Raw genomic sequence first — 56186 nt, 5'->3', positions numbered from 1 at the left:
GGCGGGCGTACTCCAGCAGCGCGCGCCGGCGCTTCAGGCTCATCACGGCGCCAAGCGGGTACTGGTGCGAGGGCGTGACGAAGATAAAGCGCGGCGCGGGCATCTCCCTGCCGGCTTCGGTGTCGGGCAGCGTCAGGCCCTCGTCGTCCACCAGCTTCGGCACCATGCCGATATCGCTGACCTGCAGCACGCCGCGGATGCCCCAATAGCTGGGTTCCTCCACCCACGCCTGGTCGCCGGGCGAGCCCAGCATCCTCACCACCAGGTCGATGGCCTGGTGTATGCCCTCGGTGATCAGCACCTGGTCCGGATCGCAGCGCACCGACCGCGCCACGCGCAGGTGCGCCGCCAGGGCTTCGCGCAGCGCCGGCAGCCCGCCGCCATGGCTGTAGCTCAGCCACTCCGGGTGCGGGTTGCGCCACAGGCGGGCCGAGATCTGCGCATAACGGCGATGCGGGAAGCGCGTGACGTCGGGAACGCCCGGCATGAAGGCGCCCCATTGCGTGGGCGAGGCCGAGGCATTGGCCAGCAGCCGCTGTCCGCGCGGCGACAGCCCGGGCATGGCCTGCGGCCCGACCTCGGTCGCCGGCACGGCGGCGGCGTTCAGGTAGCGCTCCGGCGCGGTGGCGGCAACGAAGGTGCCGCTGCCGGTGCGCGCGTACAGGTAGCCCTCGGCCAGCAGCTGGTCGTAGGCAAACATCACCGTGTTGCGCGACAACCCCAGCTCGGCGGCCAGGTCGCGTTGCGGCGGCAGGCGCGTGGCCGGCGCAAGGCTGCCGTCCTGTATCGCGCCGCGGATGCATTCGTAGAGGCCCCGGTTGAGCGGTTTGCCCAGTGCCGCCGTGCCTTCGGGGCCCAGGCGCTGGAGCAGCTGGTCGCCGCAGATCGATTTCAAATTGGCACCATCGGAATTGCAAAAGCGGTACTGGATTATAGGGCCAAGGCCGGTTGAAATGGCTGGCATCGCTGGGCCCCTGTCAGCGGTGCCCGTTTCGCGAGTCGGCCGGTGCCGACAGTCCTCACCGCACAAAGACCATGAAAAACCTCGAACTGAACCAACGCCGTACCCTCGCGACGCCGCGCGGCGTGGGCGTGATGTGCGATTTCTACGCCGACCGCGCCGAGAACGCCACGCTGTGGGACGTGGAAGGCCGTGCCTACACGGACTTCGCCGCCGGCATCGCCGTGCTCAACACGGGCCACCGCCACCCGCGCGTGATGCAGGCCATCGCCGCGCAGCTGGAGCGTTTCACGCATACCGCCTACCAGATCGTGCCCTACCAGGGCTATGTCGCGCTGGCCGAGCGCATCAACGCGCTGGTGCCGATCCAGGGCCTGAACAAGACGGCCCTGTTCACCACCGGCGCAGAGGCCGTGGAGAATGCCATCAAGATCGCCCGTGCGCATACCGGCCGCCCCGGCGTGATCGCTTTCTCGGGCGCCTTCCATGGACGCACGCTGCTGGGCATGGCGCTGACCGGCAAGGTGGCGCCGTACAAGATCGGCTTTGGCCCGTTCCCCTCCGACATCTACCACGCCCCGTTCCCCAGCGCGCTGCATGGCGTCAGCACTGAGCGGGCGCTGCAGGCGCTTGAAGGCCTGTTCAAGACCGATATCGATCCGGGCCGCGTGGCCGCGATCATCGTTGAGCCGGTGCAAGGCGAGGGCGGCTTCCAGGCGGCGCCGGCCGATTTCATGCGGGGCTTGCGGGCGGTGTGCGACCAGCACGGCATCGTGCTGATTGCCGATGAAGTGCAGACCGGCTTTGGCCGTACCGGCAAGATGTTCGCGATGTCGCACCATGACGTGGAGCCGGACCTGATCACCATGGCCAAGAGCCTGGCTGGCGGCATGCCGCTGTCGGCGGTCAGTGGCCGGGCCGCGATCATGGATGCGCCGCTGCCCGGCGGCCTCGGTGGCACCTATGCCGGCAATCCGCTGGCGGTGGCGGCGGCGCACGCGGTCATCGATGTCATCGAGGAAGAAGAGCTGTGCGAGCGCTCCGCCAGCCTGGGCCAGCAGTTGCGCGAGCACCTGTTGGCGCAGCGCAAGCACTGCCCCGCAATGGCCGAGGTGCGTGGGCTGGGTTCGATGGTTGCCGCCGAATTCTGCGATCCCGCCACGGGCCAGCCAAGTGCCGAGCATGCCAAGCGCGTACAGACGCGTGCGCTGGAAGCCGGCCTGGTGCTGCTGACCTGCGGCACCTATGGCAACGTCATCCGCTTCCTCTATCCGCTCACCATCCCGCAGGCGCAGTTCGACGCGGCGCTGGCGGTGCTGGCCCAGGCGCTGGCCGAATAAGGGGAACACATGGAACGCCAACATACCGCGCTGTTGCGCAGCCATTGCCTGATCGACGGCGAATGGACCGGAGCGCAAAGCGGCGCAGAACTCGCCGTCTTCAACCCGGCGACTCAGGAACGGATCGGCTCGGTGCCCCTGGCCGGCGCGGCTGAAGCCGAACAGGCGGTGCGCGCCGCCGAGCGCGCGCTGCCGGCATGGCGCGCGCAGACGGGCAAGGCGCGTGCCGCCGTGCTGCGCCGCTGGGCCGACCTGATGCTGGCGCACCAGGAAGACCTGGCCCGGCTGATGACCGCCGAGCAAGGCAAGCCGCTGGCCGAGGCGCGTGGCGAGGTGGCGTATGCCGCGAGCTTCCTCGAGTGGTTTGGCGAGGAAGCCAAGCGGGTCGATGGCGAGGTGCTGGCCAGCCCGCGCAGCAGCCAGAAGATGCTGGTGCTGCGCGAGCCGGTGGGCGTGTGCGCGGCCATTACGCCGTGGAACTTCCCCGCGGCGATGATCACGCGCAAGGTCGGCCCGGCGCTCGCCGCCGGCTGCACCATCATCGTCAAGCCGGCCGAACAGACGCCGCTCACGGCGCTGGCGCTGGCCGTGCTGGGCGAACAGGCCGGCGTGCCGCGTGGCGTGCTGCAGGTGGTGACCGGCGACGCCGTGCAGATCGGCGGCGTGCTGTGCGCCAGCCCGGTGGTGCGCAAGCTCAGCTTTACCGGCTCGACCGCGATCGGCAAGCTGCTGATGGCGCAGTGCGCCGGCACCGTGAAGAAGCTCTCGCTGGAACTGGGCGGCAACGCGCCGCTGATCATCTTCGACGACGCCGACCTGGATCGCGCGGTCGAGGGCATCCTTGCCTCCAAGTTCCGCAACAGCGGCCAGACCTGTGTCTGCGCCAACCGCATCTATGTGCACGACCGCGTCTACGACGAGGTCGCGCGCCGGCTGGTCAGCGCGGTCGAACAGTTGCGGCCGGGCCATGGCGTCGACAGCGGGGTCACGCAAGGCCCGCTTATCGACGCCGATGCGGTGGCCAAGGTCGAAGCGCATATCGCCGATGCGCTCGCGCACGGCGCCACGGTGCTGACGGGCGGCCAGCGCCATGCGCTCGGCGGCACCTTCTTCGCGCCGACGGTGCTGGCCAATGCGACTGCGTCGATGCGGGTCGCGCGCGAGGAGACCTTCGGCCCGCTGGCACCGCTGTTCCGCTTCACCAGCGAAGCAGAAGTGGTGGCGATGGCCAACGATACCGAATCCGGGCTGGCCGCTTACTTCTTCTCGCGCGACATGGCGAAGATCTGGCGCGTGGCGCAGGCGCTCGAGTACGGCATGGTCGGCATCAATACCGGGCTGATCTCCAACGAGGTGGCGCCGTTCGGCGGCGTCAAGCAATCGGGGCTGGGCCGCGAAGGCTCACGTCATGGCATCGACGAGTATCTGGAGACGAAGTACCTCTGCATGGAAGTCGAATAACAACAATGGGGTGAGGAACACCCCACCACCAGGGCGGGGCACGGCGCACCCACGCAGTGCGCTGGCCCCACGGAGACAAGACAGTCCGGCAAATGCCGGCGCCAGGTGGGCGACTCCGGTGCATGACCTGCGCAAACTTCCAGGAAACGGAAGGGGGCGGACAGGACGCGCGCCGGGATCAGCCCAACGCCAATGGCACGCATATTGCGGACTGGGAAGTGCCATCCGTTGCTGTCAGCGGATGCCATTTCTTCTATCGATGAGGGTACAAAGATGCGTTCCACTGCTATCCGCAGCCTGCTTGCAGTTACCATGCTGGCGGCCTCTTCACTGGCACTTGCGCAAGGCGCCCGCGACTGGCCCAGCCAGCCGGTGCGTATTGTCGTGCCATTCCAGGCCGGCTCGGCCACCGACCTGATCTCGCGGCAGATCGGCATCGGGCTCGGCAAGGAATACGGCCAGACCTTCGTGGTTGAAAACCGGCCGGGCGCCGCCGCGATGATCGGCAGCGAAGTGGCCGCACGCGCGCCGGCCGATGGCTATACGCTGCTGATGTCCGGGCCGGCGTCGATGGTGACCAACCGGTTCCTGTACAAGAAGCTCAGCTATGACCCGGATGCGTTCGAGAAGGTGGCGGTGGTCGCGGTCACGCCGAATATCCTGTTGTCCAACCCGTCGCTGCCGTTCAAGACGTTGCCCGAAATGGTCGCGTATGCCAAGGCCAATCCGGGCAAGCTGACCTATGCCTCCTTCGGTGCCGGCACCACTTCGCATATCGCCGGGGAGATGCTGAAGGCCGCGGCCGGCATCGATATCGTCCATGTGCCGTACAAGGGCGCCGGCGAAGCGATCCCGGCGCTGCTGTCCGGCCAGGTGTCGATGTATTTCGACACCATCATGACCGGCCTGCCGTATGTGAAGGCAGGCAAGCTGCGCGCGCTCGGCATGTCCACCGGCAAGCGCTCGCCCAACGCGCCGGAGATTCCGACGATTGCCGAGCAGGGTTATGCCGGTTTCGATATCGCGCCCTGGTATGGCATTGTCGCGCCCAAGGGCACGCCGGCCGACGTGGTCAGCAAGCTCAATGTCTCGATCAACAAGCTGCTCAAAGCGCCGGAGTTCCGTGAACGCCTGGCTGCCACCGGTGCCGAGCCGCGCGGCGGCAGCGTCGGCGATTTCAGCGCGATGGTCAGCGCGGAGATCCCGCGTACCGAAAAGCTGGTCAAGCAGTCCGGCGTGACTTTGCAATAAGCCGCGTGCAGCAACCCTGGGGCGCCGCCCGCGCGCCCTTTCATCTGTTCTGAGTGGAGTTCTCGATGTTGCCTTTCGACTGGACCTTTCCCTACCCGTCGCAAAAAATGCCGCTGCTGGCCGCCAACGCGGTCAGCACCAGCCAGCCGCTCGCCGCGCAGGCGGGGCTGCGCATGCTGTACGAAGGCGGCAATGCCATCGACAGCGCCATTGCCAGTGCGATTGCGCTGACCGTGGTGGAGCCGGTCATGAACGGCATTGGCGGGGACATGTTCGCGCTGGTCTGGCACGAGGGGCAACTGTACGGGCTCAACTCCAGCGGCCGGGCGCCGGCGCGCTGGACCCTGGATCATTTCGCCGGCCACGACAGCATGCCCCAGGTGGGCTGGGATACGGTGACCGTGCCGGGCCAGGTCGCGGGCTGGAAGGCGCTGTCGGCCCGCTTCGGCAAGCTGCCGTTCGCGCGGCTGTTCGCGCCGGCCATCGAGTACGCCGAGCAGGGTTTCCTGGTGTCGCCGCAGATCGCACGGCAATGGGCCGCGCAGGTGCCGGTGCTGGCCGGCCAGCCTGGCTTTGCCAAGGCGTTCCTGCGCGATGGCAGGGCACCGCAGGCAGGCGAGCGCTGGCGCTTCCCGGAGCAGGCCGCCACGCTGCAGCGCATCGCCGAGAGCGATGGCGAGAGCTTCTACACGGGTGAACTCGCCGCGCGCATCGTCGCGTTCGCCGAGGAAACCGGAGGCGCCATCCGCGCCGACGACCTGGCCGCGCATCGCGCCGCCTGGGTCCAGCCGATGGCGCAGCAGTTCCGCGGCTACACGCTCCATGAAATTCCCCCGAACGGCCAGGGCATCGCCGCGCTGATCGGCCTTGGCATCCTGGACCGCTTCGACGTGGAAAGCATGGGCTGCGACAGCGCCGGCTTCTACCACGTCAGCATCGAGGCGATGAAGCTAGCCTTCGCCGACCTGCACCGCCACGTGTCGGACCCGGCCACCATGCAGCACGCGCCCGCCGCCTTCCTGGATCCGGCCTATCTTGCCGAGCGCGCGGCGCTGATCGACATGAAACGCGCCGGCACACCCACCGCTGGCGTCCCGAAGAGCGGCGGCACCGTCTACCTGTCCAGCGCGGATGCGGCGGGTTCGATGGTGTCGTATATCCAGTCCAACTACCGCGGCTTCGGCTCTGGCGTGGTGGTGCCCGGCACCGGCATCGCGCTGCATAACCGCGGCGCGGGCTTCAACCTCAAGCCCGGCCACGCCAACTGCGTGGCGCCGGGCAAGCAGCCGATGCACACCATCATCCCGGGCTTCGTCACCCGCAATGGCGAGCCGGTGATGTCATTCGGCGTGATGGGCGGCTCGATGCAGGCACAGGGCCATGTGCAGATGATGGCGCGGCTCGCTGCCTTCGGCCAGAATCCGCAGGCCATGAGCGATGCCCCGCGCTTCCGCGTGGAGCACGGGCCGGTGGTGAATGTCGAGGCGCACCTGCCGCCGGACGTGGTCGCCACGCTGCGCGGCATGGGCCATCGCGTCGAGGTGGCGCCGCGCGACAGCCTGGAGTTCGGCTCGGCGCAGCTCATCTACAAGGCGCCGGACGGCTATATCGCGGCCTCGGACTCGCGGCGCGACGGGCAGGCAGTGGGGTTTTAGGCGGGCGCGGGCGTTGCGGGGCAACCCGGCCGCGTCGGCGTCGATGGCCTGGTCAGCTCAGCTTGATCTGTGCCTCGCGAATCAGCGCACCCCATCTGGCGTGCTCCGCACGGATATGCGCGGCGAATGCGGCGGGCGGCGTCGGGGTTGCGATGCTGCCTTCCTGCTTCAGCCGTTGCTGGACATCCGGCCGGCTCATGACCTGGAGGGTTGCTGCCGCGAGCTTTGCTGTCACCTCGGCCGGCAGGCCCGCCGGCGCGACCAGGCCGAGCCAGGTCGTTACCTCGAAGCCCGCGAAGCCCTGTTCCGCGACGGTGGGAACGGCTGGCAGCGCGGACAGGCGCTGCGCCGAGGTCACCGCCAGTGCGCGGATCTTGCCTGCAGCAAGCTGCGGCATGACCGACACCGTGTTGCCGAAGCAGGCAGCCACCTGGCCGCCAAGCAGGTCGTTCATGGCCGGGCCCGCTCCCTTGTAAGGCACTTGCATCAGGCGCACGCCGGCCCGCCGCGCCAGCATCTCTCCCGCAAGGTGTGCGACCGTGCCGTTGCCCGGCTGGGCAATGCCGGTCTCGCCGCTGCGCGCTTTTGCTGCCTGGATGAAGTCGGCGAGCGTGCGCAGCGGGGAGTCCTGCCGCACGACCAGCACCACCGGCTGCGCCGCGACGCCGGCAATGGGCGTGAAGTCCTTCAGCGGATCGAACGGCATCTTCGGGTAGAGCCCGGGGTTGATGGCGAGATTGGCGGCCTGGCCCATGCCGATGGTGTAGCCGTCCGGCGCGGCCTTGGCCACCATGTCCAGGCCGATGTTGCCGCCGGCGCCGGGCTTGTTGTCGATCACCACGGTCCAGCGCTCGAGCGTTGCCAGCTTCTCGGCGATCAGCCGCGAGGTGGCATCGGTGCCGCCCCCGGGCGGGAAGGGCACCACCAGCCGGACAGGCTTCTGCGGCCAGGGACCTTGCGCCCGGACGAAGCCGGAGGCGGCTAGCGTCATCGCTGCGCCGGCCTGGATAAACTGACGTCGTTGCATCGTTGTCTCCGTAATCTTTGTTGTGAGGCCATGACGTAAGGCGAAGGCCCGTCAGACCGGCAGCCCCTTGGCCCGCAGCGTGGCATCGAAGCGCTCCGGATCCGACGTTCCCGTGGCATTGCCGGCGCGGATCTTCGTTTCCTTCTCCAGGTGGGCGCGCGTGCGCGCGAGGATCTCTGCGGCCTGCGCTGCCGGCACCGCGATCACGCCATCCGCATCGCCCACGATCAGGTCTCCCGGCATCACCGCCATGCCCGCGCAGGTGATCGGCACGTTGATCTCCCCGGGACCGTCCTTGGTCGGGCCGCGATGGGTATTGCCGCGCGCGAAGACGGGCATGCCGTCTTCGGCCCATTCCAGCACGTCGCGGATCGCGCCGTCGATCACCAGGCCGGCAAGCCGTTTTGCCACGCAGGTGGTGCGCATCAGTCCGCCCACCAGCGCCTGGGTGACATCGCCTGCGCCGTCGATGACGAGCACGTCGCCGGGGCGGACCATCATCAGGGCCTTGTGGATCATCAGGTTGTCGCCGGGCCGCACGCGCACGGTAACGGCCGGGCCGCACAGCACTGCCTCCGGCCGCCGATGGTAGGGACGCAGGCCGATCGTGCCGATCTGGCGGCTCATGGCGTCCCCGACGGCCGGCACCGGCAGCTCGCGGAATGCCGCGATCAGCGGGGCCGGAAAGCCGTCGGCGCAGGGGTTGATGCGGTATCCCGCCGGCCATGACAGGGCCGTGGCTTGCTCGGTGTGCATGGGTATCTCCTGGAAAACCGGGTGGGAAGGGTGGCAGCCAGCCGCTATGCGATGCGCTGGCCCAGCCCGGCAAGCACGCCGGGATTCACGCACCAGGCCGGCGCCGGCGGCGTCCCTTGCAGGTAGCCGAGCACATTGCGCACGGCATCGCTGGCCATGGCCGCCAGCGCCGTCGGCGTAGAGCCGCCGACATGCGGCGTCAGCACGACGTTGTCGAGCGTGAGCAGCGGGCTGCCTGCCGGCAGCGGCTCGACGGCCATGGTGTCGAGGCCCGCGGCATGGAGCTGCCCGCCGCGCAAGGCGGCAACAAGGGCCGCTTCGTCGACGAGCTCGCCACGGGCCGTGTTGATCAGGATGGCGCCATGCCGCATGCATGCAAGCTGGGTGGGGCCGATCATCGCGCGCGTGTGCGGGTTCAGGGGAGCGTGCAGGCTGACCACATCGCTCACGGCAAGCAATGCTTCCAGCGTGTCGAAACGGGTGACGCCGGCGGCCGGCACTGCAGTGCCGGCCAGGGCGGGATCAAAGGCCGCGACCTGCATGCCCAGTGCCAGGCAGACGCGCGCCACGCGTTGCGCGACCTGCCCGAATCCGACCAGGCCGATGGTGCGCCCATGCAGTTCCACCCCATCCTGCGCGCGCGACCACCGGCCCGCGCGCAACTCGCTATCCATCCACGTCACACGCCTGGCGGCGGCGAACATCAGGCCAAGCGTGAGTTCCGCCACCGACTGGGCATTGGCGCCGGGCGTCACGTAGACGGGAATGCCACGCTTTGTGGCCGCGCCGACATCGATGTTGCTGACGCCCACGCCATGCTTGGAGATCACCTTCAGCGTGGGGCAGGCGTCGATGGCGGCACCGGTCAGATCCACGGTGCGCGAGATCACCGCGTCTACCGGCAGTGTGCCGAGCAGGTGATGCAGCTCCTGCGAGTCATCGGGGTTGGCCAGGCAGTGCAACCTGGCGTTGGCGGCTTCCAGCAGGCGGACGCCGGCATCGGCAAGGCGGGGCGCGGTAACAAGGACGGTGTAGGGCATGGCTGCGATCGGTTTGGTATGGGGCCATTCTTGTCCCGCCAGTCAGATGCCGTCCAGCTTATAATTTTCCTTATTCGATAAATATAAGTAATCAGTCGTGCCCCGACTTCCCGACCACCCGATGCGGAGTGCCGGTATGGATTTGCGTGACCTCAAGTACTTTCTTGCCGTGGCGAATGCCGGCAACTTCCGGCGTGCGGCCGAGCTTGTGCACCGTAGCCAGCCAACCCTGACCAAGGCGGTGGACCGGCTCGAAGCCTCGCTGGGCGCGGCACTGTTCGAACGTGACGGCAGGGGACAGAAGCTGAGCGCGGCAGGGACCGCGCTGCGCGCCCGGGCCGCCGGCCTGTTGCAGGAGGCGGAGCTGGTGCGTGATGAAGTCGGGGCCATTGCCCGGGGCGTTGCGGGTACGGTGAGACTGGGCAGCGGACCGCTGGGCGCGGAATACCTGTTGCCGCCGATCTGCAGAATGCTGCTGCGCGAAGCCCCCAACGTGGTGCTGCAACTGAGTATTCGCAACAACTACGAGCTACGCGGCGATCTTCGGGAAGGGCGCGTGGACGTGATTCTCGGCTTCGTGCCGGAACAGGAAGACGAGTTTCACTGCGAGACGCTGCTGAAAGACACCGTGGTCGTAGCGGCATTCAGGGGGCATCCGATCTTCCGGGTGCGCAAGCCGGGGCTGGAAGCGCTGACCGGATATCGTTGGGCCCTGCCCAATCGCGCCGTCCCCAGCCGGACCTGGCTCGACCACACGCTGGAGTCGCGCAGCCTGCCGCGGCCCGTGGTGCAGATCGAGACCAACTCGATCCCGCTGATTCCCCGTGTGGTCGCCGATACCGAGCTGCTGACCTTTGTCTCGCGCCGCACCCTGCGCGCCAGTGGTGGCGAGCTGGCGGAAGTGCCTTTGCCCGCTGCCACGCTTGTGCGGAACTTCGGCATCACGTTTCGCAAGGACCAGCCGCTTTCGCCCGTGGCAGACCGGCTGATCCGCCTGCTGCATGATTTTGGCAAGACGCTCTTCGACCAACTCCACTGAGGCGTGCGGCTAGCGCGCCCACGGCGCCTGCGTGGAGCGCGGGGCCCGTCACAGCGGCGCAGGCTGGGGCTGGCTGGCAGGCGTGGCCGCGGCGGGCTTCTTGTTGTCAGTGCCGCTATATGAGAAGTACCTCGCCTTCGCGCCCCTGGCCCAGTACGCCACGGTGAAGTGCTTGCTGTCGCGCCCATAGAGCAATTCCAGGCTGCCATTGGCGGCGGCCCACTCGGCGTAGCCATTCTCCGCCGCGCCTTCAGTCTTGCGCAGGGGCGCATAGCGTTCGTCGAGCTTCTTGCGCACCTCATCCAGGGCCGTGCGCTCGAATGTCATCGTGATCAGCGCCACGGTGTCCTGCGCGTCGCAGTTCAGGATCACGCGCGTCAGGCCCGGGAGGTGGAAGCGCTCCAGGTGCCTGAGCTCAACGGCGTCGCCACCGGCCCACTCGGACTTGCCGGTCCTGGCGTGATTCTGCGGCGGCGCCAGGCGAGAGCACCTGGCCTTGCCCAGCTCCAGTCCCAGCGGCGCCGCGGTGTTGCTGGCTGCGTCAGGTTGGGCAGGGGATGCGGCATGGATCGAAACAGATGCCAGCAGGGTGGCGCAGAGCAGGGCGACCTGCTTCAGGTTCAGGCGGGAAAGTGCTTTCACGGTCTTGAGGGAAGTTGTCAGCCGGGGATTCTACGGCTTTCTTGCCTCCTGCCATGCATCTCCACGTCTGCCCGTGGCCCTTGCACCGCCGGGCTGCTTGTCATATAGTTCTATTCATAGAACTATAGAAGTAAGACAGGAGCAAGGATGGAGACAAGGACTGGAGCGCTGGCTGGCGTCAAGGTTGTGGACATCACGGCCGTGTTCATGGGCCCCTCGGCCACGCAGATGATGGGCGACCTCGGCGCGGATGTGATCAAGGTGGAGCCGCCCACGGGCGACAGCACCCGTGGCATCGGACCTTGCGGCAATGAGAAGATGGGGCCGCTTTTCCTGGGGCTGAACCGCAACAAGCGCAGCATCGTTCTGGACCTGAAGTCGCCGCAGGGGCGCGAGGCGCTGCTGCGCCTGGTGGCGGATGCGGACGTGCTGGCCTACAACGTCCGGCCCCAGGCGATGCAGCGGCTCGGCCTGGACTACGAGACGCTGGCGCAGATCAATCCGCGCCTGGTCTATGTCGGCATGTTCGGCTTCTCGCAGCGCGGACGCTATGCCCCGCAGGCGGCGTTCGACGACCTGATCCAGGCAGCCACCGGGCTGCCCCAGGCGGTCGCCATGGGCACCGGCGACATTCCGCGCTATCTCCCGCTGACCATTGCCGACCGTTCCGTCGGGCTCTATGCCTTCGGCGTGATCTGTGCCGCGCTCTACGCGCGGGCGAGCACCGGCCGCGGCCAGCGCGTCGATGTGCCGATGTTCGAAACCATGGTGCCTTACGTGATGGGCGACCATCTCTATGGCGAGACCTTCGTGCCAGCCAAGGGCGGATTTGGCTATCCGCGCCTGCTGTCTCCCGAGCGCCGGCCCTACCGGACCCGCGACGGCCATGTCTGCTGCCTGATCTATCACGACCATCACTGGCGTGCCTTCCTGAGGGTGATCGGCAAGCCCGGCCTGTACGACACCGATCCGCGCTTCGCGGACATCACCACCCGGACGGCGCACATCACCGAGCTCTACGGCATGGTCAGCGACGAACTGGCCAGGCGGACCACGGAGGAATGGCAGGTGCTGCTGAAGGAGGCGGATATTCCGGTGTTCCCGATGCACACCTTTGAATCGCTGCTCGATGATCCGCACCTGAATGACATCGGCTTCTTCAGCGAAACCGACCACCCGGCGGTGGGCCGCATCCGCGAAATGGCAGTGCCCAGCGAATGGCACGGCACGCCGCCATCGCAGCGCCGTCATGCCCCGGCCCTGGGCGAGCATAGCCGCGAGGTGCTGCGCGAGGCCGGCTACAACGAGGCCGACATCGACAGCCTGATGGCATCCGGCGCATCGCGCGAACCGCGCCAGGCATCGGCGCATGCGACCGGCACGGCAAGCGAGGCCTGAACATGAACGAAGAACTCCTGAGCGAAGTCCGCGGCGCGGTCCTCTGGCTGACCATCAACCGGCCCGAGCGCCGCAACGCGATCAATCCGGCGGTGCTGGACGGGCTGCACGCGGGAATCGATCGTGCCAATCATGACGAGGCCATCCGCGCCGTGGTCATCACCGGGGCCGGGGACCAGGCCTTTTGCGCGGGCGCCGACCTGCAGAGCGGCAAGTCCTTTGCGTTCGACTATTCGGAGCCGGGCCAGCGGCTTGCCGACCTGCTGCGCCAGGCGCGGCGCTCCAACGTCCCGCTGATCGCTCGCGTCAACGGCGCCTGCATGGCGGGTGGCATGGGGCTGATGGCCATGTGCGACATGGCGGTGGCCAGCGAGCGGGCCGTGTTCGGCCTGCCCGAGGTCAAGGTGGGCGTGTTCCCGGCGCAGGTGCTGAGCGTGCTGCAGCAGCTGGTGCCGCGGCGCGTGCTCAATGAGCTCTGCCTCTGCGGCGAGCCGCTGACCGCGCAGGAAGCGCTGGCGGCAGGGCTGGTCAACCACGTCAGTGCGGACCTGGATGGCAAGCTTGACTGGCTGCTGGGCCGGCTGCTCGACAAGTCGCCCGCGGCGATCCGGCGTGGGCTCTATACCCTCAAGCATATCGATGCGATGTCCTTCGAGCAGTCGATGGCGTTCACGGAAAGCCAGATCGGCTTGTTCGCCATGACCGAGGACGCGCGCGAGGGCCAGCTCGCCTTCCGCGAAAAGCGCAAGCCGAACTGGACCGGCAAGTAAGCCAAAGGCAAGGAGACAGGACCATGCATGACAAGACAGTGCGCATCGGCGGCGCGTCCGGCTTCTGGGGCGACAGCAGCGTGGGCGCGCCGCAACTGGTGCGTCACGGCGATATCGACTACCTGGTGTTCGACTACCTGGCGGAGCTGACCATGTCCGTGCTGGCCTCGGCACGCCTGCGCAAGCCGGAGCTTGGCCACGCCACCGACTTCGTGACGGTGACGATGAAGAGCCTGTTGCGGGAGATCGTTGAGCGCAACATCCGCGTGGTCAGCAATGCCGGCGGCATCAATCCGCGGGGCTGCGCGCAGGCGCTGGCGGCGATCGCCGCCGAGCAGGGCATTGCCGTGCGCATCGCGGTGGTGGAGGGCGATGATGTCATGCCGATGGTGGCGTCGCTGCGCCAGGCAGGCATCACCGACATGCAGAAGGGCTTGCCGCTGCCGGACCAGCTGGTCAGCGCCAATGCCTATCTCGGCGCGCTGCCGGTCAGCAAGGCGCTGGACCAGGGCGCGCAGATCGTCATTACCGGCCGCTGCGTGGACAGCGCGGTGACCCTGGGCGTGCTGATGCATGAGTTCGGCTGGCAGGCGGACGATTATGACCGGCTGGCGCAGGGCAGCCTGGCCGGCCACATCATCGAGTGCGGCTGCCAGGCGACAGGCGGGCTGCATACCGACTGGGAGCAGGTGCCGGACTGGCCGGGCATCGGCTATCCGGTGGTGGCGTGCCGGGCGGACGGCAGCTTCCTGGTGGGCAAGCCACCCGCGACGGGCGGGCTGGTCACTGTTGCCACGGTCGGCGAGCAAGTGCTGTATGAGATCGGCGACCCTTCGGCCTATCTGTTGCCGGACGTGACCTGCGATTTCACGCAAGTGACGCTGCGCCAGGCCGGGCCGGACCTGGTCGAGGTGCGCGGCGCACGTGGGCGTGCGCCGGGCCACTGCTACAAGGTCAGCGCCACCTATATGGATGGCTTCCGCTGCAATGCCCAGCTGACCATCGTCGGCATTGACGCCGTGGCCAAGGCCGAGCGCACGGCCGAGGCCATCCTGGCCCGCACGCGCAGGCTCTTCGCGGAAAACGGATGGGGCGACTACACCCGCACCCGGGTCGAAGTGCTGGGCGCCGAATCCTGCTTCGGGCCACACGCCGCGGCGCGCCATACCCGCGAGGCGATCATGCGGCTTGCGGTCATGCATTCCGAGAAGGCGGCCCTTGAACTGTTCGCGCGCGAAATCGCGGCAGCCGGCACGAGCTGGTCGCCGGGCACCACGGGATCGGGCGGCGGACGCGCGAGCCCGTCGCCATCGATCCGGCAATACGCCTTCCTGCTGGACAAGGGCGCGCTGTCGCCGGCGGTGGTCATGGATGGCGTGCGGACTGCCGTCTCCATCCCGGCCGGGCACGCAGCGACGGACGCCGCCGCCCGCGCGACGGCGCAGGCGCAGGGTGCCGCCGCCAGCCCCGCCGGTGGCGACAGCATTGAAGTCCCTTTGGTCCGGCTTGCCTACGGGCGCAGCGGCGACAAGGGCGATATCTCCAATATCGGCCTGATTGCGCGCCGGCCGGAATACCTCGCGCTGCTGCGCGCCGAGGTCACGGCCGCGCGGGTGGCTGACTGGCTGGGCCACCTGGTGCTGGGGCCGGTGTCGCGCTTTGACCTGCCGGGCTTCGACGCGATGAACTTCGTCTGCGAGTCGGCGCTCGATGGCGGCGGCATGGCATCGCTGCGCAATGATCCGCTTGGCAAGGGAATGGCCCAGATCCTGCTGACGATGCCGGTGCGCGTGCCGCGGAGCCTGCTGTCATGACGCGCGCCACCGCAAGTGTCGCAGCCAATGACGGCATCGCGCTGGCCGACGACAGCGCCGGCGGCGTGACCCGCTACCGGCAGCTGGCAAGCGTGCTGCGCCACAAGATCGTCGCCGGCGAGTATCCGGTCGGGCACCAGCTGCCCACGGTGGAGCACCTCGCGCAGGCGTACGGCATTGCCAAGGTCACCGTGCGGCAGGCCTTTGCCTTGCTGACCGAGGAGGGGCTGATCAGCAGCCAGCGCGGGCGGGGCACGCACGTCATCATGGTGCCGTCCGGCCCGGGCGAAGGCATGCGTTCGGCCATCAATGATGTCTCGGTCGGCGCCAGCGATCTCGAGATCCGCATCCTGGAAAAGCGCAAGGATATGGCCCTGCCGCCCGGGCTTGCCACCTGCGGCGCGCCAATGGACCGCTATGTGATGCTGCGCAAGCTGCATGTGCATGACGGGATGCCGTTCTGCCTGATCGAGCTGTACGTGGCCGAAGCGGTGTTCGCCAGATTCCCGCGCGGCGGTGAGAAGCATCACAAGATTGCCCACTTGCTGCGGGAGCAGCTGGGCGACCGGCTTGGCACGATGCGCCAGACCATGACCGTGGAGCCGGCCGACGCCATGCTGGCGCGCGACCTGGACTATGCCTTTGCGGCACCAGTCGCGCGCATTGTCCGTACCACGCTGGATGTCGACGGCAACGTGCTCACGGCAGGCCGGTTCTGGTACCGAGGCGACCGCTTCATCCTCGACGTGGAGATGCCCGCGCAGCTGACCGATCGTTATCCCGAACTGGCCGTGCCGAAAGCTGCTCCCCGACAAGAGGACTAAACAGGAGACAACGCATGACATCGCAATTCGTAAGGCGCGCCGCCGATGTGCCCGCCTATTCCCCGGCAAACCATACCGGAACCGCCAACCAGCGCGTGATCGGCAAGGAGACAGTCGGGGCGCGGCGCATCGAGGTGCTGTTGGGCACGATTTCTCGCGGCCATGGCGCCTTGCCCCATGCGCATCCCAACCTGGAGCAGGCGTCCTACCTGCTGGCAGGCGAGGGCATCGGCGAGGTCGCCGGCAGGGCGCGCACCTTGCGTGCGGGCGACTGGGGTTTCAATCCGATGGGGGTATTCCACCGCTTCGAGGTCGTCAGCGACGAGCCGGTGCGGGTCATGGTGGTGTACGCGCCGCCGTACAGTGAAAACCCGAACGCCGCCGTGGTCGCCAGCGCAGCGGATGACCCCCGCTGCCGCGCGCAGGCGGACAGCCTGCGCGAGGTGCCGGCGCATGAGGCGGCGCAAAGCCTGCCTCACTACCATCGCGTGCGTGCAAGGCCCGTGATTACGCGCGACACGGTCGGCGCCCGGCACCTGGATATCCGCGCACTGGAACTGGAAGCCACGGGCGGCGCCGAAGCGCACGCGGTGGCGGCAACGGAGCAGGTGCTGTTCCTGCAGTCGGGTTCGGTCTGCGGCGAGATCAACGGCCAGCGCTTCTCAGCGAAGCCGGGGGACTGGGTCTTTGTGCCGGAGGGCGGCACTTTCAGCTTTGCGGCGCAGGGTGGCCCGTGCGAGGCCATCCTGGTGCGGGCGCACGACGCGGTGCCCTGAACCCGGCCCGCGCCAGGGTCCGAACCATCAACAGATGCCAAAGGCACGAGGAGACAAAGCATGATTCATCCATGCATGCGCAATATGGCCATCGGGCTGCTGTTGCCGCTGGCCGCGGTCGCAGCCGGGACGGCGCAGGCCGCGGACGCCAGCCAATATCCCGACAAGGCAGTCCGCGTCATCGTGCCGTTTCCCGCGGGCAGCGGCACCGACAGCAGCGCGCGCTTCGTCGGCGAGCGGATCACCGCGCAGACGGGCAAGCCGGTGGTGGTGGACAACCGCCCGGGCGCCAACGGCTTCATTGCCGCCAAGGCTGTAGCCGGCGCTACCGGCGACGGCTACACCATGCTGGTGACGACCAACACCACGCATGCAGCCAATGCGTCCTTGTTCAAGAAGCTGCCCTATGATCCGATCAAGGATTTCGCCCCGGCATCGCTGATCGCCAAGAGCGGGCTGGTATTGGTGGTGCCGCCCGACAGTCCGGTACGCACGCTGGCAGACCTGACCGCGCTGGCCAAGGCAAAAAATGGCGCGCTGACGTTTGCCAGCGGCAGTTCGTCGACCCGCATCGCCAGCGAACTCTACAAAATGCTGGCCGGCGTGCAGGCGCTGCACGTGCCTTACAAGGGGGTGCCGCTGGCCCTGACCGACCTGATGGGGCACCAGGTCGATTTCATGATCTCCGATATATCGCCGGCCATGACGCTGATCCAGGGCGGCAAGCTGCGCGCGGTCGCGGTGACCACCGCGCAGCGCAATCCGGTGCTCAAGGATGTCCCGACGATGGCGGAGAGCGGCCTGCCCGGCTATGAGATGGTGGCATGGTCGGCGGCCTTCTTCCCGGCCGGAACGCCAAAGCCCGTAGTGGACCGCATGAGCGAACTGATGCGCAATGGCCTGACCGGCCCGGCTGCCACCGACTACTTTGCCCGCACCGGAGGCCAGCCTGCGCCGTCGACGCCCGAGGAACTGGCCGCCTTTGTCCGCAGCGAGACCCTGAAATGGGCCAAGGTGATCAAGGCAGCGGGAATCGAGCCCGAGTGACGCAGAGGGGGGCATTGATGCGCGGAACGTTCCCTGCAGGCCCTACACCTTATGCGCTTGCGCGGCTTGCGCCGGCATGAAGCGGCGGGTGGCGGCCCAGAACACGAGTGCCAGCAAGCTGACCACGGCGCCCAGCACGCAGACGCCCCGCCAGCCGGCGGCGTCATAGACCGCCGTGGTGGCAATGGCGCCCAGCCCGCTGCCCGCCGCGTAGAACAGCATGTACGCGCCGACCAGCCGGCTGTGCGCCGCGGGATCGGTGCGGAAGATCATGCTCTGGTTGGTGACGTGGATGGCCTGGCCCCCCAGGTCGAGCAGCACGATGCCAATGGCCAGCGGCCACAGCGATGTCTCCAGCCACGACAGCGGAAGCCAGGCCGCCACCAGCAGCACCAGTGCCGCGAGCGTGGTCCGCTGCCCGAAGCCCTGGTCCGCCCAGCGTCCCGCACGCGCGGCCGCCAGGGCACCCACCGCGCCAACCAGCCCGAAAGCGCCGATGGCGGTATGCGACAGCCCGTAGGGCGGAGCGCTCAGCGGCAATACCAGGGCGCTCCACAGGATGTTGAACGCCGCGAACATCAGTAGCGCGATCGTTCCCCGGATCTGCAAGACCCGGTCGCGGCGCAGCAGCAGGAACATCGATGCGACCAGGCTGGCATAGCGCATCCGCTGGCCGGCGCTGGCCACCACTGGCAGCGCACGCCATAGCAGCCACGCAAGCACCAGCATCGCCGCTGCGGCGCAGACATAGACGTTGCGCCACCCGGCCATGTCGCTGACGCCGCCGGCAACCACACGCGCCAGCAGCAGTCCGATGAAGACGCCGCTCTGCGCGGTGCCGACCACGTGCCCGCGTTCATGCGGCCCTGCTGCCGCGGCCGCATAGGCGACAAGTCCCTGGGTCATGGCGGTGCCGAGCAAGCCGGTCAGGAGCATCCCCGCCAGCAGCACAGCAACGGACGGCGCCAGTGCCACGGCAGCCAGCGCGCCGGCCAGGGCAAGCACCTGTGCCAGCATCAGGCGGCGGCGTTGCACAAGGTCGCCCAGCGGCACCAGCAACAGCAGTGCCAGGGCACAGCCAAGCTGGGTGGCGGTGACCACGCCGCCGATGGCCCCGGCGCTGATGGAGAAATCCGCCATCAGCGCATCCAGCAGCGGCTGGGCGTAATAGACATTGGCAACGCTCAGGCCGCTGGCGCAGGCGAACAGCAGCACGGCGCCGCGCGGCAGGTTCGCGCGCGGTGCCGCAGGGCAAGTCGGAGGCGGTGCCGTCACCGGCGTAGCGGGGGAGGTTTCCATACCAGTCCATGTGGTTGCAAAATAAAACCAGTTGAAGCGTAAGCCTACTGGTTTTAAAATGCAACTACATTGACGGGCTGCACAGCCCCAAGGCAACCAAGACATGGCCACCCGCAAAGACCCGGGCGATGAAACCTGCCCCGTCGCGCGCACCCTGGAGCTGGTCGGCGAGCGCTGGTCGCTGATGATCGTGCGCGATGCCTTCGACGGCATGCGCCGCTTCAGCGACTTCCAGCGCAGCCTGGCGGTCGCGCGCAACATCCTGTCCGACCGCCTGCGCCGGCTGGTGGAAGCCGGCATCCTGACGACGCAGCCGGCTTCCGATGGCAGTGCGTATCACGAGTATGTGCTGACGAAGAAGGGAGAGAGCCTGTTCCCCATCGTATTGGCCTTGCGCCAATGGGGCGAACACCATCTGTTTGCGCGGGGCGAGCGGCGCTCGCAGATGGTGGAAAAGCGGACCGGGAAGCCGGTGCCGTTGATGATGCCCCGGACCAGCGACGGTGATGTGCTCTTGCCGGGGGAAGCGGAAGTGCGCAAGCCGCGCTAGGGGCGGGCGGTGACGAGGTCGTCAACAGTCGCCCGCTTTCCAGCACGGGCGACATGGTTCTTGCCTTTAGCTGCCCCGATACGTCCCGAAGCTCCACGGCGAACACAGCAACGGCACATGGTAGTGCTGCGCGGCGTCCGCGATGGTAAAGCGCACGGGAACGATGTCGGCGAATACGTCGGGGGTGCGGAAGTAGTCCGCCACCCAGAAGCGCAGCTCGAACTCGCCGGTGCGCGCCTGGGCCGGCGGCAGCATCGGCGTGTCGGTGCGGCCGTCGTGGTTGGTGCGGGTGCGCGCGATCAGCCGTGGCGGCTGGGTGGCGACGTCGAACAGTTCGACCTGCATGCCGGCCACGGGGCGGCCCAGGGATACGTCGAGCACATGTGTGCTGATGCCTGCCATGATGCGTTTGTCTCCGGGTTGGGCCGCGGCGTCAGCTGCCGCGGTAGTAGTTGTAGCTCCACGGCCCGAACAGCACGGGCAGGTGGATGCGCTGGCTGGCGTCGGTGACGCGCAGGCGCAGCGGGATCTTCGACAGGAAGGAGGGTTGCGGCAGGCTGGCCTTGCGCGCGGCAAAGTACTCGTCCGCGTGCAGGATCAGTTCGTAGGTGCCGGTGCGGTAGCTGTCGCCGATCAGCAGCGGCGGTTCGCTGCGGCCGTTGGCGGCCAGCGTGACGGTCTGCAGCGGCGTGCGCTGGCCATTGTCGATGCGGAACATCTCCACGCGCATGCCGGCCGCGGGCGTGCCGTGGTAGGTGTCCAGCGCGTGCAGCGTCAGGCGCGGGCTCAGGCCGCCTTGCTGCACCGGTGCTGCGGTCTGGTTGGGGGCCGCCGCATCGGGCGTTGCGCCCCAGCTGGCACCGGCCAGCAGCGCGCCGCCGCCCAGCGTCATCGATTGCAGCGCGAAGCGCCGGCGGGTGGGATCGAAGCTATGGTCGTCCATGTCAGGCCCCTTGCTTGCCGTGCTTGCCGCCCAGCTTGCGGATGCCAATCAGCACCAGCACCGCGGCCAGCACCTCGATCACCGCCACCAGGTACAGGCCGGAGGTGAGCTTGCCGGTGGTGTTCTTGACCAGCCCCATCACATAAGGCGCGCCAAAGCCGGCCAGGTTGGCCACCGAGTTGATCAGGGCCACGCCCACCGCGGCGGCGCTGCCTGCCAGGTAGCGGTTGGGCAGCTGCCAGAACACGGGGATGGCGCTCATGGTGCCGACCAGCGCGGCAGTCATGGCCAGCAGTGCGATCACCGGCGACAGCACCTGCGCGCCCAGCAGCACGGCCAGCACGGCCATGGCACCGCCACCGACCAGCGCCGCGCCGCTGAAGTGCCAGCGCACTTCGTTGCGGCGGTCGGAATGCGCGCCGTTGAGGATCATGCCGGCGGCGCCGCACAGGTAGGCCACGGCCGCGATCCAGCCCACCGCCATCGGCGTGGTGAAGCCCACGTCCTTGATGATGGTCGGGATCCAGAAGGTCAGCGTCGAGTTGGCGCACAGCAGGCAGAAGAAGATCGCGATCAGCAGCCACACCTTGGGGTTGGTGAAGAGCGTGCGCCAGTCGTGGCCGCGCTCGCCCAGGGCGGCGTTGTCGCGCTTGAGGGCGTCCTGCAGCACGCGCTTGTCGTCGTCGGAGAGCCAGCGCGCCTGCTCCGGCTTGTCGGTCATGTAGAACCAGGCAAAGATGCCGGCCAGCACCGACGGGATGCCTTCCAGGATGAACAGCCACTGCCAGCCGTGCATGCCGTTCACGCCAGCCATGCCGGTCATGATCCAGCCGGCCAGCGGGCCGCCCAGCACGCCGGCGATGGCCGAGGCGGACATGAAGGTGCCGAAGGCGCGCGCGCGGCGCTGCGACGGATACCAGTAGGTCAGGTACAGGATCACGCCCGGGTAGAAGCCGGCTTCGAACGCGCCCAGCAGGAAGCGCAGGATGTAGAACTGCGTGGGCGTGGTGACAAAGCTCTGCAGCATGCAGATCACGCCCCAGCAGATGGTGATGCGCATGATCGTCTTCTTGGCGCCGATCTTCTGCAGCAGCATGTTCGACGGCACTTCGAAGAAGAAGTAGCCAAGGAAGAAGATGCCCGCGCCCAGCCCGTACACGGCCTCGCTGAACTGCAGCGCGTCCAGCATCTGCAGCTTGGCGAAGCCGATGTTGACCCGGTCCAGCCAGGCCAGTACCCACAGCACCCCGAGGAAGGGCAGCAGGCGCCAGGTTACCTTGCGGTAGACGCTGTCCTCGGCGTCGTCGGCGGTGCCGGCGAATACCGGGATGCCTTGTTTCGTGATCGACATGATGTCTCCTGTCTTGTCGTGTTCTGCCAGGTCTTGCTTGGCGGCGGTGCATGCCGTCCGCCGGGTTGGGAGCAAGTATATGAATGGCCCGCCAATGCGAAACGAGGGGGCTGGTATAGGCCCCATAGCAGCGCCGATATGGGCTGCAATCCCTTGTGTGGCGCGGGTTTGCGGGAGACGGGGCGGACCTTCGGCGTACCTATGGATTACCCTAGTCAGGGCGTTTTCGGGGGTGCGCGCACGCGCGCCGGGCAGGCTCGTCCGGGTTGTACCGGTTGCCGTGCGGTGCGCGACACGCTACAAAGTTGCCATTGCCCGGCATGGCGTTGCCGCCCGGAGCGGCGGCGGCCGCACCCGCCAGGCCTCCACTTTTGCTGCCACGGACCCAACATGATTCGCGCCGACGACCCGTTCGATACCTACCTGCTGCGCGTGCTGTGCATCCTGATCGCCGAGCAGAGCGTGTCGCGCACGGCGATCCGCCTGAACCAGTCGCAGCCGGCCATCAGCGCCGCGCTCAAGCGCCTGCGCGCGATCTTCAACGACCCGCTGCTCACGCGCGAGAAGAACGTGATGGTGCCGACCGAGCGCGCGCTGCAGCTGGCGCGCAATGCCCAGGCCGCGCTCAGCGCGCTGGACAACCTGCTGGTCTCGGACGAGCGCTTCGATCCCGCCTCCACCGAGCAGAGCTTCGTGGTGGCCATGCCTGACTACCTGGCGCCGCCGTTCTTCGCGCACGTGGTGCGCGCGGTGCGGCGTGCGGCGCCGCACGCGCGGCTGTCGGCGCTGCCGCTGGGGGCCACCTTCGATTACGAGCAGGCGCTGTCTGCGGGTACGGTCGACATCGTGATCGGCAACTGGCCCAACCCGCCTGAGCACCTGCACCTGTCGGTGCTGCTGGAAGACGAGGTGGTGTGCGTGGTGGCGCAGGACAGCGTGCATGCGCAGCCCGGCAAGTTTACGGCCCAAACCTACCTGGGCGCCTCGCATATCGTGCCCACGCCGTATTCGCGCGACCAGCGCGGCCTGGTCGATGCCGGGCTGAGCACCATGCGCGTGCACCGGGACAACCGCGTCAGCTGTCCCTACTTCAACCTGGCGCCCAGCCTGATCCCCGGCACCGACCTGATCCTGACCACCGCGCGCCACTTCGCCAACTATCATGCGCAGCATGTGCCGCTTGCGGTGCTGGAGCCGCCGATCGAGTTCCCGTTCATGCGCTTCTACCAGCTGTGGCATCCGTCGCGCCACCGCTCGGCCGCGCATGTCTGGCTGCGCGGCATGCTGACCGCCGCCTCGCAGGAGCTGCGCGACCTGCGCGATATGCGCCGCTAGCGGTATCGGTTTCTGTTATGGGATCTATAGGGCGCGGGCTCTCGCCGCTGCGGCGGGCCGTTCCTATACTCGGCCCCGTATCCAACGATTCCCCATGCGCGGGATCCCTACGGGAGAAGCATCCATGTCTCAACCACTCGACCTGGCGTCGGTCAACGCCCTGGACGAAGCGGCCTTTGCCGATGCCTTCGGCAGCGTGTTCGAACACTTTCCGCAGGCCGCCGAGGGCGCCTGGGCGCAGCGGCCGTTCGCATCGGCAACGGCGCTGCATGGCGCCATGATGGACGTGGTGCGCAAGCTCGACGAGCCGCGCCAGCGTGATTTCCTGAACCTGCACCCGCAGTTGTCGGCACGCAATATCCGCGCGGGCACGATGACGGCCGATTCCAACGCCGAGCAGAAGAGCGCCGGCCTGGATGCGATGTCGGCGCAGCAAGAGGCCACGCTGGACCAGCTCAACGCTGACTACCAGGCGCGCCACGGCTTCCCGTTCATCATCTGCGTGCGCCACTACACCCGCGAAGGCATCTTCGCCGCGTTCGAGCGCCGGCTTGGCCGCAGCACGCAGCAGGAGCTTGACGAAGCGCTGGCACAGATCGCCGCGATCACGCGAGGGCGGCTGGCGGCGCGGCTGGCCGGTTGAGTCCAGCGCCTATCCAAAGGCTTCAAGCGCCAGCGCCAGCATCCCCACCAGGATGAGGCTGGCGGCCCAGACCGCCTCCAGGTTGAACCAGCTCCGCGACACGAACTTCAGTCCCAGGTAGCGGTAGACCAGCCATGCCATGGCGCCGCCCACGGCGAACATGGCCAGGGTGTGGATGACGGACACCAGCAGCGCCATGCCCAGGTTGGCGCTGGCGAGCGTGGCGGCGGCCTGGTGCCCCAGGTCCGTCTCGACACGGCAGAGGCCAAGATAGATCGGCACCAGCATCAGGCCGGCACCATGCGCGATCGCCACCGCGAACGACCATAGCGCCAGCCGCGATGGCGCGATGCGCACCAGTGCGCGCGGGTGGCCTCGCCTGAGCAGCAGCACGATGCCGCAGCCGATCAGCAGCACGCTGGCGCCGATGCGGATCTGCGCTTGCCAGGCGACCAGGGCCGCCAGCATGCCGAAAGGCAGCGTCACCGCCAATACCGCAAGCGCATGCCCGAAAGCCAGGTACCCGAGCGCAGCAAGGAGGGCGCGGCTGCTATGCGCCAGCAGGCCGTTCGCTACCGCCAGCGGCCAGCCCATGGCCGGGTTGATGCCGTGATAGAGGCCGCTGGCCAGCACTGCCGACCAGAGGCCGATCTGTTCCCAGGCGTGACCGGTCAAGCCTTGACCGACGGATAGCAAAACGAGTCGGTCGAGCAGTCGCCGCCTTCCAGCCGGATCTGGTGCGCGCGGTAGCCTTCCGGAAACTCGACCCAGTAGTCATCGGCCAGCGTCAGCCCGCCGTCCGGGCCGGCATGCGCCATGACCTGCGTGCCGGGGATGCCGTCTGGGTAGAACTGGTTGTCCCAGGTGGAGTAGAGCGAGTTGGTCCAGTAGACGCGCTTGCCGTCGCGGCTGATCTCGACCATCTGCGGGCCGCCGGTGAAGGGCTTGCCGTTGGGATGCGGCGTGCGGCGGACGATGCCGCCGATATGGACCGAGCCGGCGAGCTTCAGGTTGCGCGGATCGCTCACGTCATACTGCCGCATTTCGCCGGTGCCCCAGCAGGACACGTAGAGGAACTTGTCGTCGAGGGACAGATCGATATCGGTCACCAGCGGCGGCACGGCGCCGAAGCCCTGCAGCAGCGGCGGCAGCAGGCTTGCGTCGGCGGCTTCGGGCGGGATGGTTGCGGTCTTCTCGGCGTGGAACTTGCCGCCTTCGCGCCACCAGGTCCAGATCGAGCCTTCCAGGTTGGTGGTATCGACCACCACGCCAACAAAGCCGTATTCCCGGATCGGATCATGCGCAGGCCGGACTTCCAGCGCCATCTGGTGGTTGGCGCCAAGGTCGATGGTCTGCACGTTGCGGCGCGCCCGCAGGTCCCAGAAATGCAGCTTGTGCCCGTAGCGGTTGCCCAGCAGGTCCTCGGGCACCAGCCCGTTCTCGAACTGCGGCGGCAGGGCCCATTCGCTCGACACCATGTAGTCGCGCGGCAGGTTCCACCAGAAGTCGTAGTGCTTTTCCTGCTCGCCGCGGTCGATTTCCCAGCGGCCCAGCACGTCGAAGGTCTCGCAATCCATGATGAAGATGCCGGGCGCGCCGTCCGTGCCATCCGGGCCACCGCCCCCGAGCGTGCTGACATAGATGCCCTCCGGCCCGCAGTGCACGGTGTGCGGCCTGGAGTAGCCGGTCTTGCGGAAGATCTCGTCCGGTTCAACGATCTTGTGGATCCGTGCCTGGGTCGGGTGCGGCTTGGTGTCGATGATATACAGGCGCGACGAGCGCATGCCCGGAATGATCAGGTAGCGCCGTTCGAGAAACGCATGGCCGGTCAGCGGCGACAACGACGACGAGCACGCATTCCAGCCGAAATGGTGCAACTCGTCGCCCTTGTTGGTCATCGGCACGGTATGCACCACCTGGCTGTAGGTGGGCGAGCCGGGTTTGGCGTCGATCACCGCGAGCGCGTCTGGCTGCGAGGCGTCGGGGCTTAGCAGCACCGTATAGGCAAATGATTCCGCTGGTGCGCTGATCGCGAGTTTCGGCGAGGCGTGAAATGTCGGATCTGGCCGCATGTTCATGGTGAGCCCTCCTGGTTTTGCAGGACGTCGCAACGTCGCCGGTACATCACTTGCCCGTGGCGCGTGGCCAAGGTGCAGGGGAAGCCTACTTAGCCTAGGTCGTTCTCAATACCGAGTCAAAGGCGGCACAGGCGCGGCAAAGGAATGACCTCCAGGGTGCCGATTCATGCTGGCAAAAGATGCGCTTCGTGAAATAGAGATTTACGAAAAGCCATAAATCAAGCAGAAATGAGGCTCCGGGCCAGCGCGCGACGCGCGCCACGCCGGTATCAGCGAAACGATCAGCGAAATGGAAACCCAAGCAATGGATGCGGTGAAACCTCAAGGTGAGGGCGATGAGAAGTTCTGCCTGGACAATCCGGCACTGGAGAGCATCGGTGTCAGGATCACCGAGTGGCGCGACGACTATGTAGAACTTGAGCTGCCGCTCGCGCCCAGTATGCTCAACCGCAGCCGGGTCGTGCATGGCGGCACCATCTGCACCTTGCTCGATGCCGCCACTGGCTATTCGGGCCTTTACTCGGCGCCGGGCGAGGCCGCGCGCCATGCGGTCACGCTGTCGCTGACCTCGAACTTCCTGAGCAACGGCACGGGCAAGCTGCTGACCGCAAAGGGCATGGTCGACCGGCGCGGACGCTCGATCTTCTTTGCGCGCGCAGAGGTGTGGCTGGATGGGGAGCTGCTGGTGGCAACGGGCGTCGCCACGATGAAGTACCTGAAGTAGGCAGTGCGCTCAGGCGCCGTCCTGGCGCCAGCGTGTCGGCGACTTGCCGAACTGTGCCGCGAACCAGCGCGAGAACGCGCTGGGTTCCGAAAACCCCAGCAGCGTGGCGACCCGGGCCAGCGGCCGCTGCGGATCCTGCAGGTAGCGTTGCGCAAGCTCGCGGCGCACCTCATTGACCAGCGCGGAGAAGGTATCGCCATCCTGCTCCAGCTGGCGCTGCAGGGTGCGCGGACTGATGCCAAGGCTCTGCGCGACCTGTTCCACCGCGCCGCGCCCGCGCGGCAACAGCTGGTGCAGGGTGCGCCGGACGTCGGCCGCGATCGAAGGCTTGCCGGCCCCCGGCTGCAGGTCGAGGAAGCCCCTGGCATACCCGGCCAGGCTGGCATCGGCCAGCGGGTTGATGCGATCCAGGTCGCCGCTGGCGAGCACCAGCCCGTCGAACTCCGAACCGAACTCAATGTGCTGCCCGAACAGGCGCCGGTGGATTTGCAGGTCGGCCGGCGCCGCATGGGCGAAGTGCACGCTGTGCGGCTTCCAGGACGCGCCCAGGATGGCGCGGATCAGGCTGTACAGGGCGGCCACGGTCAGTTCCATGGCCTGCCTGCCGGGCTGGTGCCGGCCGGTCTGCAACGTCACATGCAGCACCGCGATCTCGGGATACTCCGTGACCAGGATGGAGATGGAGTCGCTGAGCCAGTGGCGGTAGCGCTCGATCTCCGCCAGCGCGTGGCGCAGCGTGGGCTGGTGCTGCAGCAGCAGGCTGACCGGGCCGAAGTCTGACAGGCGCCACGATTCCCCCACCATCAGGCCAAGCGAATGGCAGGCCGTGACGCGCGCCGAGGCCTCCAGCACTTCGGCCAGGCGCGCTTCCGGGATGCGCAGGTCCGGGGTGTACAGGCAGGCCTGGTCCAGGCCTGCCTGGGCCACCATGCGCACCGGATCCAGGCCCGCGCCCCGGGCAATCGCCAGGTATTTGGTCAGGGAAGCGCTGCGAACAAGGACGGTCATAAGGCTGCCGCGAGAGTGGGTGGGGGCGTCGGTCGTGTCCGTCATCAAATGTCAAATCCTGGCGCAATCGGTCAAGGGTGCCGCGCCATGGCTGTCTGACAATCGTTTCCGTCGCGCCAATGATAGCGGCGCGGGCAGGACACGACAATCAGGAGACAGCCTTGGCAAAAGCCATTCGCATGTACGAGACCGGAGGGCCCGAAGTCCTCCGCTATGAGGACGCCGAGGTAGGCGACCCGGGCCCGGGCGAGGTGCGGATCCGCCACGCCGCGGTCGGGCTGAACTATGCCGACACTTACTTCCGCAACGGCACCTACCCGGTGCCGCTGCCTAGCGGCATGGGCGTGGAGGCAGCCGGCGTGGTGCAGGCGGTCGGGCCGGGCGTGACCCATGTCGCGGAGGGCGATCGCGTCACATACACCGGCTTTATCAACACCCTGGGTGCGTACAGCACCGAGCGCCTGGTGCCCGCCGCACCGCTGATCCGCGTGCCGGAAGCGATCAGCTTCGAGACCGCGGCAGCAATGACCATGCGCGGCCTGACCTCCGCCTACCTGATGCGCCGCATCTACCCGTTCCAGGGTGGCGAAACCATCCTGCTGCACGCGGCTGCCGGCGGCGTGGGGCTGATCGTCGCGCAATGGGCCAGGCTGCTCGGCCTGACCGTGATCGGCACTGTCTCGACCGAGGCCAAGGCAGAGGTGGCGCGCGCCCATGGCTGCGACCACATCATCAACTACAGCCATGAGGACGTGGCAAAGCGGGTGCGGGAACTGACCGATGGCGCAGGCGTGTCGGTGGTCTTCGACAGCGTGGGCAAGAGCACCTTCATGGCGTCGCTGGACTCGCTGAAGCGGCGCGGGTTGATGGTCTGCGTTGGCACGGCCTCCGGCACCATCCCGCCATTCGATCCGCAGTTGCTGGCGAGGAAGGGTTCGGTCTACCTGACCCGTCCGGCGCTGGCCGACTACATTGCGGACCCCGCCGAAAAGGCGGAACTGGCCGCCGAGGTGTTCGGCCATGTTGCCGCCGGCCGTATCCGCATCGAAATCAACCAGCGCTATGCGCTGCAGGATGCCGTGCAGGCCCACCGCGACCTGGAATCACGCAAGACCACCGGGTCTTCGATCTTTGTGCTGTAAAGGAGCGTCCCCATGCGAGCCCAACCCCTTACCTGCAATATCGGCGCCGAAGTCAGCGGCGTCAGCCTGGCCGATGCCGCGCGCGACGACGCGCTGTTTGCCGAGATCAAGTCCCTGCTGCTCACGCACAAGGTGCTGTTCCTGCGCGACCAGGAAATCTCCCGCGCGGACCACGTGGCGTTCGCGCGCCGCTTCGGCGAACTGGAAGACCATCCCGTCGCCGGCAGCGATCCCGATCATCCGGGGCTGGTCCAGATCTATCGCAGCGACAAGCGCGAGAACTACGAGAACAGCTACCACACCGATGGCAGCTGGCGCGAAACCCCGCCCATGGGCTGCGTGCTGCGCTGCATCGAATGCCCGCCGGTCGGCGGCGACACCATCTGGGTCAACATGGCGGCGGCCTACGAGCACCTGCCCGAGGAAATCAAGCAGCGCATCGCCGGCCTGCGCGCCAAGCACAGCATCGAGCATTCGTTCGGCGCGGCGATGAGCCCGGAAAAGCGCGCCAGCCTTGCCGCGCAGTACCCCATGGTCGAGCACCCGGTGGTGCGCACGCATCCGGAAACCGGCGAGAAGGCGCTCTACGTCTGCGGCTTCTCCACGCATTTCGCCAACTTCCATACGCCCGAGAACGTGCGCTACGGACAGGACAAGACCCCGGGCGCCAGCCATCTGCTGAACTACCTGATCAGCCAGGCGGCGATTCCCGAATACCAGGTGCGGTTCCGCTGGCAGCCCAACAGCGTGGCCATCTGGGACAACCGCTGCACCCAGCACTACGCGGTGCAGGACTACTGGCCGGCGCCGCGCAAGATGGAGCGCGCCGCCATCATCGGCGACAAGCCGTTCTGAGGCGCGCCAGCCGCCGCCAGGCCACGTGCCTTTATCAATGGAGACATGCCGTGCACTACCTCGATGGATCCCTGTTCCCTGAAAACCAGCAGCCGCTGATCATCACCGCGGCACCGTACGCACCGGGCTGGCTGCCCTCCGATTTCCCGGAAGACATCCCCGTGACGATGGAAGACCAGATCCAGAAGGCCGTGGATTGCTACAACGCCGGCGCGACTGTGCTGCACCTGCATGTGCGCGAACTCGACGGCAAGGGCTCGAAGCGTCTGTCCAGGTTCAACGAGCTGATCGCCGGGGTGCGCAAGGCGGTGCCGGAGATGGTCATCCAGGTGGGCGGTTCGATCAGCTTCGCCCCGGAAAACGAGGGGGATGCCGCCAAGTGGCTTTCCGACGACACGCGCCACATGCTTGCCGAACTCGACCCCGTTCCGGACCAGGTGACCGTCACGGTGAACACGTCGCAGATGAACGTGACGGAGCATGCGGAACTTGCGGATTTCAAGGGCACCTCGCGCGAGAACCCCGCGATCTTCAACGCGTACAAGGAAATGACGGTTCCCGCCCAGCCTGGCTGGGTCGAAGAGCACATCCGCCGCCTGTCCGCTGCCGGCATCCAGAGCGCATTCCAGTGCTACAACATCAATAGCTTCGAATCCGTTGAGCGGCTGATCCGGCGCGGCGTGTACAAGGGCCCGCTGGTCATGAACTGGGTGGCGATCAGCGGCGGCATGGATGCGCCGAGCGTCTTCAACCTCGCCAACATCGTCCGCGCCGTGCCGGATGGCGCGGTGCTGACCGTCGAAAGCTCCGTGCGCAACGTGCTGCCTGTGAACATGATGGGGATTGCCCTGGGCCTGCATGTGCGGTGCGGGACCGAGGACTGCCTCTGGAACCAGTCGCGCACGGCCAAGATGAGCACGGTGAAGCAGATCGAGCAACTGGTGCGCATCGCGGGCGAATTCGGCCGCAAGGTGGCAACGGCCCAGGAAGCGCGCGAGATCCAGAAGATCGGCGTGTTCTACGACACGGTCGAAGAGACGCTGGAGGCCAACGGCTTCGCGCCGAACCGCAATGGCGGCAATCAGGGCTTCCTGCGCAAGGCCGCCTGACCCGGGTCGGTCGGCACTGGCGATGCGCCAGCAGAAGGGCAGGGGTGGCAGATCACCGGCTCACGATGAAGCCGGCTGCTGCCCTGAACAACCCTCGAACATTCGGAGACAACCATGAATCAAGCACAACCGTCGGCACGCCGCAGGGCGTCGCTGTCATGCATGCTCGGCCTGGCGCTGTCGGTGGCGCTGCCGGCTGCGCTCCCATCGATCGCCTATGCCCAGGCGTGGCCGACCAAGGTGGTCAAGATCGTGGTCGGCGGCCCCGCCGGCGGCACCGCCGATATCCTCGGGCGCATGCTGGCCGAGGGGCTGACGCAGTCGCTGGGCAAGCCGGTGATCGTCGAGCAGAAGCCGGGCGGCGCTGGCGCGATCGCGGTCAACACACTGCTTTCCGCACCGCATGACGGGCATACGCTGCTGCTGATCCAGGGTGGCATCGTTTCCGAAACGCCGCTGGCGCTCAAGGTCTCGTTCGATCCCTTCAAGGACCTGAAACCCGTTGCCCAGGTGGCACGCACGGGGCTGGTGCTGGTGGGCAACCCCAAGCTGCCGGCGAAGAACTTCAGCGAACTGCTTGCCTACATCAAGAGCAAGCCCGGGCAGATCGACTATGCCTCTTATGCCGCCGGCATGCGCGGCCAGACCATCGGCGTCCAGTTCAACCGCCTGGCCGGCGTGGATATGAAGCATGTCGGCTATAAGGGATCGCCGCCCGCGCTGCAGGACGTGATGGGCGGCCATGTGCCGCTGATGTTCGACGGCCTGGCCACGTCGCTGCCGCTGATCAAGTCCGGCAAGCTCAAGGCCTATGCCGTGGCGTATCCCAGGCGCATTCCCGCGCTGCCGGATGTGCCGACCTTCGCCGAAGTCGGCTTCCCGGCGATGACCGAGCCCGGCTGGATGGGGGTGTGGCTGCCGCCGGACGTGCCGGCGGCGGTGCAGGAAAAGATCCGCAACGCCACGCTGGCCATCGTGCAGCAGCCCGGCTACCGCGAGCGCGTGGAGGCCATGGGCATGGACGCCGGGCAACCGCTCAGCAGCGAGGCGCTGTCCAGGGATGCGCGCGCCGCCCATGAGCGGCAGGCGGAGTTGCTGCGGTCGATACATTTCGTGCCGGAGTAGGGGGAGGCCCGCCTTGCGCGGGCCTCGGCGAATCGTTCAGCAAAGTTGTATGCTTTCTGCATGGCGCGCCGGGCGCCTTCAGCGCGTCCCGGCCCCGGCGCAAAAAGTATGGCGGTGACGATATGAAGCCTGCTCACGCATTGATTGTGACTTGCGTCATGCTGGCCGCCTGCGTATCGACGGGCGTCGAGGTGAAACAGGAGCAGATGGCGAACTTCCTGCTCGGTTTCTCCACCCTCGACGACGTTACCACCCAGCTGGGGAAGCCCTCGTCGCAGACCACCCTGGTCAACGGGTCGACCATCCTGATCTATTCGTTTGCGGCCTCCAGGCCGCACCCTGAGAGCTTTATCCCGTTCATTGGCCCGCTGTTCGCCGGCGGCGCGATCCGGTCGTCGACGGTTTTCTTCGAGTTCGACGAGAACGGCGTCCTCAGGAGCCAGCGCCTGACCACGTCCGGCAGCATTTCGGGATGGAGCGTGCTGCCGCCCGAGATGTTGCCATAGGCGGGGGCGGTATACTTCCGCTCCTTTACGGCCCTGGCCGGACACCCGAGAGTTCCCATGAGCGCTTTGCCTCCCTGCCCAAAATGTCATTCCGAGTTCACCTATGAAGACGGGGGCCTCTACGTCTGCCCGGAATGCGCGCATGAATGGTCGGCGCAGGCAGCGGCGCCGGCCGAACCGGAGGCCAGGGTTTATCGCGATGCGGCAGGCAATGTCCTGCAGGACGGGGACACCGTCACCGTCATCAAGGACCTGAAGCTGAAGGGGTCGGCCGGTGTGGTCAAGATGGGTACCAAGGTGAAGAACATCCGCCTGGTCGACGGTGACCACGATATCGACTGCAAGATCGACGGCTTTGGTGCCATGAGCCTGAAATCGGAGTTCGTCAGGAAGGTTTGAACGGACGTTGCACCTTCGCCGCTCAGTCACCTGCGCGGCGGCTTCCGGGACGGGGTTGTCCCCCGGCTGCGCGAACGGGCTGCCGCGAACATCTGCATGTCGCGCAGGATACAGTCCAGCAGCGTATTCGCGGCCACGCCCATCGGGCGGCCAGCCTTCACCAGCAGGCGTGCCTTGGCGGCCTCGAACAGCGGATGGGCGATAGGCAGCGTCACCAGCTCGCCGGACTGCAATTCACGATAGGCCGCGAACCCGCCGATGAGCGTGATGCCATCATGCCGCTTCACGAAATGGCGCAGCACGGCCAGGGAGTTCGTGGTCAGCGTCGGGCGGATCTGGACATTCTCCGTGTAGGCCAGCATCTGCACGACCTGCCCGAGTCCGAATGCCGGCGGCATCATCGCCAGCGGGTAGTCGCCCAGTTCGTGCACGTCGACCTTGCCGCCCCGGCGTGCCAGCGGATGCCCGGCATGCACCAGCAGCACCACCGGCTGCGATGACGTGGCCACCCAGGCGATATCGGCATGCGCGGGCGGATTGTAGGCCAGCCCGATATGTGCGCGGCTTTCCGCTACCTCTTGCAGGACGTTGTTGACCGGGAGGATGTCGACGGTCACGTCGAGCCTGGGATAGCGCGCACAGAAGTCCGTCAGCACTTCGTCCATCAGTCCGTCGACATAGCCCTCGCTGGTGGCGATGCGCACCTGGCCGTGCTGCAGGCCGCGCAAGGCCTGCAGGCGGTCTTCGAAGAGCTCCTGCTGTGCGCGGCAGCCGCGCCAGTACTCGAGCAGATGCACCGCGGCTTCGGTCGGCTGCACCCCGCGTGCATGGCGGTCGAACAGCGGCGCGCCGACCTCATCTTCCAGCAGCCGGATCTGGCGCGTGATCACCGATGGCGAGGTGTTGATGCTGTCGGCCGCGCCACGGATCGAGCCATGTGTCAGTACCTCGTGAAAATAGCGCAGCCTGCGCTGGTTCAGTTCCCGCATGTCGGATCCAGCTGTTGCCAATAGGGCAACGATAGCTGACTTAAGTTGCTCTTGCTCTGTTTTTTCATATGCCAGACGATCGACCCTGAACGACATCGCATCCACAAGAGATAGAGCCGACCACGGGAGAGACCGACATGTCCGCAACCCTGCCCCCACGTACCACGCCGGAGTATGGCAGCGCCGCGCAGCAGGCGCTGTACCGCAAGCTGAACTGGCGCCTGTTGCCGTTCCTGCTGCTCTGCTACACCTTTGCCTACCTGGATCGCGTCAACATCGGCTTTGCCAAGCTGCAGATGCAAAGCGATCTCGGCTTTTCCGATGCGGTGTACGGGCTGGGCGCCGGCATCTTCTTCTTCGGCTACGTCCTGTTCGAAATCCCGAGCAACCTGCTGCTGCCCCGGATTGGCGCCCGCAAGACCATCAGCCGCATCCTGGTGCTGTGGGGTCTCACTTCCGCGGGCATGATGTTCGTGCGTGACGAGACCACGTTCTATGTGCTGCGCTTCCTGCTCGGCGTGTTCGAGGCCGGCTTTGCACCGGGCATGATCTTCTACCTGACCTACTGGTACGGGCAGCGTCGCATGGCGCGCGTGATGGCCGTGGTGATGCTGGCCGGGCCCATCGGCGGGATCTTCGGCTCGCCGCTGTCGACGTGGCTGATGACAGGACTGTCCGGCGCCTACGGCCTGGCGGGCTGGCAATGGATGTTCCTGGTCGAAGGGCTGCCTTGCGTGCTGCTCGGTGCGCTGGCGCTGCGCGTGCTGGCCGACCGGCCCGCCGAGGCGAAGTGGCTCAGCGACGAAGAGAAGCGCATGCTGGCGGCTGAACTGCAGGTGCCGGCAGGCGGCCACCAGTCATTCGGCCAGGTCGCGCGCGACCGGCGCGTCTACCTGCTGGCCTTTGCCTATTTCACGATGATCTGCGGCATCTACGCCGTGAGCTTCTGGCTGCCGTCGATCCTCAAGGCCGACGGCGTCACGGACACCATGCAGATCGGGCTGTATTCGATGATTCCGTACATGGCGGCGGCAATCGCCATGGTCGTGATCGGCCGCAGCTCGGATCGCCGCGGCGAGCGCCGCTGGCACAGCGCGGTCCCCGCATTTGTCGGCGCCGTGGCGCTGGCCCTGGCCACGGTCTCGAGTGGAAACCTGCCGCTGTCATTGCTCTGCATGACCGTCGCCACGGCGATGATGTGGGCCGCCTATACCGTGTTCTGGGCGATTCCGTCGCAATACCTGAAGGGCGATGCCGCCGCCGGTGGCATCGCGCTGATCAATACCATCGGCCTGATTGGCGGCTTCCTGAGCCCGACCATCATTGGCGCGGTGCGTACCGCCACCGGCAGCATGCAGGCCGGCCTGCTGGTGATGGTGGCGCTGCTGATGGCCGGAGCGGCCGTACTGGTAGCCAACCGGATGCCCTCGCCCCAGGGCGCGGTCTCGCCCGCCTGAGGCTGGCCATTCAATTCACGGAGAGAACATTGGCAACACGGATTCTGATCGCCGGATTTCAGCACGAGACCAACACCTTTGCGCCGTCAAAGGCCACCTATGCCAGCTTCGAGCGCGGCGAAGGCTTTCCGGCGATGGTGCGTGGCGATGACGTGCTGTCGCTGCGCGACGTCAACATTCCGGCCGGCGGCTTCATTGCCGCGGCTGAGCGGCGCGGCTGGATGCTGCTGCCGGTGATCTGGGCCGGCGCCAGCCCATCCGCGCACGTGACCGAGGATGCGTTCGAGCGCATTGCCGGCGAAATCGTCGAGGCCACGCGCGCCGGCGGATTCGATGCGGTCTATCTGGACCTGCACGGCGCGATGGTTGCCGAACATACGGACGATGGCGAAGGCACCTTGCTCGCGCGCATCCGTGCCGTGGTGGGGCCGGGCGTGCCGGTGGTCGCATCGCTCGATCTGCATGCCAACGTCACGCGGGCGATGCTCGAGGCCGCCGACGCACTGGTGGCCTATCGAACGTATCCCCACGTGGACATGGCCGAGACCGGCGAGCGGGCCGCGGCATTGCTGCAGCGCTTGCTGGAGGGCAGGGGGCCGCTGCATCGCGCAGTACGCCGGCTGCCGTTCCTGATCCCGATCAACGGCATGTGCACGATGCTGGAGCCTGCCCGCGCCATGTATTCGCTGCTGCAGCAGGGGGAAAGCGGCGCCGTGGTGTCGCTGTCGTTCGCGCCGGGCTTTCCCGCAGCCGATTTCCCGGAATGCGGGCCGGTGGTCTGGGGATACGGCGAGGACGCCGCAGCGGTCGACGCGGCGGTGCAGGCCTTGTACGACCGGATGCTGGCCGATGAGCCTGCCTGGGAGGTCCCGTTCCTCTCGCCGGACGAAGCCGTGCTCGAGGCCATGCGGCTGGCCGAGGGGGCGACGCGCCCGGTGGTCATTGCCGACACGCAGGACAACCCCGGGGCCGGTGGCGACTCGAACACCACGGGCATGCTGCGCGCCTTGCTGCGCCACGGCGCGCGGCACGCGGCCATCGGGCTGATCTGGGATCCGGCCGTGGCGGCCGAGGCGCACCGCGCCGGCGTGGGAGCCACCATCGACGTCGCTCTCGGCGGGGTTTCCGGGGTGCCCGGTGACGAGCCGCTGCGGGGGCGCTTCAAGGTGCTGAAGCTCTCCGATGGCGTATGCCGTTACGGCGGGCCGATGATGAACGGCATGCTGGCCGATGTCGGGCCCGTTGCGCTGCTGCGTATCGACGATGTGCTGGTGGTCGTCAGTGCCGGCAAGGCCCAGATGCTGGACCGCAACCTGTTCCGCGTGGGCGGGGTGGAGCCCGAGGCCATGAAGATTCTCGTCAACAAGAGTTCGGTGCATTTCCGGGCCGATTTCCAGGGCATTGCGCACGCCGTGCTGGTGGCCAAGGCGCCCGGCCCGATGACGGCGGATCCCGCGGACCTGCCCTGGACCAGGCTTGCCCCCGGCATCCGTCTCAAGCCGATGGGCAAGCCCTTCCAGGGCTAGTACCGCGTCAGCGGCGCGGCCTGGCGACCCGGCGGGGCGTCAGTTGAAGACATCCTGCCGGTACCTGCCCGCGCTGACCATCTCCGCCAGCCAGTCAGACGCCGCCTCTGCCGTCATCCCCTCTTGCTCTGCGCAGATCTGAATCAGCACCTGCCTGACCGCGGGCGCCATGTGGCGGCCGTCGCCGCACACGTAGATGATCGCACCCTGGTTCAGCCGCGCCCAGACATCGGCACGGCGCTGCCACAGCAGGTCCTGCACGTAGCGCGGCTCGCCATCCACGACGACTGAACAGGCCAGGTGGACCTGCACCACGCCCTGTGCCTGCCAGCGCTCCACGTCGTCGCGGTAGAGCCAGTCGTGCGCGGGGTGGCGGCAGCCGTAGTACAGCTGCACCGGGGCCAGCGGCCGCCCGGCTGCCTGTTGCGCGGCCCGCTCCTCAAGGAAGCCGCGGAACGGCGCGATGCCCGTGCCGGGGCCGATCAGGATCATGGGCGTGGCCGGGTCCGCCGCGGGCGCGAAGGTGGGATTGGGCGTGCGGATGGCGCCCGCCATCATGGCGCCTGGCGCCAGGCTTTGCAGCCAGGTGGAAGCCACGCCGCGGAAGAGCCCGCGGCCAGACAGCGCCGGTGACCAGACCGTGCCGACGGTGATGGTCGCCACGTCGGGCGAGACCAGCGGCGATGAGGCAATCGAATAGAACCTCGGCCGCATCGGCACGGTGCAAGCGAGCAGGCCGGCCAGATCCACCTCGATCGCTGGAAAGCGGTCCAGCACGTCGGCCAGCCCGAGCCGGCGCGGCGCCACCTGGGCGGCGTACCCGCTCCCGGCGTCGTCCGAGGCCAGCTGCTGCAGGGCCTGGCGCGTGACCGGGCAGCGCGAAGACTGCGACAGCAGGCGCAGGGTATGGCGCGACACCACGTCCTGCAGCTCCACAAAATGGGTCAGCAACTGGCGCACGGACAGGGCCTCGCCCAGCGGCAGGCCGCGCGCGGCCCCGCCGGAGGCGGACAAGGTGACGATGGCGTCCGGGTCGATGCCGATCCGCTCGCACAGGGCCGCGACCATCCCGGGTTGGTTCTGCGGATAGACGGCGAGGTGGTCGCCGGTGGCGTAGCGCACGCCTTCGGGCAGCCTGAGGCGGATATCGCGCGTGGAAGTCCGCGGCGCCTCGCGCGAGAAATCCCACAGGCCGGCTGGATCGTTCACCAGCTCGGTGTTGGCCAGGACCGTGAAGGCCTGGGTGTTCGCCGGCAGCGTGGATGCGCGGATTTCGGCGACGTCTTTCACCTGCACCCGGACCGGCGGCGTTCCCTGGGCCGGCCCGCCCACGCCGTCACCGGCCTGCAAGGCTTGCCACAGCAAGGCGAGCCAGCGTTCCGCGGCCTGGTCGAAGTCGCCGTTGCCGTCAGCTTCGCCACGCGGCAGCAGCGGACTGGCGCCGGCATTGGTGAAGAATTCATAGACCCGGCGCGGGAAGGCCTGGTACGTCGGCCATTGCGAGTTGCCGCAGCCCAGCACGGCCACGCTCAGCGCTTCTGCCCGGTAGCCGCTGGCGGCGCCGCTGTCGAGCAGTGCTTCGAGCCGCCTTGCCGAGTCCGGCGCGCGGCCGTTATAGGTGGCGGCGATGATGACGGCCAGGCCGGTGGTCGGCAGCGCGTCGGCCACGTCGTCCAGGTCGCGCAGCGTCGCATCGAAGCCCGCCGCCAGCGCGCCGGCATGCACCTGCTCAGCCAGTTCGCGCGCGGTGCCAAGGCTGGATCCGTACAGCACGGCAAGCGTCCTGCCGCCGCCCCGCACATCGGGCCCCGCCTGCGGCGCTTGCGCGATCCCGGCGAGCGGCGCCGCAGCGATGCGCTCATGCGGCCGGCGCCGGCGCGCACGCACCGTGAATCCGTCGGGCTTGATCGTCAGTGTTTCCTTGATGCGGAACTGGTAGTCGTGCGCGTCGGTGAACTGGAAATTGCGCAGCATCAGCGCCAGTGCCAGCTTGGCCTCGGTCAGCGCAAACTGGCGGCCGATGCAGGCACGTTCCCCGTTGCCGAAAGGCATGTAGGCGTGGCGCGGCAGCTTTGCCTCCTGCTCAGGCAGGAAACGGTCGACGTCAAAGCGTTCCGGGTCGGCCCACACCTTGGGGTCGCGGTGCAGCGCGGTCAGCACCACCGACAGGCGCCTGTCCTTGCGGATCAGGTAGCGGCCGCCCAGCAGCGTGTCTTCAAACGGCGCCACGGCGAAGGCGGGCGCGGTGGGCCACAGGCGCAAGGTTTCCTTCAGCACGCGGTCCAGTACCGGCAGCCGCGCCAGGTCGGCGTAGACCGGCGCCGCGTCGCCGGGCAGCACGGCGTCCACCTCCGCGTAGGCCTGTGCCATCACGCCCGGGTTGCGCAGCAGTTCATACAGCGCGAAGGTGAGCAGCCCGCTGGTGGTCTCGTGGCCCGCAATCAGGAACGTGATCACCTGGTTGCGGATGTTCTCGTCGTCCAGCCGCTGGCCGGTGTCCGGGTCCCGCGCTTCCAGCATCAGGCCGAGCAGGTCGTTGGCCGTGCCGCCCCTGCGTTCGCCCGCGTCGCCCGCGCGCCGCCGCCGGATCACGTCGTCCACCAGGTCGCGCATGAAGCGGGTGTCGTGGTCGAACTTCTGGTGTGCCGCGTGCATGAAGCGGTCTTGCAGGGCAAAGCGCGTCAGCTTGGACATCGCCTCTTCCAGCGCGCCCACCATGGCCTCGATGAAGGGGTGCAGTTCCGCGCTGGCGAACGATTCAAAGTCATAGCCAAAGCCGGACAGCGCGATGGTATCGAGCGTCAGCCGCGTCATGTCGTCGGCGACCGCGATATCGGCATCCGGGCCTTGCCGGTCCCATTTGTCCACCAGCCGGTTGGCCACGCGCAGCATGACGTCGAAGTAGCCCTTCATCGCGCGCTGGCTGAACGCCGGCATCAGGATGCGGTGCGCCTTGCCCCAGTTGGCCTCGTCGGAGCGTGCGGTGAACAGCCCGTCGCCGGCCATGCCGCGCAGGTAGGACAGCGGCGGGCCGATGTACTTGCGGAACTGCGCGGCATCGCACAACTCGGAGGCCAGTGCCACCGACGTCACGAACGGCACGCGCCGGCCGGCGAAATTCAGCTCGAAGATGCCGTCATGGTGGCGGCTGCGCGCCAGCAGGTGCTGGCCCAGCGCACCAGGCGTGATCTGCAGCAGGTTGCCGACCAGCGGCCAACCCGGGTCGCGCGGGATGGGCTCGGGGATGGGGGCATGCATGGAGCGGGCAGGGGTTTGATGCGGCGCGTCGGACGCCTGGTCGGGGCTGGATAGCTCAATGGGCGGCGGCATGGCGGGGCGGTGTCTCCTGAACGGGCGCTGACACGCGATTTGCCACGTGCGGCCGTTTCATTTAACGTAGACATCTGTCTACCGGCCCAAGCGTAGACAACCGTAGACATGCTGTCAACGAAGCCTGTCGGGCAAAAACCGAGTCCTGCTACTAAACCACATTCATGGAAGCCATTGCCGACGGCAAACGCCGCCTGATCGACGCCGCGTTGCGGCTGGCCGCAGCCAAGCGCAGCTTTGCGGCACTCAAGCTGCGCGAGATCGCGCGCGAGGCCGGCCTGAATCCCAACACGTTCTACCGGCATTTCAGCGACATGGAAGACCTGGCCATCACCGCCATGGCCGAAGTCAGCGCTGAACTGCGGCCGATGCTGCGTGCGGTCCGATGGGCCGCTGCCCGCGACAACCCGGGTGAAGTGGCCAAGCGTGCCTGCGAAGCCCTGTTCTTGTACGCGCAGCATCACCCGGATGCATTCATCGTTGGTGTATGCGGGATCACGGGCCCGCAGCCCGCGCTTCGCGTTGCCATTCGCACGGTGCTGGATGACATCGCCGCCGAGATGGCGGAAGACATCGAGCGGCTGGGGTTGTGTCCCAAGCTCTCACGCCCGGTCATTGACGACGTCTGCGCGTACGTCGTTTCCTACCTTTTCCATCAATGCGTCGACTACATCGAAGCCGATGCCGCCGGACGGCGCAGGCTGATGGCGCGCTCGGTGCAGTTGAGTTGCTGGCTGCTGCAGGGCGCGGCAGGGCCGAATGCCCAGCCGGGAACGAAATCAGGCAGGGAGCGCAAGGCCGTGGCGGCGTAGCCTGCTGCGACGAAACACGCGGAAGGAAGAATTCAGCCGAAGCAGTGGCCGAAGCGAAGGCGTGTGTCCGGGCCAGCGCTCACCCTGAAATCGTGATGCCGCACTCTTGCGCCACCGCCAGGAGCTTTTCCATGTCCGGCGCGCCTGGCGCAATTTCCTCATCGAGCCGCGTGAACAGGCGCGATGCGTTTCCGCCGTGGCTGGTGACTGAAATCATTTCGCCGCCGCCGAAGCCGAAACGGAAGTAATGCACCGTGCCCGCTGGCACATGGACAAAGGTGCCAGCGGCAGCAGTGATCGCTTGATCGCCATAGCCGATCTCGACCGTCCCCTTGGTAATGAAGAACGATTCGTCCCAGTCATGGCTATGGGGCGGTGGGCCACTGCCTTCTTCGCCCTGCTGCAGAAACACCTCATAGCCTTGCGTGGCGGTCCTGGATGCCAGCACCGTGATCCTTTCTCCCACCACGTTGAGCGCGCGTCCATACGCATCCGGAGTCACCGCAAATGGTTCTGGTTTCATGCTGTTCTGCTCCGTCAGTGAGAACGTCGACGTGGCGATGCTGTCCAGGTGTGAGGCATGCGGCAGCTCCAAAGCGAGCCGGCCACGATGCCGGACGGGCGGGGCATGGGCTGCTCCCATATTTGATGTCTGGGAATTTTAGGCGGCCCACGATCGGAAGTCATCGCCAGGAATGAGGATTGCCATGGCCAATGTGCGTCAGCAAACGTTCCTCCCATGCGCAATGTCACTTGCCCCTGGCTCGCTTTCCCATTTCAATGGAGTTGACAGGGAGAGGGGATGACATCATGACAGTCACTCGCTTGCAGAGCATTCCCGGCATCGGGGTTGACAGGATGGCCGACAAGGCTGACTCGATGCGAAACGCCAATATCTTGCGACTGGAGAACCTCGACACTGACTTGCGGCCGCCGCCAGCAGCAATCCGGCGCACGCATGAGGCAATCGATGACGATGCTGCCAACAGCTATCTGCCATTCATGGGCCAGCGTGCACTGCGGGAAGCCGCGGTGGCGCGTGTCCGGCGCATCTCCGGCGTCACATACCACCCTGATACCGAATGCATCATCTCCGCGGGTGGATTGGCCGGGATTCTGAATGTCCTGTTATCCACAATCGAGACGGGGGACGAGGTGGTACTGACGGATCCGACCTACGCAGGCCTGATCAATCGTGTCTACCTCGCAGGCGGGCTGCCAAGATTTGCGCGCCTCATGCCAGGGGTCGACGGCTGGCGACTCGACCTGGACAGCCTCGCCGACGCGATCGGGCCCCGCACACGGGCATTGCTCATCATGTCGCCGTCGATGCCGACTGGCTTCGTCGTGTCCGCGCCGGAGTGGGAGGAGATCGCCCGGCACTGCGAGCAGGTCGGTGCGTGGCTGGTATATGACGCAGCCATGGAAAGAATCCTGTTCGACGGTCGGCAGGTGATCCACCCCGTTTCTCTGCCTGGCATGCGCGAGCGCACCATCACCGTTGGTTCGGTCTCCAAGGAATATCGCATGATTGGCTGGAGAGTCGGCTGGATAGTCGGGCCGGAGCCGCTGATGGCCGACGTGCGGCTGACCAGCTTGTCGAACGTCGTGTGCCAGGTCGGTATCGCCATGCCAGGGGCCACAGCCGCACTGACTGCCAGCGACGATGGCGTGGCCGCGGCAACGGCAGAGTGGGAATCACGCCGCGATATGATGTTGTCCGCGCTGGCCGATCTCCCCGTGATTCGCCCGCACGGCGGATGGTCGCTTCTGATGGATACCCAACGGCTCGGTCTTGCACCGTCTGAAGCGTCCAGGCGCTTGCTGGCGCGCGGCGACGTGGCGGCCACGCCGATGGATAACTGGGGGCCAAGCGGCATCCGGTACCTGCGCTTCGTCTTTGCCAATGAGCCGGTCCAGCGCCTGGCTGACATTCGCGAGCGGATTCGCCTGGCGTGGGACCTCTGACACGTGCAACGCTGAGCGACGAAAATGCCGGCCGCTTCTGGTCATGGTGGTTCCGAGGGCAACGACCGGACCCTGCTGTATTTCGGCTGGCTGACCCTGTTCATCGCCCTGGCAACGCCGGCCGGCTACCTGGTCGATATACAGACGTCGTACCTGCTCAAGAACCAGTTGCATGCGACGGCGACTGAGATATCGATATTCCGGCTGGTGACGGGCATACCAGTCTACCTTGCGTTCGTTTTTGGCCTCGCGCGCGACCAATGGAACCCGCTGGGATTGCGCGATCGGGGCTTCTTCCTGATTTTCGCCCCGGCGACCGCGGCGGCATTCATCTGGATGGCGTATTCAGGTTTCTCATACGCGGGACTGGTCATCGGGATGCTGCTGGCAATGCTGTCGTCCCGATTTATCGCTGCAGCCTATCAGGGGTTGATCGCGCTGGTGGGCCAGGAGAAGCTCATGTCCGGGCGCCTGAGCGCGCTGTTGAACGTGGTCGGCTCCGTCCCGGTGGTTGCGGGGGCGTTCGCCTCCGGGTACATCTCGGATCATCTTGCCGCAAAGGAAGCCTTCCTCCTGATGGCGATGTTCGCCTTGTCGATTGCGGTGCTGGGGCTCTGGAAGCCCGCTTCGGTCTTCCGCCACATCTACGAGAAGCCACAAGCCAGGGGCACGGATCTCGTTGGCAATGTCAGGCGGCTGGTGAGACATAAGGCTGTCTATCCAGCGGTTCTCATCTGCTTTCTGTGGAACTTTGCGCCAGGCGCGGCCACGCCGCTGCAGTTCTATCTGAGCAATGAGCTGCATGCATCGGATTCCGTTTACTCGTACTACAACGGGATCTTTGCCGCCGCGTTCATCCCGACATTCCTGCTGTATGGCTTTCTGTGCAAGAAGGTATCGCTGAACAAGCTGCTGTGGTGGGGAACGATCGTCGCAGTGCCGCAGATGGTTCCGCTGGCATTCATCGACTCAGCCAATCTTGCCCTGGTACTGGCGGCACCGATAGGGCTGATGGGCGGTGTCGCCACGGCGGCATACTTCGATCTCGCGATGCGGTCCTGTCCGCCGGGCCTGCAAGGAACCCTGATGATGCTGGTGGATGGCGTTCTTGCGCTCTCGGCGCGTGCCGGCGATGTCCTGGGATCATGGATCTATAACAGCAGCCCGACGCACGGTTTCACATATTGTGTGATCGCGACTACGGTGGTGTACGCACTGATCCTGTTTTTGATCCCGCTGGCGCCAAAAGCATTGATTGCTACCCGGGACGGCGAAGCAAATCCGGAGGTCCTCAGTCAGCGCACCGTTGAATGAACTGCGTGATGGCGGGCAGGATGGATTGCCGGAAACGCTGGCCGGCGAAGGTGCCGTAGTGACCCACGCCATCGACGACCAGGTGTTCCTTCCGGTCGGCCGCAAGACCGGCGCAGAGCGCGTGAGCCGCTTCGGTCTGGCCGCGGCCGGTGATGTCGTCGTCGCTGCCTTCGATGGTCAGCAATGAAACGTTGGCAATGGCCTCGGGGTAGACGCGGCGCTGGCCGACTTCCATGCAGCCGCGGCACAGGTGATGCTCCAGGAAAACCTTCTGGATGGTTTCCAGGTAGTACTCGGCCGGCACGTCGAGCACGGCGTTGTACTCGTCATAGAACTTGCGGTGCCTGGCTGCCTCGGTCTGCCTGCCATCGACCAGGTCGCGGTAGAAGTCGAGGTGCGCACCGGCGTGCTGTGCGACGTTCATCGATACGAAGCCTGCCAGCTGGAGGAAGCCCGGATAAACCCGGCGCCCGTTTCCCGGGTAGCCGGCGGGCACCCGTTCGATGACGTTGGCCTCGAACCACGCCAGCGAATATTGCTGCGCGAACTGGTCGACCGCCGTCGGGCTGACGCGCGTGTCGATGGGCGCGGCGATCAGGGTCATTGAGCGAGGCTGCACCTGCTCGTTGTCTTCGGCCATCTGGGCGACCGCGCAAAGCACCGGGACCCCGGGCTGGCAAACCGCGACGATATGCGTGCTGGCGCCGAGGTAGCGCAAGAACTTTTTCAGGTAGTCGACATAGCCGCCAAGATCGAAGTGCCCGGCGTCAAGCGGGACCTGGCGCGCATCGGCCCAGTCGGTGATGTAGACATCGTGCTCCGGCAGCAATGCCTCGACCGTCGGGCGCAGCAGGGTGGCGTAGTGGCCGGAGAGCGGTGCCACCAGCAACACGCGGGGCCCAGGGCTGGACATGTCCTTCCTGAAATGCAGCAGCCGGCAGAAGGGCGCTTCGATGAGCGCGGTCTCGGTGACGGCCACCGGCTGCCCGCGCACCAGGACCTCGTCGATCTCAAAGCGAGGTTTCCCGTAGGCCTTGCTCAGCCGGGTGAACAACTCAAGCGCGGCGTCGGTCTCGCGCAGCCCCGGAAGCCAGGCGACCGACTCACCCCAGAAATTGACTGCACGATAACCCGCTTCGATCATCGCCCCGAGCGGGCCAAGGGATTGCAGCGTGAGTTCCCGCAGAGCGTAGAGCGCCATGGCGATTCCCGCCTTCTTGATAGGGTTGGTGTGTTGTTCTGGCGCAGGGGCCGGCAAACCGGGCAGAGACCAGTGCTTTCTTGCAGGTGCTGCGCGATGCGGGCGTCAGCGCAGGTGGCGCGCCCGGCAGCCGCACGGCCGGCTTCGTGCAAGATGGCTGGGCGGGCGACAGGCTTCTGCCGCGGGTGCGTCAGTGGGAAGGTGGCGCTGGTGCACCGAGAAGTGCTGCGCGCGGCTCAGGTGCCGTCGATGTCGAATGGACTGGTTGCGGGAAGCACCGGCGTTGCCGTGGCGGCCGTTGCGGCCGGACAGGTGCGCGCGGCCCAGGTCGCACGCGAATCGGCTGGAATGCTGCATGATGCCCCCCTACTACTCAAGCCACCGGCATTGCGTCGCAATGCCAGCGGTACAGCTTGCAATCAAGTTACGTCATTTACATTCAGTAACATATTCGATCTAACCCTATTGCAACGCTTTGCATACGTCATTTGCAACGAAATGAAGGCTGGCTGGTTCATTCGGTGCGAATGCGGCTCATGTGCTGCCGGGATGTGATCCTCTATAGCCAGCAGGGCGGATGCCGTCAGGCCGTCTGCCGGGCTATTTGTAAATCTTTGCAAGTTACGTTCGGGTAAAACGCCAGGCAGGCGGATGCGGTTGACCCGCCCGGTGCCGCTTCCGCGCTGTCAAGCTGCCCGGCCAATGACCGGAATCACGCCGAAGGCAACGGTAGCCAGCATCATGACCACTGCCGCCGACAGCGCCCAGAGCAGCGTATAGCGCTGGTGATCGCCGAATTCGACCTCGGCCAGGCCGACCAGCAGGTAGGTCGACGCGACCAGCGGGCTCAGCAGGTGAACCTGCTGCCCGATCAGCGAGGCGCGTCCGATTTCCGCCGCGCCGATGCCATAGACGGCGGCGGCCTTGGCCAGGATCGGCAGGATGCCGAAGTAGAACGCGTCGTTCGAGATAAAGAAGGTGAACGGAATGCTCAGCACCCCGGTCACCAGGGCCATGTAGGGACCCATCCAGTCCGGCACGGCGCTGATGACGCTGTTGGCGATGGCATCGACCATCTTGGTGCCGGACAGGATCCCGACGAAGATGCCGGCGGCAAAAATCAGCGACACCACCGGCACGACGTTGGCGGCATGCGCGCTCATGCGCTCCTTCTGTTCGTGCAGGCTCGGGTAGTTGACCATCAGCGCGATGGCGGACGCGATGATGAACAGCGCAGGCAGCGGCAAGGTGCCGAGAATCAGCAGCACCATCAGGCCGCTGGTCAGCAGGAAGTTGAACCACAGCAGCTTGGGCCTGGCGATCCGGGGATCGCCGGTGGCAGCCTCCGGCATGGCATGGCCGTCATCGCCGGCCCCGGTGCGCATCAGGGCGATGCTGCCAAGCCGGTTGCGTTCGCGGCGGCCGAGCAGGAATGCCACGAACAGGCCCCACATGCCGGTGACGATCATCGGCAGGATCATCGGCACGAACAGCGAGCCCACGTCCACGCCCAGCGCGCTGGCGGCACGCGCGGTCGGTCCGCCCCAGGGCAGGATGTTCATCAGCCCGCCGGCCATCATGATCACGCAGGCCAGCACCAGCCGGCTGATGCCCAGGCGCTTGTAGAGCGGGAGCATGGCGGCGCAGGTGATCATGTAAGTGGTCGAGCCGTCGCCGTCGAGCGACACCAGCGCGGCCAGCACGAAGGTGCCTATGATGATCTTGACCGGATCGCCGCCCACCATCTTCAGGATCGCGCGCACCACCGGATCGAACAGCCCGGCATCGATCATCAGGCCGAAATACAGGATGGCGAACATCAGCATCACGCCGGTCGGCGCCAGCTTCTTGACGCCGTCCAGCATCATCGGGCCGAGTTCGGGGCCGAAGCCGCCGATCGCGGCGAACGCAATCGGAACCAGGATCAGCGCCACCATGGCGGAGAGCCGCTTGGTCATGATCAGTGCCATGAACACGATCACCATCGAATAGGCGAGCAGGGTCAACATCTTTTTCTGGATCTCTTTGCCGCCCTGCAGCGTGGGGTGCTTGCGGGCGGGTGTGTGCGCGTCCGTGCGGCGCACGAGGTTAAAAGCAAGGCCGATCCCGCCGGCACGCCAGGGCGTGCCGGGTATGGAATGACCGCGGAGGGTGGCAGTCTTGCGCGCTGGCCCGGGCGGGCCGCGCGGGCGCGGCTCAGCTGGCGGAAACGATGCGTTTCACTACCGCGTCCGCGAACTGCAGCGTGGTGGCCGTGCCGTGGAGGTCGCCGGTCTTCACCTGGTCCTGGACGAGCGTCAGCTCGATGGCCGTGCGCAGGCGCGTGGCCAGGTCCTGGCGGCCCACGTGGTCGAGCATCAGGCCGGCGGCCAGCATCAGCGAGATCGGGTTGGCAATGCCTTTGCCGGCGATGTCTGGCGCCGAGCCGTGCACGGCCTCGAAGATCGCGGCCTGGTCGCCGATGTTGGCGCCCGGCGCCATGCCAAGCCCGCCAACGAGGCCGGCGATCTGGTCCGACAGGATGTCGCCGAACAGGTTGGTACAGAGCAGCATGTCGAAGCGCCACGGGTTGAGCACCAGCTGCATGGCGCAGGCGTCGACAATGATGTCGTCCATGTCCACGCGGCCCGCGTAGTCCTTGGCGACCTCGCGCGCCGCTTCCAGGAAGATGCCGGTGAGCGCCTTCAGGATATTGGCCTTGTGCACCACCGTGATCTTCTTGCGGCCGTTTTTGACGGCGTACTCGAAGGCGAAGCGGGCAATGCGCCGGCACGCGTCGCGCGTGTTGGTGCCGGTCGACACCGCCACCGCATGCGGGTCGTCGCCAACCGGGATGTAGTAGTCATGGGCCACATAGAAGCCGCCGACGTTCTCGCGCACCAGCACCAGGTCGATATTCTCGAAGCGGCCCGGCACCAGGGTGCGGGCCGGGCGTACATTGGCATAGAGGTTGAACGTCTCGCGCAGGCGCACATTGACCGAGCGGAAACCACCGCCCACCGGCGTGGTCAGCGGCCCCTTCAGGGCCAGGCCGGTGCGGCCGATGCTGTCCAGCGTGTCTTGCGGCAGGGGATCGCCGCTGTATTCGACGCCGGCCATCCCCGCGCGCCGGATATCCCAGGCAAACGGGGCGTCCAGCGCTTCCAGCACCCTGACGGTGGCGTCCACAACTTCGGGACCGATCCCGTCGCCGGGGATCAGCGTGGCCGGGATCTGTTCGCGTGCACCGTTTTCCATTTGCGTTCCTGTCGTGAATTGAGCGTTTCGCTGGCCGGCCAGGGCGCCAGGGAGGCTATGTTTCTCGTCGCCGGGCGGGCGCCGGTCCGGGTGACCAGGGGCCCGATTCTAGGCGGGGAAGGCTGTCAGGAAACTGTCAATGTGCCGGCTATGTCATTGGGGTTTACGCGGAGGGGGACGATCTCTGCTGACGGAGAGCGGCTGGCCGCGACGTTGAACGGGCGCTGATGCCCGGAAGCCGGGCTAGGCGGACAGGCGTGCCGCCTTGAATTGTTTCCAGAGGCGGCGCAGCGGCTGCCGGTCAACGCTGACACCCCTTGCGATATAGCCGCGCGCATAGCCGCAGCCAATGGCAAGTTGCTGCCGTTCTGTCCCCAGGCGCAGCAACAACCCCGCTGCAACCGCCATATCATTGCGCCATCCGAGGTCATCCTGCAGGCGCGACAATTGCCGGCGATAGCGGTGCACCTTGTTCGCGGCAAACAAGGATCCAAAGAACTCGGTCGCATAGCGCAGCTTCTTTGCGGCGATACGCGCACGATGGCGCCGCTGCTCATCGAGCTTTGCCATGCCCCGTCCCCGCTTGAGCAGCCTGCGTTGCCGCTTGCGCAGCGTGGTCAGCGCGAAATCCCTGGCGGGTCCGGTGAGTGCCGTGCGCTGCGCCTCGCCAAGGCCATCGCGCCAGTCCGCGCTGCCCAGCCAATGGCTCAGCGTCAGGATCAGCCGGGTGTAGCGATCGGAATTCACGGCCTGGGCCGCGCGTTGCCGGGCATCGGCTGCGACTGCCTTCGCCGCGGCAAGCACCGCGCCCGCGCCCACGTCCTCCGGCGCCCCATCGAACGCGTCACGCAAGGTGGTATTGGCAAGCACTTCCCAGTCACGTGCGGGGCCGAGTTCATCGGCAATCCATTTGAGGTCCGATTGCAGTGCCGGCGGGCAGGCAAGCAGCGGCTCAAAGATATCGAGCGCGGAGCGCAGGCGACGCAGGCCGACACGCATCTGGTGCACGCTTTCCGGATTGGAGCCGTTGACCACGCCGCGTTCGTTCCCGGAGATTTGCGCCAGGCAGTTCTGGGCAATGCACCGAAACACCGCCTCCGCCGAGCCGGCATCGGCCAGCCTGAGGGGCTGCGCCCGTACCGCTTCTTCGGCCTCGGCAGCCACCAGCGCATAGCCACGGTCGCCTTTGCTGGCGCGGCTCAGGCGCATTGGCACTGCGTCGAGCAGCCGCAGGGCAAACGCTGACAGATGGGCCGACTCCCCGGCCTGGATCTCTATCTCAAGCTCGCGGATCGGCTCCGTGGCGTCGTTCGCGCGGACAACGCCGCGATCGACCGCCAGTTCGACCTCGTCCCCCTGTGGCAAGCGCAACAGCAGGACCGTGCGCCGGACATCCGTGATGAAGATCGGCTTCAGGCGTTGTGCCAGGTCGCCTTCACGCAGCAGCGTCCCCAACGCAGTGCCTTCGGGCAGCTTGTCTCGCAGTGCACCCAGATCTGGCGTATTTCCGGGGGCCGCCGACTCAAACTCTTCCCGCTCGTAAAGCGCCCCATGCTGCGTGCCCCAGGTCTTCAAGGTCTGCACATGATGTTCACCCGCTTGCCGCACGCGCAGCGACGCGTGCATGCGCCGAAAGGCAAGGTCCGACGTATCGAAATACGTGCTCACGAGCCTGTCTTCGTGCGGCGGCTCCACACAGCAGGACGACACCAGGGGCAAGCCGATCAGCGCTTCGGCCTGATCCTGCAGCAACTCGAGCTTGAGTTCGCGTTCCATTTATCCGAGCTTTGCCGTGCCCTCGAATTTTGCGAATACCCTGGCCTGGACTGCGTTCATCACTGCAAGGGTCTCGTCACTGGCAGGGCCGCTGGTGGTCACCCCGGTGGCGTTCTTCGGCTTCGAGCCGGGCGGGTCGAAGATAAAGAGCGTATCGAACTTTCCGGCCGACTCTTTCTTCAGGCGCCGGTTAAGTGCTTTCAGGTATCGTTTCTTGTCAGTCTTCGACATAGGTTCCAAGGTTATCTGCGGTGGCAATAACGACCCAGGTCATTGAACTGCGTGCTTAATGAGCTCACGCTTCGCCAGGCACCCCTGCTAGTGCGACTGGCTGGCATTCGACTCCCCGCCGAAGGGGATTTCGTGCTCCCGCAACTTCTGCAGCGATTGGGTCAGCCTGGCGCCGTGCTTGCGGTCCGCGGCCAGCAGCAGTGCCTCTATGCCGTCCTCCAGCCCGGCAAGCTCGCGGTCACCCGGCAGCCTGGTCGCTTTCATATCCTGCAATTCGTTGGCAATGCGCTTCCCCAACTTGCGCACAAACTCCGGGTCAAGGTGACCTTGCGCTGCAGCACCTCCAATATGCTCGATCAAGCGCATCAGCCCTTCCGGGGTGGTCTCGGTCGCAGATGGTATTGCGTGGGTCATTGGCAGCTCCAGTGGGCGCGTCAGATCATTTTACGCATCGGATGCTCATATGATGGTACGTATTTCGCGGGAGCAGTGCGATCAGTTTGGCCCCGATATGCGCGATACGCCAGCTAGAATCGGGAAGGATTCCCCCGCACAGGCACTCACATCATGAAACCCGAATCCGATCCCATGCAGAATGCGTCACCAATGGTCGCGGGGGAGGGGCGCCTCGGCACCCCGGTCGACGCGGATGGCCTGCCGAATGGCAATGAGCTCTATATCAACCGCGAACTCAGCCAGCTGGAGTTCTTCGGCCGCGTGCTGCAGCAGGCCGCCGATCCCGCGGTGCCACTGCTGGAGCGGCTGCGTGCCCTGTGCACCTTCAGCAGCAACCTGGATGAGTTCTACGAGATCCGCGTCGCAGGCCTGAAGGAGCAGTGCTTGCTTCAGTCCCCGGTGGCGGGCCCGGACGGGCTGACGCCGCAGGCGGTCTATGCCAGGGTCAACCAGCGGGTCCGGGAGCTGATCGACCAGCAGTACCGCCTGTTCAATGACATGCTGATCCCGGCCATGTCCGAGCAGCAGATCCGCTTCTTGCGGCGGCCCACGTGGAACCCCGCGCAGGCGGAATGGATCCGGGAGTTCTTCTTCGCCGAGCTGATGCCGGTCCTGACGCCGATCGGGCTGGACCCGGCGCATCCGTTTCCACGGGTGCTCAACAAGAGCCTGAACTTCGCCGTTGAGCTCGAGGGCAAGGATGCGTTCGGGCGCAACTCCGGCTATGCCATCGTGCAGGCGCCGCGAGCGCTGCCGCGGGTCATCGTCTTGCCGCCGGAGACTGCCGGATGCGAGCATGGCTTTGTGTTCCTGTCTTCCATCCTGCATGCCCACGTCGGCGAGCTGTTCAGTGGCATGACGGTGCGCGGCTGCTACCAGTTCCGCGTGACCCGCAACAGCGAGCTGTTCGTGGACGAGGAAGAGGTCAAGAACCTGCGCGAGGCGCTGCAAGGCGAACTGCCGCACCGTCATTATGGTGACGCGGTCCGGCTGGAGGTGGCTGACAACTGCACGCCGGCAATGACTGGGTTCCTGCAGCAGCAGTTCGGCCTGGCGGCAAGCGAGGTATTCTCCGTCAACGGACCGGTCAACCTGGTTCGCCTGATGCAGGTGCCGGACCAGGTGGACCGGCCCGAACTGAAGTACCTGCCTTTCCGGGCCGGCCTGCCGAAGGTGCTGCACGAGCAATCCGATATCTTCCGCGCCATTCGCGAGGGCGACATCCTGCTGCATCACCCGTTCCAGTCGTTCACTCCGGTGGTGGACTTTGTCAGGCAGGCGGCACAGGACCCCGATGTGGTGGCAATCAGCCAGACCGTGTATCGGGCCGGGCATGACTCGGTCCTGCTCTCGGCACTGATCGAGGCCGCGCGCAACGGCAAGGAAGTCACCGTCGTGGTGGAACTGCTGGCCCGCTTCGATGAAGAGGCCAATATCGGTTGGGCGACGCAACTGGAGGAAGTCGGCGCGCATGTCATCTATGGGGTCGTCGGTTTCAAGGCGCACGCCAAGATGGTCATGGTATTGCGGCGCGAGGGCGGGAAGCTCCGCCGCTATGTGCATCTCGGAACCGGGAACTATCACCACCAGACCACGCGCACCTACACGGATTTTGGCTTGCTCACCTGCAGTGAGTCGCTGACGCAGGATGTGGCGCAAGTGTTCAGCCAGCTGACCGGCCGCGGCCAGACCCATAGCATGACCCATATCTGGCAATCGCCCTTCACCATGAAGCAGGCGTTGCTTGAAGCGATCCGGTGCGAAGCCGGGCACGCCAGGGCCGGCCGCAAGGGATGGATCGTGGTCAAGATGAATGCGCTGCTGGAACCCGACCTGATTCAGGCGCTGTACGACGCCTCACGCGACGGAGTCCGTATCGACCTGATCATCCGGGGCGCCTGTGCGCTGCGCCCCGGCGTTGCCGGCCTGTCGGAGAACATTACGGTGAAATCCGTCATGGGCCGGTTTCTCGAGCACTCGCGCATCTTTTATTTTCACGATGGCGGGGCGGAAAAGGTCATGCTGTCCAGCGGTGAATGGATGGAGCGAAGCCTGTCCCGGCGGATCGAGATCTGCTTTCCCATCCTTGATGCCGGGTTGAAGGAGCGCGTCATCGCGGAGGGTCTGAGGCCGTACCTGGCAGACCGGCGTGACGCCTGGCAGATGATGCCGGACGGAAAATACGAGCGTCAGGCCTCGCGTGACAGCGAGGGCGCGCAGAGTATCCTGCTGTCGGCTTTGACGTGATCCCTGCATAAGGGCGCCAGCGTGATCGTGCCTTTGCTCAACTGAGATCGTCCTGGATCGGCCGGTGGCCTGCCTTCATCATTAATTTGATGTGGCCCGTGACGTTTCATTTCCTATACATACTTTTTCCGGTCGCTTTGGCGGTCTGCCTACTACTTTCTCGGTAAGCCGTTCAGCTCGCGCGGGCATTCCACTCCAGTGGGGATTGACGGCATTTTCCGGGGCGTTGGATACCCGTTTCGCAGTGCCTGCCGGAGCCTCCGGAAACGACTTTCCATGACTGGCAATGCCTTGTCCTGCAAGGCTTCACGGGAAACCCGCGGCCCCGCGGCTGACTAGTGCCGTGCGCTCCGACATAATCCCGCGCGCCGGTGGCGCGGCGCATTTTCATCCGCTGCGGGACGCCATTCCGTATAACCGAAGCTCGTCCATAGAGCCGATTTTCCATTCCGATTCCGCCAGCTAGATTGACCTCATCGTTGGCGCTGCCAATGCCATCGAATCTCACGTGCTCAAAAGGCCAAGGAAAGGGGGTCCATCCATGAAACGCATCCACATGAAGCTGGCGGCCTTGCCGCTCGCCTGTCTCGTCATCACGGTCGCAGGTTGCGGGGGAGGCGGGGGCGACTCGACGCCTGCCCCTGCCGCCACCACAGCACCAGGCACCGGAACGTCAACGTCAACGCCAACGTCACCAACGTCGCCAACAACGCAGACCGCGGCCAGCAGCAGCGCCATGCTGTCGGGTACCACCGATCCCGGGTCCGAGATCGGTAAGGACGGGGACTTCTACCTGAATACCGTGACCTGGATGCTGTTCGGGCCCAAGGCAAACGGCGTGTGGCCGGCAGGGGTTTCGGTGGCGGGTACCGGCAATACCGGGGCGGCCGGGAACACGATCCTGTCCGGCTCGGTCGATCCGACTGACAGCGTCGGCAACAATGGCGACTACTACATCAATACCTCCACCTCGACCCTGTTCGGGCCCAAGGCAAACGGCACGTGGCCGCCGGGCGTCCAGATGGGTGGCGGCACCGGGTCGGGCGCCGGCGGCGGCGTCGTCCTGACGGGCGCGGGGGCGCCAGCCAACAGTGTCGGCAACAATGGCGACTACTACCTCGACACCGACACCTGGACGCTGTACGGGCCCAAGGCCAATGACGTGTGGCCGGCAGGGGTTTCGCTGGTCACCCAGCCGGGCGGCAGCGGCGGCACCGGCGGCACCGGTGGCGGCACTGTCGGCAATGGCGGTCACATCCTGTACGGCAGCGGTGCACCGACCAACGATATCGGCGTCGATGGCGACTTCTATTTCGACACCGCGACCTCGACGCTGTACGGTCCCAAGGCGGGCGGCCAGTGGCCGACCTCGGGCGTGCCCATGGGGACAGGCACCGTCTACAACGGCAACTTCAACGTGCCAGCCACGCTCAGCCGCGGCAACTATGCCATGACCGGCGCCGGCGGGGCGGTTGCCTTGCCGTCGGACTTCGGCGTCGTGATCCCCTACGATTGCAGCCGTGTCACGCTCACTGCCACCACACTCGGCAAGGTGCAGGGAACGCTGGACATTTCGGTGCACACGGTGACAGGGGCCGGCGCTTCGGCGACCATCACGCCGGTCAGGGACCTGAGCTGCAAGATCAGCAATGGCCAGCAGAGCTGCAGCAAGGAGGTGCCGTCCGGAACCGTCATTCGCAACGACAAGCTGCAGGTACAGGTCGACACCAACCAGGCCACCGATTGGGGAGGCCTCACCGTCAAGCTTGCCTGCGTCATCTAAGCCGGTTGGACGGGGGCGCGCGTCTGTGCCGGGGGGCAGACGGGCGCCTGAGCGGAGGCAGGGCAAATTGCCCTGCCTCCTTTTCATTTCCCCGCCAGGGATGGTGAGCGACTGCGTGTAGCCCGTTCGGCCTGACCTGCGGATCGCGGAGAGCCCCGGCAGGGACGAGCGAGGGCGTCGGCCACCGCTACGACGTGCGGTTTCCGCTCAACGTGACCTATGGGTGGGGATCTGGCAGAGGAGTTCGGGCAACACGTCGGCCATCGCCGACGTCATGATGCGCATCGGAACCGCGCCCATCTGGCCGGACAATGACTAGCCACCAGCGCGGGCCACATCTTCAGCCGGTAGCCTGCCCAGTACCCTGAGCGTCGCGGCAAGCAGCCGCTCGCAACGGCGCCGCCATGATGGCCGCATCGCGTCGTCGGGCCACGGGCACGGCTGTGCCGGCTCCGTATCGGCTGACACGTCCGCTTGCAGCACGGGCTGCGCGAAGACGGCGTGCCCTCTGTACTGGGCCAGCAGTTCCTCGCGGCTGACTTCCTGCACCCCACCGCCCCAGCCTGGCAGGGCGACGAGAAACCGTCCGTGCTCGCAGCGCTGCAGCAGTACGCACGGCCTGTTCTTGTCCAGCAACAGGATTGCCGGTATCGAGGTATCCGGGATATCGTCGAGGTCGCGCTCCGCCAGCCGGGCCGACAAGCCGGCGCGCGCCGCTGCGGCGCAGAGCATCGGCAACGTCAGGGCCTGTCCATCCAGCGGCAGTCCTTCCAGCAGGACCGCTGAAGGCACCGTCCGTTGCAGGGCCCGGTTCAGCAACAGCAGGCAGCCCAGCATCGGATCGTCCGCACCCGTGGGCCGGCTCATTGCGGCAGGAGGCTCCTGGCGGCCAGCCATGACGTACAGGCCGGAAGTCCCGGGATGCACAGCGGGCGTTGTGCTGTGTGTGCGCCGCGGTGGCGCTGATCCAGCTTCGATGTCTTCTGCTGGC

The 56186-nt window shown here is 66.5% G+C and carries 50 protein-coding genes (1 of these 50 cut by a window edge); 28 read left to right on the top strand and 22 right to left on the bottom strand.

The genetic code is table 11. The features are described 5' to 3' along the window. Window positions 1-895 carry the 5' portion of a MocR-like pyridoxine biosynthesis transcription factor PdxR gene (gene pdxR / locus AC3WVS_RS11100; RefSeq protein WP_492318672.1) on the bottom strand. The gene continues 620 nt to the left of window position 1, outside the view, so the window shows 895 of its 1515 coding nt (coding positions 1-895); its start codon is at window positions 893-895; the stop codon falls past the left edge of the window. A 140-nt stretch (window positions 896-1035) separates the two neighbouring features. Here pdxR and AC3WVS_RS11095 point away from each other — a divergent pair, with 140 nt between their 5' ends. The 4 genes from AC3WVS_RS11095 to AC3WVS_RS11080 all read left to right on the top strand — a co-directional run bounded on the left by AC3WVS_RS11095 (window position 1036) and on the right by AC3WVS_RS11080 (window position 6668). Continuing rightward, entirely contained in the window at window positions 1036-2301 is a 1266-nt protein-coding gene (locus AC3WVS_RS11095) for a 4-aminobutyrate--2-oxoglutarate transaminase (protein WP_492318671.1), read from the top strand. 9 nt (window positions 2302-2310) lie between these two features. Next, window positions 2311-3762 (top strand): NAD-dependent succinate-semialdehyde dehydrogenase, encoded by a 1452-nt coding sequence (locus AC3WVS_RS11090; RefSeq protein ID WP_492318670.1) that lies wholly within the window; start codon window positions 2311-2313, stop codon window positions 3760-3762. A gap of 273 nt (window positions 3763-4035) precedes the next feature. Next, window positions 4036-5013: a Bug family tripartite tricarboxylate transporter substrate binding protein gene (locus AC3WVS_RS11085; protein WP_316154148.1), complete on the top strand. Its 978-nt coding sequence runs from the start codon at window positions 4036-4038 to the stop codon at window positions 5011-5013. A 65-nt stretch (window positions 5014-5078) separates the two neighbouring features. Further along, window positions 5079-6668: a gamma-glutamyltransferase family protein gene (locus AC3WVS_RS11080; RefSeq protein ID WP_492318669.1), complete on the top strand. Its 1590-nt coding sequence runs from the start codon at window positions 5079-5081 to the stop codon at window positions 6666-6668. 52 nt (window positions 6669-6720) lie between these two features. Here AC3WVS_RS11080 and AC3WVS_RS11075 read toward each other — a convergent pair whose 3' ends face one another. The 3 genes from AC3WVS_RS11075 to AC3WVS_RS11065 are packed head-to-tail and all read right to left on the bottom strand — an operon-like array spanning window position 6721 to window position 9491. Then, the gene (locus tag AC3WVS_RS11075; RefSeq protein ID WP_492318668.1) at window positions 6721-7695 is read right to left on the bottom strand and encodes a Bug family tripartite tricarboxylate transporter substrate binding protein; all 975 of its coding nucleotides are present in this window, start codon (window positions 7693-7695) and stop codon (window positions 6721-6723) included. 51 nt (window positions 7696-7746) lie between these two features. Beyond that, the gene (locus AC3WVS_RS11070) at window positions 7747-8451 is read right to left on the bottom strand and encodes an RraA family protein (protein WP_492318667.1); all 705 of its coding nucleotides are present in this window, start codon (window positions 8449-8451) and stop codon (window positions 7747-7749) included. Window positions 8452-8495: 44 nt separating this feature from the next. Beyond that, entirely contained in the window at window positions 8496-9491 is a 996-nt protein-coding gene (locus AC3WVS_RS11065; RefSeq protein ID WP_492318666.1) for a hydroxyacid dehydrogenase, read from the bottom strand. Between the two features lie 136 nt (window positions 9492-9627). On the opposite strand from AC3WVS_RS11065, the gene AC3WVS_RS11060 reads away from it, so the two are divergent. Then, window positions 9628-10530 carry a LysR family transcriptional regulator gene (locus tag AC3WVS_RS11060; protein ID WP_492318665.1) on the top strand — a complete coding sequence of 301 codons (903 nt, stop codon included), beginning with the start codon at window positions 9628-9630 and terminating at the stop codon, window positions 10528-10530. Window positions 10531-10578: 48 nt separating this feature from the next. Here the strand turns inward: AC3WVS_RS11060 and AC3WVS_RS11055 are convergent, their stop codons facing one another. Continuing rightward, the gene (locus AC3WVS_RS11055) at window positions 10579-11172 is read right to left on the bottom strand and encodes a hypothetical protein (protein WP_316154142.1); all 594 of its coding nucleotides are present in this window, start codon (window positions 11170-11172) and stop codon (window positions 10579-10581) included. A 147-nt stretch (window positions 11173-11319) separates the two neighbouring features. Between AC3WVS_RS11055 and AC3WVS_RS11050 the strand changes: the two genes are divergently transcribed. From AC3WVS_RS11050 to AC3WVS_RS11025, 6 genes are read left to right on the top strand one after another with little or no spacing between them, the layout of a single operon-like run. Continuing rightward, complete coding sequence (locus AC3WVS_RS11050) at window positions 11320-12570, top strand: CaiB/BaiF CoA transferase family protein (RefSeq protein WP_492318664.1); 1251 nt, start codon at window positions 11320-11322, stop codon at window positions 12568-12570. Window positions 12571-12572: 2 nt separating this feature from the next. Continuing rightward, complete coding sequence (locus AC3WVS_RS11045) at window positions 12573-13340, top strand: enoyl-CoA hydratase/isomerase family protein (RefSeq protein ID WP_492318663.1); 768 nt, start codon at window positions 12573-12575, stop codon at window positions 13338-13340. Between the two features lie 23 nt (window positions 13341-13363). Continuing rightward, the gene (locus AC3WVS_RS11040) at window positions 13364-15154 is read left to right on the top strand and encodes an acyclic terpene utilization AtuA family protein (RefSeq protein WP_492318662.1); all 1791 of its coding nucleotides are present in this window, start codon (window positions 13364-13366) and stop codon (window positions 15152-15154) included. Then, a complete protein-coding gene (locus AC3WVS_RS11035) occupies window positions 15151-15978 on the top strand; it encodes a GntR family transcriptional regulator (protein WP_492318661.1) in 828 nt (275 codons plus the stop codon). Before AC3WVS_RS11040 ends, AC3WVS_RS11035 begins: the two co-directional genes overlap by 4 nt. Window positions 15979-15992: 14 nt before the next feature. Continuing rightward, on the top strand, window positions 15993-16754 hold the full coding sequence (locus AC3WVS_RS11030; protein WP_492318660.1) for a cupin domain-containing protein: 762 nt from the start codon (window positions 15993-15995) through the stop codon (window positions 16752-16754). Window positions 16755-16814: 60 nt separating this feature from the next. Next, window positions 16815-17801 carry a Bug family tripartite tricarboxylate transporter substrate binding protein gene (locus tag AC3WVS_RS11025; protein WP_492318659.1) on the top strand — a complete coding sequence of 329 codons (987 nt, stop codon included), beginning with the start codon at window positions 16815-16817 and terminating at the stop codon, window positions 17799-17801. 42 nt (window positions 17802-17843) lie between these two features. Here AC3WVS_RS11025 and AC3WVS_RS11020 read toward each other — a convergent pair whose 3' ends face one another. Further along, a complete protein-coding gene (locus AC3WVS_RS11020) occupies window positions 17844-19100 on the bottom strand; it encodes an MFS transporter (RefSeq protein WP_492318658.1) in 1257 nt (418 codons plus the stop codon). 103 nt (window positions 19101-19203) lie between these two features. Here AC3WVS_RS11020 and AC3WVS_RS11015 point away from each other — a divergent pair, with 103 nt between their 5' ends. Beyond that, on the top strand, window positions 19204-19650 hold the full coding sequence (locus AC3WVS_RS11015) for a winged helix-turn-helix transcriptional regulator (RefSeq protein WP_492318657.1): 447 nt from the start codon (window positions 19204-19206) through the stop codon (window positions 19648-19650). Window positions 19651-19716: 66 nt separating this feature from the next. Here the strand turns inward: AC3WVS_RS11015 and uraH (AC3WVS_RS11010) are convergent, their stop codons facing one another. The 3 genes from uraH (AC3WVS_RS11010) to AC3WVS_RS11000 are packed head-to-tail and all read right to left on the bottom strand — an operon-like array spanning window position 19717 to window position 21944. Beyond that, window positions 19717-20052 carry a hydroxyisourate hydrolase gene (gene uraH / locus AC3WVS_RS11010; protein ID WP_011616942.1) on the bottom strand — a complete coding sequence of 112 codons (336 nt, stop codon included), beginning with the start codon at window positions 20050-20052 and terminating at the stop codon, window positions 19717-19719. Window positions 20053-20083: 31 nt separating this feature from the next. Continuing rightward, the gene (uraH, locus tag AC3WVS_RS11005; RefSeq protein ID WP_340526673.1) at window positions 20084-20593 is read right to left on the bottom strand and encodes a hydroxyisourate hydrolase; all 510 of its coding nucleotides are present in this window, start codon (window positions 20591-20593) and stop codon (window positions 20084-20086) included. Between the two features lies 1 nt (window position 20594). Next, window positions 20595-21944: an MFS transporter gene (locus tag AC3WVS_RS11000; RefSeq protein ID WP_492318656.1), complete on the bottom strand. Its 1350-nt coding sequence runs from the start codon at window positions 21942-21944 to the stop codon at window positions 20595-20597. Between the two features lie 390 nt (window positions 21945-22334). Here AC3WVS_RS11000 and AC3WVS_RS10995 point away from each other — a divergent pair, with 390 nt between their 5' ends. Together AC3WVS_RS10995 and uraD are read left to right on the top strand one after the other, a co-directional pair. Beyond that, window positions 22335-23279: a LysR family transcriptional regulator gene (locus AC3WVS_RS10995; protein WP_492318655.1), complete on the top strand. Its 945-nt coding sequence runs from the start codon at window positions 22335-22337 to the stop codon at window positions 23277-23279. Window positions 23280-23403: 124 nt separating this feature from the next. Next, on the top strand, window positions 23404-23922 hold the full coding sequence (gene uraD / locus AC3WVS_RS10990; protein WP_492318654.1) for a 2-oxo-4-hydroxy-4-carboxy-5-ureidoimidazoline decarboxylase: 519 nt from the start codon (window positions 23404-23406) through the stop codon (window positions 23920-23922). A gap of 9 nt (window positions 23923-23931) precedes the next feature. Here uraD and AC3WVS_RS10985 read toward each other — a convergent pair whose 3' ends face one another. Next, window positions 23932-24597 (bottom strand): hypothetical protein, encoded by a 666-nt coding sequence (locus AC3WVS_RS10985; RefSeq protein WP_492318653.1) that lies wholly within the window; start codon window positions 24595-24597, stop codon window positions 23932-23934. Beyond that, window positions 24594-26000 carry a selenium-binding protein SBP56-related protein gene (locus tag AC3WVS_RS10980; RefSeq protein WP_492318652.1) on the bottom strand — a complete coding sequence of 469 codons (1407 nt, stop codon included), beginning with the start codon at window positions 25998-26000 and terminating at the stop codon, window positions 24594-24596. Before AC3WVS_RS10980 ends, AC3WVS_RS10985 begins: the two co-directional genes overlap by 4 nt. Window positions 26001-26304: 304 nt before the next feature. On the opposite strand from AC3WVS_RS10980, the gene AC3WVS_RS10975 reads away from it, so the two are divergent. After that, entirely contained in the window at window positions 26305-26724 is a 420-nt protein-coding gene (locus AC3WVS_RS10975) for a PaaI family thioesterase (protein WP_492318691.1), read from the top strand. A 9-nt stretch (window positions 26725-26733) separates the two neighbouring features. Here AC3WVS_RS10975 and AC3WVS_RS10970 read toward each other — a convergent pair whose 3' ends face one another. Further along, entirely contained in the window at window positions 26734-27732 is a 999-nt protein-coding gene (locus AC3WVS_RS10970) for an AraC family transcriptional regulator (protein WP_492318651.1), read from the bottom strand. Between the two features lie 161 nt (window positions 27733-27893). Here AC3WVS_RS10970 and AC3WVS_RS10965 point away from each other — a divergent pair, with 161 nt between their 5' ends. The 6 genes from AC3WVS_RS10965 to AC3WVS_RS10940 all read left to right on the top strand — a co-directional run bounded on the left by AC3WVS_RS10965 (window position 27894) and on the right by AC3WVS_RS10940 (window position 32868). Further along, window positions 27894-28874 carry a quinone oxidoreductase family protein gene (locus tag AC3WVS_RS10965; protein ID WP_492318650.1) on the top strand — a complete coding sequence of 327 codons (981 nt, stop codon included), beginning with the start codon at window positions 27894-27896 and terminating at the stop codon, window positions 28872-28874. A 12-nt stretch (window positions 28875-28886) separates the two neighbouring features. Beyond that, window positions 28887-29729 carry a TauD/TfdA dioxygenase family protein gene (locus tag AC3WVS_RS10960; RefSeq protein ID WP_010809725.1) on the top strand — a complete coding sequence of 281 codons (843 nt, stop codon included), beginning with the start codon at window positions 28887-28889 and terminating at the stop codon, window positions 29727-29729. Window positions 29730-29779: 50 nt separating this feature from the next. Next, on the top strand, window positions 29780-30838 hold the full coding sequence (locus AC3WVS_RS10955) for a beta-keto acid cleavage family enzyme (RefSeq protein WP_492318649.1): 1059 nt from the start codon (window positions 29780-29782) through the stop codon (window positions 30836-30838). A 114-nt stretch (window positions 30839-30952) separates the two neighbouring features. After that, window positions 30953-31963 carry a Bug family tripartite tricarboxylate transporter substrate binding protein gene (locus tag AC3WVS_RS10950; protein ID WP_492318648.1) on the top strand — a complete coding sequence of 337 codons (1011 nt, stop codon included), beginning with the start codon at window positions 30953-30955 and terminating at the stop codon, window positions 31961-31963. A gap of 122 nt (window positions 31964-32085) precedes the next feature. Next, on the top strand, window positions 32086-32469 hold the full coding sequence (locus AC3WVS_RS10945; RefSeq protein ID WP_035827758.1) for a hypothetical protein: 384 nt from the start codon (window positions 32086-32088) through the stop codon (window positions 32467-32469). A 57-nt stretch (window positions 32470-32526) separates the two neighbouring features. Then, on the top strand, window positions 32527-32868 hold the full coding sequence (locus AC3WVS_RS10940) for a zinc ribbon domain-containing protein YjdM (protein ID WP_492318647.1): 342 nt from the start codon (window positions 32527-32529) through the stop codon (window positions 32866-32868). Between the two features lie 26 nt (window positions 32869-32894). Here the strand turns inward: AC3WVS_RS10940 and AC3WVS_RS10935 are convergent, their stop codons facing one another. Next, window positions 32895-33857, bottom strand: a complete 963-nt coding sequence (locus tag AC3WVS_RS10935; RefSeq protein ID WP_010809730.1) for a LysR family transcriptional regulator — start codon at window positions 33855-33857, stop codon at window positions 32895-32897. Window positions 33858-33994: 137 nt separating this feature from the next. Here AC3WVS_RS10935 and AC3WVS_RS10930 point away from each other — a divergent pair, with 137 nt between their 5' ends. Next, window positions 33995-35314, top strand: coding sequence for an MFS transporter (locus tag AC3WVS_RS10930; RefSeq protein WP_058698529.1), 1320 nt, complete (start codon window positions 33995-33997; stop codon window positions 35312-35314). 29 nt (window positions 35315-35343) lie between these two features. After that, entirely contained in the window at window positions 35344-36840 is a 1497-nt protein-coding gene (locus AC3WVS_RS10925) for a M81 family metallopeptidase (protein ID WP_492318646.1), read from the top strand. Between the two features lie 39 nt (window positions 36841-36879). Here the strand turns inward: AC3WVS_RS10925 and AC3WVS_RS10920 are convergent, their stop codons facing one another. Continuing rightward, window positions 36880-40170, bottom strand: a complete 3291-nt coding sequence (locus AC3WVS_RS10920) for a bifunctional cytochrome P450/NADPH--P450 reductase (RefSeq protein ID WP_492318645.1) — start codon at window positions 40168-40170, stop codon at window positions 36880-36882. 164 nt (window positions 40171-40334) lie between these two features. On the opposite strand from AC3WVS_RS10920, the gene AC3WVS_RS10915 reads away from it, so the two are divergent. Further along, window positions 40335-40982: a TetR family transcriptional regulator gene (locus AC3WVS_RS10915; protein ID WP_492318644.1), complete on the top strand. Its 648-nt coding sequence runs from the start codon at window positions 40335-40337 to the stop codon at window positions 40980-40982. A gap of 79 nt (window positions 40983-41061) precedes the next feature. Here AC3WVS_RS10915 and AC3WVS_RS10910 read toward each other — a convergent pair whose 3' ends face one another. Continuing rightward, window positions 41062-41505 (bottom strand): cupin domain-containing protein, encoded by a 444-nt coding sequence (locus AC3WVS_RS10910; protein ID WP_492318643.1) that lies wholly within the window; start codon window positions 41503-41505, stop codon window positions 41062-41064. A gap of 287 nt (window positions 41506-41792) precedes the next feature. On the opposite strand from AC3WVS_RS10910, the gene AC3WVS_RS10905 reads away from it, so the two are divergent. Both AC3WVS_RS10905 and AC3WVS_RS10900 read left to right on the top strand, forming a co-directional pair. Continuing rightward, on the top strand, window positions 41793-42950 hold the full coding sequence (locus AC3WVS_RS10905; RefSeq protein WP_492318642.1) for a pyridoxal phosphate-dependent aminotransferase: 1158 nt from the start codon (window positions 41793-41795) through the stop codon (window positions 42948-42950). 24 nt (window positions 42951-42974) lie between these two features. Then, complete coding sequence (locus AC3WVS_RS10900) at window positions 42975-44264, top strand: MFS transporter (protein WP_492318641.1); 1290 nt, start codon at window positions 42975-42977, stop codon at window positions 44262-44264. Here the strand turns inward: AC3WVS_RS10900 and AC3WVS_RS10895 are convergent. The 6 genes from AC3WVS_RS10895 to AC3WVS_RS10870 form a co-directional block, all read right to left on the bottom strand. Then, the gene (locus AC3WVS_RS10895; RefSeq protein WP_492318640.1) at window positions 44242-45465 is read right to left on the bottom strand and encodes a polyhydroxyalkanoate depolymerase; all 1224 of its coding nucleotides are present in this window, start codon (window positions 45463-45465) and stop codon (window positions 44242-44244) included. The genes AC3WVS_RS10900 and AC3WVS_RS10895 overlap by 23 nt on opposite strands. A 686-nt stretch (window positions 45466-46151) precedes the next feature. Next, window positions 46152-47474 carry a CitMHS family transporter gene (locus tag AC3WVS_RS10890; protein ID WP_492318639.1) on the bottom strand — a complete coding sequence of 441 codons (1323 nt, stop codon included), beginning with the start codon at window positions 47472-47474 and terminating at the stop codon, window positions 46152-46154. 187 nt (window positions 47475-47661) lie between these two features. After that, entirely contained in the window at window positions 47662-48702 is a 1041-nt protein-coding gene (locus tag AC3WVS_RS10885) for an isocitrate/isopropylmalate dehydrogenase family protein (protein ID WP_492318638.1), read from the bottom strand. Between the two features lie 243 nt (window positions 48703-48945). Beyond that, window positions 48946-50478, bottom strand: coding sequence for a CYTH and CHAD domain-containing protein (locus tag AC3WVS_RS10880; RefSeq protein ID WP_492318637.1), 1533 nt, complete (start codon window positions 50476-50478; stop codon window positions 48946-48948). Next, window positions 50479-50709 carry a hypothetical protein gene (locus AC3WVS_RS10875; RefSeq protein ID WP_492318636.1) on the bottom strand — a complete coding sequence of 77 codons (231 nt, stop codon included), beginning with the start codon at window positions 50707-50709 and terminating at the stop codon, window positions 50479-50481. An 87-nt stretch (window positions 50710-50796) separates the two neighbouring features. Next, on the bottom strand, window positions 50797-51123 hold the full coding sequence (locus AC3WVS_RS10870) for a hypothetical protein (protein WP_492318635.1): 327 nt from the start codon (window positions 51121-51123) through the stop codon (window positions 50797-50799). Between the two features lie 153 nt (window positions 51124-51276). On the opposite strand from AC3WVS_RS10870, the gene ppk1 reads away from it, so the two are divergent. After that, complete coding sequence (ppk1, locus tag AC3WVS_RS10865) at window positions 51277-53412, top strand: polyphosphate kinase 1 (RefSeq protein WP_492318634.1); 2136 nt, start codon at window positions 51277-51279, stop codon at window positions 53410-53412. Between the two features lie 541 nt (window positions 53413-53953). Beyond that, window positions 53954-55195 (top strand): hypothetical protein, encoded by a 1242-nt coding sequence (locus tag AC3WVS_RS10860; protein ID WP_492318633.1) that lies wholly within the window; start codon window positions 53954-53956, stop codon window positions 55193-55195. Window positions 55196-55510: 315 nt separating this feature from the next. On the opposite strand, the gene AC3WVS_RS10855 is transcribed toward AC3WVS_RS10860, so the two are convergent. Continuing rightward, window positions 55511-56062: a cysteine peptidase family C39 domain-containing protein gene (locus tag AC3WVS_RS10855; protein WP_492318632.1), complete on the bottom strand. Its 552-nt coding sequence runs from the start codon at window positions 56060-56062 to the stop codon at window positions 55511-55513. Between the last annotated feature and the right edge of the window lie 124 nt (window positions 56063-56186).

The sequence above is a fragment of the Cupriavidus sp. CPT47-8839-RL05A genome, from assembly GCF_058792255.1.
This window is presented reverse-complemented; position numbering and strand designations above follow the sequence as displayed.

What these genes read in the sequence shown, in the direction of transcription:
- AC3WVS_RS11095 (WP_492318671.1), top strand. Translation starts at nt 1,036, where the DNA reads ATGAAAAACCTCGAACTGAACCAACGCCGTACCCTCGCGACGCCGCGC.
- AC3WVS_RS11030 (WP_492318660.1), top strand. Translation starts at nt 15,993, where the DNA reads ATGACATCGCAATTCGTAAGGCGCGCCGCCGATGTGCCCGCCTATTCC.
- AC3WVS_RS10910 (WP_492318643.1), bottom strand. Translation starts at nt 41,505, where the DNA reads ATGAAACCAGAACCATTTGCGGTGACTCCGGATGCGTATGGACGCGCG.
- AC3WVS_RS10855 (WP_492318632.1), bottom strand. Translation starts at nt 56,062, where the DNA reads ATGAGCCGGCCCACGGGTGCGGACGATCCGATGCTGGGCTGCCTGCTG.
- ppk1 (WP_492318634.1), top strand. Translation starts at nt 51,277, where the DNA reads ATGAAACCCGAATCCGATCCCATGCAGAATGCGTCACCAATGGTCGCG.
- AC3WVS_RS10880 (WP_492318637.1), bottom strand. Translation starts at nt 50,478, where the DNA reads ATGGAACGCGAACTCAAGCTCGAGTTGCTGCAGGATCAGGCCGAAGCG.
- AC3WVS_RS11050 (WP_492318664.1), top strand. Translation starts at nt 11,320, where the DNA reads ATGGAGACAAGGACTGGAGCGCTGGCTGGCGTCAAGGTTGTGGACATC.
- AC3WVS_RS11015 (WP_492318657.1), top strand. Translation starts at nt 19,204, where the DNA reads ATGGCCACCCGCAAAGACCCGGGCGATGAAACCTGCCCCGTCGCGCGC.
- AC3WVS_RS10970 (WP_492318651.1), bottom strand. Translation starts at nt 27,732, where the DNA reads ATGACCGTCCTTGTTCGCAGCGCTTCCCTGACCAAATACCTGGCGATT.
- AC3WVS_RS10975 (WP_492318691.1), top strand. Translation starts at nt 26,305, where the DNA reads ATGGATGCGGTGAAACCTCAAGGTGAGGGCGATGAGAAGTTCTGCCTG.
- AC3WVS_RS10900 (WP_492318641.1), top strand. Translation starts at nt 42,975, where the DNA reads ATGCCGGCCGCTTCTGGTCATGGTGGTTCCGAGGGCAACGACCGGACC.
- AC3WVS_RS10860 (WP_492318633.1), top strand. Translation starts at nt 53,954, where the DNA reads ATGAAACGCATCCACATGAAGCTGGCGGCCTTGCCGCTCGCCTGTCTC.
- AC3WVS_RS10920 (WP_492318645.1), bottom strand. Translation starts at nt 40,170, where the DNA reads ATGCCGCCGCCCATTGAGCTATCCAGCCCCGACCAGGCGTCCGACGCG.
- AC3WVS_RS11060 (WP_492318665.1), top strand. Translation starts at nt 9,628, where the DNA reads ATGGATTTGCGTGACCTCAAGTACTTTCTTGCCGTGGCGAATGCCGGC.
- AC3WVS_RS11000 (WP_492318656.1), bottom strand. Translation starts at nt 21,944, where the DNA reads ATGTCGATCACGAAACAAGGCATCCCGGTATTCGCCGGCACCGCCGAC.
- uraD (WP_492318654.1), top strand. Translation starts at nt 23,404, where the DNA reads ATGTCTCAACCACTCGACCTGGCGTCGGTCAACGCCCTGGACGAAGCG.
- AC3WVS_RS10980 (WP_492318652.1), bottom strand. Translation starts at nt 26,000, where the DNA reads ATGAACATGCGGCCAGATCCGACATTTCACGCCTCGCCGAAACTCGCG.
- AC3WVS_RS10930 (WP_058698529.1), top strand. Translation starts at nt 33,995, where the DNA reads ATGTCCGCAACCCTGCCCCCACGTACCACGCCGGAGTATGGCAGCGCC.
- AC3WVS_RS11075 (WP_492318668.1), bottom strand. Translation starts at nt 7,695, where the DNA reads ATGCAACGACGTCAGTTTATCCAGGCCGGCGCAGCGATGACGCTAGCC.
- uraH (WP_340526673.1), bottom strand. Translation starts at nt 20,593, where the DNA reads ATGGACGACCATAGCTTCGATCCCACCCGCCGGCGCTTCGCGCTGCAA.
- AC3WVS_RS10885 (WP_492318638.1), bottom strand. Translation starts at nt 48,702, where the DNA reads ATGGAAAACGGTGCACGCGAACAGATCCCGGCCACGCTGATCCCCGGC.
- AC3WVS_RS10875 (WP_492318636.1), bottom strand. Translation starts at nt 50,709, where the DNA reads ATGTCGAAGACTGACAAGAAACGATACCTGAAAGCACTTAACCGGCGC.
- AC3WVS_RS11080 (WP_492318669.1), top strand. Translation starts at nt 5,079, where the DNA reads ATGTTGCCTTTCGACTGGACCTTTCCCTACCCGTCGCAAAAAATGCCG.
- AC3WVS_RS11035 (WP_492318661.1), top strand. Translation starts at nt 15,151, where the DNA reads ATGACGCGCGCCACCGCAAGTGTCGCAGCCAATGACGGCATCGCGCTG.
- AC3WVS_RS10870 (WP_492318635.1), bottom strand. Translation starts at nt 51,123, where the DNA reads ATGACCCACGCAATACCATCTGCGACCGAGACCACCCCGGAAGGGCTG.
- AC3WVS_RS11065 (WP_492318666.1), bottom strand. Translation starts at nt 9,491, where the DNA reads ATGCCCTACACCGTCCTTGTTACCGCGCCCCGCCTTGCCGATGCCGGC.
- AC3WVS_RS11045 (WP_492318663.1), top strand. Translation starts at nt 12,573, where the DNA reads ATGAACGAAGAACTCCTGAGCGAAGTCCGCGGCGCGGTCCTCTGGCTG.
- AC3WVS_RS10940 (WP_492318647.1), top strand. Translation starts at nt 32,527, where the DNA reads ATGAGCGCTTTGCCTCCCTGCCCAAAATGTCATTCCGAGTTCACCTAT.
- AC3WVS_RS10895 (WP_492318640.1), bottom strand. Translation starts at nt 45,465, where the DNA reads ATGGCGCTCTACGCTCTGCGGGAACTCACGCTGCAATCCCTTGGCCCG.
- AC3WVS_RS10945 (WP_035827758.1), top strand. Translation starts at nt 32,086, where the DNA reads ATGAAGCCTGCTCACGCATTGATTGTGACTTGCGTCATGCTGGCCGCC.
- uraH (WP_011616942.1), bottom strand. Translation starts at nt 20,052, where the DNA reads ATGGCAGGCATCAGCACACATGTGCTCGACGTATCCCTGGGCCGCCCC.
- AC3WVS_RS10995 (WP_492318655.1), top strand. Translation starts at nt 22,335, where the DNA reads ATGATTCGCGCCGACGACCCGTTCGATACCTACCTGCTGCGCGTGCTG.
- AC3WVS_RS11085 (WP_316154148.1), top strand. Translation starts at nt 4,036, where the DNA reads ATGCGTTCCACTGCTATCCGCAGCCTGCTTGCAGTTACCATGCTGGCG.
- AC3WVS_RS10935 (WP_010809730.1), bottom strand. Translation starts at nt 33,857, where the DNA reads ATGCGGGAACTGAACCAGCGCAGGCTGCGCTATTTTCACGAGGTACTG.
- AC3WVS_RS11070 (WP_492318667.1), bottom strand. Translation starts at nt 8,451, where the DNA reads ATGCACACCGAGCAAGCCACGGCCCTGTCATGGCCGGCGGGATACCGC.
- AC3WVS_RS11040 (WP_492318662.1), top strand. Translation starts at nt 13,364, where the DNA reads ATGCATGACAAGACAGTGCGCATCGGCGGCGCGTCCGGCTTCTGGGGC.
- AC3WVS_RS10915 (WP_492318644.1), top strand. Translation starts at nt 40,335, where the DNA reads ATGGAAGCCATTGCCGACGGCAAACGCCGCCTGATCGACGCCGCGTTG.
- AC3WVS_RS10905 (WP_492318642.1), top strand. Translation starts at nt 41,793, where the DNA reads ATGACAGTCACTCGCTTGCAGAGCATTCCCGGCATCGGGGTTGACAGG.
- AC3WVS_RS11025 (WP_492318659.1), top strand. Translation starts at nt 16,815, where the DNA reads ATGATTCATCCATGCATGCGCAATATGGCCATCGGGCTGCTGTTGCCG.
- AC3WVS_RS10960 (WP_010809725.1), top strand. Translation starts at nt 28,887, where the DNA reads ATGCGAGCCCAACCCCTTACCTGCAATATCGGCGCCGAAGTCAGCGGC.
- AC3WVS_RS10890 (WP_492318639.1), bottom strand. Translation starts at nt 47,474, where the DNA reads ATGTTGACCCTGCTCGCCTATTCGATGGTGATCGTGTTCATGGCACTG.
- AC3WVS_RS11090 (WP_492318670.1), top strand. Translation starts at nt 2,311, where the DNA reads ATGGAACGCCAACATACCGCGCTGTTGCGCAGCCATTGCCTGATCGAC.
- AC3WVS_RS10950 (WP_492318648.1), top strand. Translation starts at nt 30,953, where the DNA reads ATGAATCAAGCACAACCGTCGGCACGCCGCAGGGCGTCGCTGTCATGC.
- AC3WVS_RS11020 (WP_492318658.1), bottom strand. Translation starts at nt 19,100, where the DNA reads ATGGAAACCTCCCCCGCTACGCCGGTGACGGCACCGCCTCCGACTTGC.